65 protein-coding genes, 1 tRNA gene and 1 pseudogene (2 of these 67 only partly in view) are annotated in these 53,413 nt (G+C 61.0%); 44 read left to right on the top strand and 23 right to left on the bottom strand.

Annotation, left to right across the window (positions count from 1 at the left end):
- On the bottom strand, window positions 1-3,089 hold the 5' portion of the coding sequence (locus SynRS9907_RS05040; RefSeq protein ID WP_255445992.1) for a translocation/assembly module TamB domain-containing protein. It extends 1,360 nt beyond the left edge of the window; 3,089 of the gene's 4,449 nt are visible here — the first part of the coding sequence; the start codon lies at window positions 3,087-3,089; its stop codon lies off the left edge, out of view.
- Window positions 3,090-3,155: 66 nt separating this feature from the next.
- On the opposite strand from SynRS9907_RS05040, the gene SynRS9907_RS05035 reads away from it, so the two are divergent.
- The 13 genes from SynRS9907_RS05035 to SynRS9907_RS04975 all read left to right on the top strand — a co-directional run bounded on the left by SynRS9907_RS05035 (window position 3,156) and on the right by SynRS9907_RS04975 (window position 13,012).
- Complete coding sequence (locus tag SynRS9907_RS05035; RefSeq protein WP_115082080.1) at window positions 3,156-3,593, top strand: Ycf51 family protein; 438 nt, start codon at window positions 3,156-3,158, stop codon at window positions 3,591-3,593.
- On the top strand, window positions 3,593-3,994 hold the full coding sequence (locus SynRS9907_RS05030; RefSeq protein ID WP_115160670.1) for a DUF4332 domain-containing protein: 402 nt from the start codon (window positions 3,593-3,595) through the stop codon (window positions 3,992-3,994). Before SynRS9907_RS05035 ends, SynRS9907_RS05030 begins: the two co-directional genes overlap by 1 nt.
- Before the next feature lie 16 nt (window positions 3,995-4,010).
- Window positions 4,011-4,322, top strand: coding sequence for a hypothetical protein (locus tag SynRS9907_RS13980; RefSeq protein ID WP_255445991.1), 312 nt, complete (start codon window positions 4,011-4,013; stop codon window positions 4,320-4,322).
- Window positions 4,312-5,916, top strand: a complete 1,605-nt coding sequence (locus tag SynRS9907_RS05020; RefSeq protein ID WP_188022025.1) for a CocE/NonD family hydrolase — start codon at window positions 4,312-4,314, stop codon at window positions 5,914-5,916. The genes SynRS9907_RS13980 and SynRS9907_RS05020 overlap by 11 nt, the downstream gene beginning before the upstream one ends.
- 10 nt (window positions 5,917-5,926) lie before the next feature.
- Window positions 5,927-6,637, top strand: coding sequence for a DUF3887 domain-containing protein (locus SynRS9907_RS05015; RefSeq protein WP_188022024.1), 711 nt, complete (start codon window positions 5,927-5,929; stop codon window positions 6,635-6,637).
- A gap of 60 nt (window positions 6,638-6,697) precedes the next feature.
- Window positions 6,698-8,995, top strand: coding sequence for a 1,4-alpha-glucan branching protein GlgB (gene glgB, locus SynRS9907_RS05010; RefSeq protein WP_188022023.1), 2,298 nt, complete (start codon window positions 6,698-6,700; stop codon window positions 8,993-8,995).
- Window positions 8,996-9,076: 81 nt separating this feature from the next.
- A complete protein-coding gene (hemE, locus tag SynRS9907_RS05005; RefSeq protein ID WP_038555750.1) occupies window positions 9,077-10,135 on the top strand; it encodes a uroporphyrinogen decarboxylase in 1,059 nt (352 codons plus the stop codon).
- Entirely contained in the window at window positions 10,132-11,151 is a 1,020-nt protein-coding gene (locus SynRS9907_RS05000) for an NAD(P)-dependent oxidoreductase (RefSeq protein ID WP_188022022.1), read from the top strand. The genes hemE and SynRS9907_RS05000 overlap by 4 nt, the downstream gene beginning before the upstream one ends.
- A gap of 7 nt (window positions 11,152-11,158) precedes the next feature.
- On the top strand, window positions 11,159-11,518 hold the full coding sequence (gene petE, locus SynRS9907_RS04995) for a plastocyanin (protein WP_038555756.1): 360 nt from the start codon (window positions 11,159-11,161) through the stop codon (window positions 11,516-11,518).
- 133 nt (window positions 11,519-11,651) lie between these two features.
- On the top strand, window positions 11,652-12,029 hold the full coding sequence (locus SynRS9907_RS04990) for a c-type cytochrome (protein ID WP_188022021.1): 378 nt from the start codon (window positions 11,652-11,654) through the stop codon (window positions 12,027-12,029).
- Window positions 12,026-12,313 (top strand): Nif11-like leader peptide family natural product precursor, encoded by a 288-nt coding sequence (locus SynRS9907_RS04985; RefSeq protein ID WP_255445990.1) that lies wholly within the window; start codon window positions 12,026-12,028, stop codon window positions 12,311-12,313. The genes SynRS9907_RS04990 and SynRS9907_RS04985 overlap by 4 nt, the downstream gene beginning before the upstream one ends.
- Window positions 12,313-12,714, top strand: coding sequence for a hypothetical protein (locus SynRS9907_RS04980; RefSeq protein ID WP_188022020.1), 402 nt, complete (start codon window positions 12,313-12,315; stop codon window positions 12,712-12,714). Before SynRS9907_RS04985 ends, SynRS9907_RS04980 begins: the two co-directional genes overlap by 1 nt.
- A gap of 19 nt (window positions 12,715-12,733) precedes the next feature.
- Window positions 12,734-13,012, top strand: a complete 279-nt coding sequence (locus tag SynRS9907_RS04975) for a hypothetical protein (protein ID WP_186495632.1) — start codon at window positions 12,734-12,736, stop codon at window positions 13,010-13,012.
- Here SynRS9907_RS04975 and SynRS9907_RS04970 read toward each other — a convergent pair whose 3' ends face one another.
- Window positions 13,013-13,222 (bottom strand): hypothetical protein, encoded by a 210-nt coding sequence (locus SynRS9907_RS04970; RefSeq protein WP_188022019.1) that lies wholly within the window; start codon window positions 13,220-13,222, stop codon window positions 13,013-13,015.
- Window positions 13,223-13,365: 143 nt separating this feature from the next.
- On the opposite strand from SynRS9907_RS04970, the gene clpB reads away from it, so the two are divergent.
- Window positions 13,366-15,954, top strand: coding sequence for an ATP-dependent chaperone ClpB (gene clpB / locus SynRS9907_RS04965; protein WP_188022018.1), 2,589 nt, complete (start codon window positions 13,366-13,368; stop codon window positions 15,952-15,954).
- Here the strand turns inward: clpB and SynRS9907_RS04960 are convergent.
- Window positions 15,940-16,416, bottom strand: coding sequence for a 6-carboxytetrahydropterin synthase (locus tag SynRS9907_RS04960; RefSeq protein WP_188022017.1), 477 nt, complete (start codon window positions 16,414-16,416; stop codon window positions 15,940-15,942). The genes clpB and SynRS9907_RS04960 overlap by 15 nt on opposite strands.
- 68 nt (window positions 16,417-16,484) lie before the next feature.
- Here SynRS9907_RS04960 and hisIE point away from each other — a divergent pair, with 68 nt between their 5' ends.
- Complete coding sequence (gene hisIE / locus SynRS9907_RS04955) at window positions 16,485-17,153, top strand: bifunctional phosphoribosyl-AMP cyclohydrolase/phosphoribosyl-ATP diphosphatase HisIE (protein ID WP_188022016.1); 669 nt, start codon at window positions 16,485-16,487, stop codon at window positions 17,151-17,153.
- Here the strand turns inward: hisIE and SynRS9907_RS04950 are convergent.
- The 3 genes from SynRS9907_RS04950 to SynRS9907_RS04940 are packed head-to-tail and all read right to left on the bottom strand — an operon-like array spanning window position 17,150 to window position 19,009.
- Window positions 17,150-17,806 carry a L,D-transpeptidase gene (locus SynRS9907_RS04950; protein WP_115008835.1) on the bottom strand — a complete coding sequence of 219 codons (657 nt, stop codon included), beginning with the start codon at window positions 17,804-17,806 and terminating at the stop codon, window positions 17,150-17,152. The genes hisIE and SynRS9907_RS04950 overlap by 4 nt on opposite strands.
- Window positions 17,807-17,852: 46 nt before the next feature.
- Window positions 17,853-18,518 (bottom strand): peptidase, encoded by a 666-nt coding sequence (locus tag SynRS9907_RS04945; RefSeq protein ID WP_188022015.1) that lies wholly within the window; start codon window positions 18,516-18,518, stop codon window positions 17,853-17,855.
- The gene (locus tag SynRS9907_RS04940; RefSeq protein ID WP_011363983.1) at window positions 18,518-19,009 is read right to left on the bottom strand and encodes a DUF2214 family protein; all 492 of its coding nucleotides are present in this window, start codon (window positions 19,007-19,009) and stop codon (window positions 18,518-18,520) included. The genes SynRS9907_RS04945 and SynRS9907_RS04940 overlap by 1 nt, the downstream gene beginning before the upstream one ends.
- Before the next feature lie 180 nt (window positions 19,010-19,189).
- Here SynRS9907_RS04940 and SynRS9907_RS04935 point away from each other — a divergent pair.
- From SynRS9907_RS04935 to SynRS9907_RS04915, 5 genes and pseudogenes are all read left to right on the top strand, one after another.
- Window positions 19,190-20,121: pseudogene (locus SynRS9907_RS04935) on the top strand (sigma-70 family RNA polymerase sigma factor).
- A gap of 68 nt (window positions 20,122-20,189) precedes the next feature.
- Window positions 20,190-20,555 (top strand): YkvA family protein, encoded by a 366-nt coding sequence (locus tag SynRS9907_RS04930; protein ID WP_115008832.1) that lies wholly within the window; start codon window positions 20,190-20,192, stop codon window positions 20,553-20,555.
- A gap of 24 nt (window positions 20,556-20,579) precedes the next feature.
- The gene (locus tag SynRS9907_RS04925) at window positions 20,580-20,900 is read left to right on the top strand and encodes a hypothetical protein (protein ID WP_114988339.1); all 321 of its coding nucleotides are present in this window, start codon (window positions 20,580-20,582) and stop codon (window positions 20,898-20,900) included.
- Between the two features lie 40 nt (window positions 20,901-20,940).
- Window positions 20,941-21,183, top strand: coding sequence for a hypothetical protein (locus tag SynRS9907_RS04920; protein ID WP_244273063.1), 243 nt, complete (start codon window positions 20,941-20,943; stop codon window positions 21,181-21,183).
- 5 nt (window positions 21,184-21,188) lie between these two features.
- Window positions 21,189-21,683 (top strand): phosphate-starvation-inducible PsiE family protein, encoded by a 495-nt coding sequence (locus SynRS9907_RS04915; protein ID WP_188022014.1) that lies wholly within the window; start codon window positions 21,189-21,191, stop codon window positions 21,681-21,683.
- 483 nt (window positions 21,684-22,166) lie between these two features.
- Here SynRS9907_RS04915 and SynRS9907_RS04910 read toward each other — a convergent pair whose 3' ends face one another.
- On the bottom strand, window positions 22,167-22,688 hold the full coding sequence (locus SynRS9907_RS04910; RefSeq protein ID WP_188022013.1) for a Nif11 domain/cupin domain-containing protein: 522 nt from the start codon (window positions 22,686-22,688) through the stop codon (window positions 22,167-22,169).
- A 90-nt stretch (window positions 22,689-22,778) separates the two neighbouring features.
- On the opposite strand from SynRS9907_RS04910, the gene SynRS9907_RS04905 reads away from it, so the two are divergent.
- Together SynRS9907_RS04905 and SynRS9907_RS04900 are read left to right on the top strand one after the other, a co-directional pair.
- The gene (locus SynRS9907_RS04905; RefSeq protein ID WP_188022012.1) at window positions 22,779-23,012 is read left to right on the top strand and encodes a DUF3136 domain-containing protein; all 234 of its coding nucleotides are present in this window, start codon (window positions 22,779-22,781) and stop codon (window positions 23,010-23,012) included.
- Between the two features lie 19 nt (window positions 23,013-23,031).
- Window positions 23,032-23,388, top strand: a complete 357-nt coding sequence (locus SynRS9907_RS04900) for a c-type cytochrome (protein WP_188022011.1) — start codon at window positions 23,032-23,034, stop codon at window positions 23,386-23,388.
- Here the strand turns inward: SynRS9907_RS04900 and SynRS9907_RS04895 are convergent.
- Window positions 23,364-23,633: a YciI family protein gene (locus tag SynRS9907_RS04895; protein WP_186542122.1), complete on the bottom strand. Its 270-nt coding sequence runs from the start codon at window positions 23,631-23,633 to the stop codon at window positions 23,364-23,366. The two genes, SynRS9907_RS04900 and SynRS9907_RS04895, sit on opposite strands and share 25 nt — an antisense overlap.
- Window positions 23,634-23,731: 98 nt before the next feature.
- On the opposite strand from SynRS9907_RS04895, the gene SynRS9907_RS04890 reads away from it, so the two are divergent.
- The gene (locus SynRS9907_RS04890; protein WP_115160690.1) at window positions 23,732-24,103 is read left to right on the top strand and encodes an AbrB family transcriptional regulator; all 372 of its coding nucleotides are present in this window, start codon (window positions 23,732-23,734) and stop codon (window positions 24,101-24,103) included.
- Window positions 24,104-24,174: 71 nt separating this feature from the next.
- On the opposite strand, the gene trpA is transcribed toward SynRS9907_RS04890, so the two are convergent.
- The 3 genes from trpA to SynRS9907_RS04875 are packed head-to-tail and all read right to left on the bottom strand — an operon-like array spanning window position 24,175 to window position 25,634.
- Entirely contained in the window at window positions 24,175-24,990 is an 816-nt protein-coding gene (gene trpA / locus SynRS9907_RS04885; RefSeq protein WP_115008826.1) for a tryptophan synthase subunit alpha, read from the bottom strand.
- A gap of 34 nt (window positions 24,991-25,024) precedes the next feature.
- On the bottom strand, window positions 25,025-25,381 hold the full coding sequence (locus tag SynRS9907_RS04880) for a DUF3007 family protein (protein ID WP_115008825.1): 357 nt from the start codon (window positions 25,379-25,381) through the stop codon (window positions 25,025-25,027).
- A gap of 1 nt (window position 25,382) precedes the next feature.
- A complete protein-coding gene (locus SynRS9907_RS04875) occupies window positions 25,383-25,634 on the bottom strand; it encodes an NAD(P)H-quinone oxidoreductase subunit L (protein ID WP_115008824.1) in 252 nt (83 codons plus the stop codon).
- Between the two features lie 39 nt (window positions 25,635-25,673).
- Between SynRS9907_RS04875 and SynRS9907_RS04870 the strand changes: the two genes are divergently transcribed.
- Window positions 25,674-25,762, top strand: a tRNA-Leu gene (locus SynRS9907_RS04870).
- A gap of 7 nt (window positions 25,763-25,769) precedes the next feature.
- Here the strand turns inward: SynRS9907_RS04870 and SynRS9907_RS04865 are convergent.
- From SynRS9907_RS04865 to SynRS9907_RS04855, 3 genes are read right to left on the bottom strand one after another with little or no spacing between them, the layout of a single operon-like run.
- The gene (locus tag SynRS9907_RS04865; RefSeq protein ID WP_025362365.1) at window positions 25,770-26,072 is read right to left on the bottom strand and encodes a thioredoxin family protein; all 303 of its coding nucleotides are present in this window, start codon (window positions 26,070-26,072) and stop codon (window positions 25,770-25,772) included.
- A complete protein-coding gene (gene pyrC, locus SynRS9907_RS04860) occupies window positions 26,047-27,093 on the bottom strand; it encodes a dihydroorotase (RefSeq protein WP_188022010.1) in 1,047 nt (348 codons plus the stop codon). Before pyrC ends, SynRS9907_RS04865 begins: the two co-directional genes overlap by 26 nt.
- Complete coding sequence (locus tag SynRS9907_RS04855) at window positions 27,086-28,735, bottom strand: SulP family inorganic anion transporter (RefSeq protein WP_188022009.1); 1,650 nt, start codon at window positions 28,733-28,735, stop codon at window positions 27,086-27,088. The genes pyrC and SynRS9907_RS04855 overlap by 8 nt, the downstream gene beginning before the upstream one ends.
- An 81-nt stretch (window positions 28,736-28,816) precedes the next feature.
- On the opposite strand from SynRS9907_RS04855, the gene SynRS9907_RS04850 reads away from it, so the two are divergent.
- The 7 genes from SynRS9907_RS04850 to SynRS9907_RS04820 all read left to right on the top strand — a co-directional run bounded on the left by SynRS9907_RS04850 (window position 28,817) and on the right by SynRS9907_RS04820 (window position 35,866).
- Window positions 28,817-29,902 carry a calcium/sodium antiporter gene (locus SynRS9907_RS04850; RefSeq protein WP_188022008.1) on the top strand — a complete coding sequence of 362 codons (1,086 nt, stop codon included), beginning with the start codon at window positions 28,817-28,819 and terminating at the stop codon, window positions 29,900-29,902.
- A gap of 111 nt (window positions 29,903-30,013) precedes the next feature.
- Window positions 30,014-30,514, top strand: coding sequence for a DUF2231 domain-containing protein (locus SynRS9907_RS04845; protein ID WP_188022364.1), 501 nt, complete (start codon window positions 30,014-30,016; stop codon window positions 30,512-30,514).
- Entirely contained in the window at window positions 30,511-31,131 is a 621-nt protein-coding gene (locus SynRS9907_RS04840) for a DUF2231 domain-containing protein (protein WP_115082052.1), read from the top strand. The genes SynRS9907_RS04845 and SynRS9907_RS04840 overlap by 4 nt, the downstream gene beginning before the upstream one ends.
- Window positions 31,128-32,063, top strand: coding sequence for a cytochrome c oxidase subunit II (locus SynRS9907_RS04835; protein WP_188022007.1), 936 nt, complete (start codon window positions 31,128-31,130; stop codon window positions 32,061-32,063). Before SynRS9907_RS04840 ends, SynRS9907_RS04835 begins: the two co-directional genes overlap by 4 nt.
- 3 nt (window positions 32,064-32,066) lie before the next feature.
- On the top strand, window positions 32,067-33,755 hold the full coding sequence (locus SynRS9907_RS04830; protein WP_186508906.1) for a cbb3-type cytochrome c oxidase subunit I: 1,689 nt from the start codon (window positions 32,067-32,069) through the stop codon (window positions 33,753-33,755).
- Between the two features lie 4 nt (window positions 33,756-33,759).
- Entirely contained in the window at window positions 33,760-34,356 is a 597-nt protein-coding gene (locus SynRS9907_RS04825; RefSeq protein ID WP_188022006.1) for a heme-copper oxidase subunit III, read from the top strand.
- Between the two features lie 4 nt (window positions 34,357-34,360).
- Window positions 34,361-35,866 (top strand): GMC oxidoreductase, encoded by a 1,506-nt coding sequence (locus SynRS9907_RS04820; protein WP_188022005.1) that lies wholly within the window; start codon window positions 34,361-34,363, stop codon window positions 35,864-35,866.
- A gap of 14 nt (window positions 35,867-35,880) precedes the next feature.
- On the opposite strand, the gene gorA is transcribed toward SynRS9907_RS04820, so the two are convergent.
- On the bottom strand, window positions 35,881-37,239 hold the full coding sequence (gene gorA, locus SynRS9907_RS04815) for a glutathione-disulfide reductase (RefSeq protein ID WP_188022004.1): 1,359 nt from the start codon (window positions 37,237-37,239) through the stop codon (window positions 35,881-35,883).
- 115 nt (window positions 37,240-37,354) lie between these two features.
- Between gorA and SynRS9907_RS04810 the strand changes: the two genes are divergently transcribed.
- The 3 genes from SynRS9907_RS04810 to SynRS9907_RS04800 are packed head-to-tail and all read left to right on the top strand — an operon-like array spanning window position 37,355 to window position 39,499.
- Window positions 37,355-37,600 (top strand): hypothetical protein, encoded by a 246-nt coding sequence (locus SynRS9907_RS04810; protein WP_115008818.1) that lies wholly within the window; start codon window positions 37,355-37,357, stop codon window positions 37,598-37,600.
- A complete protein-coding gene (locus SynRS9907_RS04805) occupies window positions 37,575-38,807 on the top strand; it encodes a glutathione S-transferase family protein (RefSeq protein WP_188022003.1) in 1,233 nt (410 codons plus the stop codon). Before SynRS9907_RS04810 ends, SynRS9907_RS04805 begins: the two co-directional genes overlap by 26 nt.
- A gap of 23 nt (window positions 38,808-38,830) precedes the next feature.
- Window positions 38,831-39,499, top strand: coding sequence for a ParB-like protein (locus tag SynRS9907_RS04800; RefSeq protein WP_188022002.1), 669 nt, complete (start codon window positions 38,831-38,833; stop codon window positions 39,497-39,499).
- On the opposite strand, the gene dnaA is transcribed toward SynRS9907_RS04800, so the two are convergent.
- A complete protein-coding gene (gene dnaA, locus SynRS9907_RS04795; RefSeq protein WP_188022001.1) occupies window positions 39,500-40,897 on the bottom strand; it encodes a chromosomal replication initiator protein DnaA in 1,398 nt (465 codons plus the stop codon).
- A gap of 83 nt (window positions 40,898-40,980) precedes the next feature.
- Between dnaA and SynRS9907_RS04790 the strand changes: the two genes are divergently transcribed.
- The 3 genes from SynRS9907_RS04790 to SynRS9907_RS04780 are packed head-to-tail and all read left to right on the top strand — an operon-like array spanning window position 40,981 to window position 43,434.
- Window positions 40,981-42,108 (top strand): trypsin-like peptidase domain-containing protein, encoded by a 1,128-nt coding sequence (locus tag SynRS9907_RS04790; protein WP_255445989.1) that lies wholly within the window; start codon window positions 40,981-40,983, stop codon window positions 42,106-42,108.
- A 1-nt stretch (window position 42,109) separates the two neighbouring features.
- Window positions 42,110-42,757, top strand: coding sequence for a TIGR04282 family arsenosugar biosynthesis glycosyltransferase (locus tag SynRS9907_RS04785; protein ID WP_255445988.1), 648 nt, complete (start codon window positions 42,110-42,112; stop codon window positions 42,755-42,757).
- Window positions 42,745-43,434 carry a TIGR04283 family arsenosugar biosynthesis glycosyltransferase gene (locus SynRS9907_RS04780; RefSeq protein ID WP_188021999.1) on the top strand — a complete coding sequence of 230 codons (690 nt, stop codon included), beginning with the start codon at window positions 42,745-42,747 and terminating at the stop codon, window positions 43,432-43,434. The genes SynRS9907_RS04785 and SynRS9907_RS04780 overlap by 13 nt, the downstream gene beginning before the upstream one ends.
- 9 nt (window positions 43,435-43,443) lie before the next feature.
- Here SynRS9907_RS04780 and SynRS9907_RS04775 read toward each other — a convergent pair whose 3' ends face one another.
- From SynRS9907_RS04775 to hisG, 3 genes are read right to left on the bottom strand one after another with little or no spacing between them, the layout of a single operon-like run.
- Window positions 43,444-43,929: a GNAT family N-acetyltransferase gene (locus tag SynRS9907_RS04775; RefSeq protein WP_115009240.1), complete on the bottom strand. Its 486-nt coding sequence runs from the start codon at window positions 43,927-43,929 to the stop codon at window positions 43,444-43,446.
- A 14-nt stretch (window positions 43,930-43,943) separates the two neighbouring features.
- Window positions 43,944-45,722 (bottom strand): ABC transporter ATP-binding protein, encoded by a 1,779-nt coding sequence (locus tag SynRS9907_RS04770; RefSeq protein ID WP_115008812.1) that lies wholly within the window; start codon window positions 45,720-45,722, stop codon window positions 43,944-43,946.
- Window positions 45,722-46,372, bottom strand: coding sequence for an ATP phosphoribosyltransferase (hisG, locus tag SynRS9907_RS04765; protein WP_115160702.1), 651 nt, complete (start codon window positions 46,370-46,372; stop codon window positions 45,722-45,724). Before hisG ends, SynRS9907_RS04770 begins: the two co-directional genes overlap by 1 nt.
- A gap of 40 nt (window positions 46,373-46,412) precedes the next feature.
- Here hisG and gloB point away from each other — a divergent pair, with 40 nt between their 5' ends.
- The 5 genes from gloB (at window position 46,413) to SynRS9907_RS04740 (ending at window position 48,634) form a co-directional block, all read left to right on the top strand.
- Window positions 46,413-47,162, top strand: coding sequence for a hydroxyacylglutathione hydrolase (gene gloB / locus SynRS9907_RS04760; protein WP_188021998.1), 750 nt, complete (start codon window positions 46,413-46,415; stop codon window positions 47,160-47,162).
- 64 nt (window positions 47,163-47,226) lie between these two features.
- On the top strand, window positions 47,227-47,619 hold the full coding sequence (locus SynRS9907_RS04755; protein WP_188022362.1) for a RidA family protein: 393 nt from the start codon (window positions 47,227-47,229) through the stop codon (window positions 47,617-47,619).
- A 45-nt stretch (window positions 47,620-47,664) separates the two neighbouring features.
- Window positions 47,665-47,892, top strand: a complete 228-nt coding sequence (locus SynRS9907_RS04750) for a DUF3136 domain-containing protein (RefSeq protein WP_006850228.1) — start codon at window positions 47,665-47,667, stop codon at window positions 47,890-47,892.
- Window positions 47,893-48,166: 274 nt separating this feature from the next.
- Window positions 48,167-48,373 (top strand): hypothetical protein, encoded by a 207-nt coding sequence (locus tag SynRS9907_RS04745; protein ID WP_188021997.1) that lies wholly within the window; start codon window positions 48,167-48,169, stop codon window positions 48,371-48,373.
- 18 nt (window positions 48,374-48,391) lie between these two features.
- Complete coding sequence (locus SynRS9907_RS04740; RefSeq protein WP_115008809.1) at window positions 48,392-48,634, top strand: hypothetical protein; 243 nt, start codon at window positions 48,392-48,394, stop codon at window positions 48,632-48,634.
- A 227-nt stretch (window positions 48,635-48,861) separates the two neighbouring features.
- Here SynRS9907_RS04740 and SynRS9907_RS13930 read toward each other — a convergent pair whose 3' ends face one another.
- Window positions 48,862-49,032, bottom strand: a complete 171-nt coding sequence (locus SynRS9907_RS13930) for a hypothetical protein (protein WP_223157677.1) — start codon at window positions 49,030-49,032, stop codon at window positions 48,862-48,864.
- 514 nt (window positions 49,033-49,546) lie between these two features.
- Here SynRS9907_RS13930 and SynRS9907_RS13925 point away from each other — a divergent pair.
- Both SynRS9907_RS13925 and SynRS9907_RS04735 read left to right on the top strand, forming a co-directional pair.
- The gene (locus SynRS9907_RS13925; RefSeq protein WP_223157676.1) at window positions 49,547-50,023 is read left to right on the top strand and encodes a DUF3375 domain-containing protein; all 477 of its coding nucleotides are present in this window, start codon (window positions 49,547-49,549) and stop codon (window positions 50,021-50,023) included.
- A 100-nt stretch (window positions 50,024-50,123) separates the two neighbouring features.
- Window positions 50,124-51,035, top strand: a complete 912-nt coding sequence (locus SynRS9907_RS04735) for a hypothetical protein (RefSeq protein ID WP_188021996.1) — start codon at window positions 50,124-50,126, stop codon at window positions 51,033-51,035.
- Window positions 51,036-51,843: 808 nt separating this feature from the next.
- On the opposite strand, the gene SynRS9907_RS04730 is transcribed toward SynRS9907_RS04735, so the two are convergent.
- The 3 genes from SynRS9907_RS04730 to SynRS9907_RS04720 form a co-directional block, all read right to left on the bottom strand.
- A complete protein-coding gene (locus SynRS9907_RS04730) occupies window positions 51,844-52,335 on the bottom strand; it encodes a hypothetical protein (protein ID WP_188021995.1) in 492 nt (163 codons plus the stop codon).
- Window positions 52,336-52,492: 157 nt separating this feature from the next.
- Complete coding sequence (locus SynRS9907_RS04725; protein WP_255446026.1) at window positions 52,493-52,948, bottom strand: phage major capsid protein; 456 nt, start codon at window positions 52,946-52,948, stop codon at window positions 52,493-52,495.
- Between the two features lie 380 nt (window positions 52,949-53,328).
- Window positions 53,329-53,413, bottom strand: partial view of a hypothetical protein gene (locus SynRS9907_RS04720; protein ID WP_223157675.1) — the 3' end only. 365 nt of this gene lie beyond the right edge of the window; only the last 85 of its 450 coding nucleotides appear in the window; the start codon falls outside the window, past its right edge; the stop codon is at window positions 53,329-53,331.

The following is a 53,413-nucleotide window of genomic DNA, read 5'->3' as shown; positions in this document are numbered from 1 at the left end:
AGGATCGAGGCGTTGATCCGACTCAGCTCCTGTTCACCGATGCTGAGATCTCCATTGCTGACCACCACAAAGCCATTGGCTTGCGGTTGGTTCAACGGCCCGCGCAGCAACAGCCGCAGATTGGTCCTGCCCCGCTTCACGGCCAGGGAATCCCCAGCGAGAAGCGTCAACACGCCCAGGGCATCCCCATGGCTTTCCAGCCTCAGGTTCAAATCCGAATCGGGGTTGAAGGGCACCGTGCCGGCCACGGTGACGGCTTCCTTGCTCTCGCCTCCCTTCAGGGCCAGGTTCAGGCGGATCAACTCACGCTCAACGACAACCGATCGCTGCTCCAACTGCAGGGGCTGGCCCGCCAGGCTGGCGGAGTCGAGCAGCAGATCGGAGACCAGCAGGGGGGGCGTTCCGCTGAGGTCGTAGCGGCCGCGGATGCCAACACTGCCGCGGAGCTGCGGCGGCACAGGAGCCAACAACGCCAGCAGAGAGAGCGGAACCTGCAGCAGGGAGAGGTCACCGGATCCACCGAGCAACGGGCCGCGAAGCGTGGCGACCATCGGTTCAAGCTGGAGTGCCTTGGCCTGGTCATCCCCTTCAATCCAAAGGTGCGCCTTGGCGATCAGATCGGCCTTCAGGCGCTTTGGATCAGGACCGTCGATCGTTCCCGACAGATTGACCCGCCCCTCCAGACGCTCCAGCTCAGGGCCCTTGCGGGGGTGAGCCAGGGCATAGGCCTCAAGCGCCCGGCGCGATGCCGCCAGAGCTTGCAACTGACCATCAAGCGACCCACCAAAGGTGTTGATGAACAGGGTTCCGAGATCCTCGGCACGGCCGGGGGCTAGGTCCGGTTCGGGATCACTCCCTCTCAATTGACGGGCCAGAAGCGTCAGCCAGGTCACATCCAGGCCTTCGGCCTCGATGCCGCTGTGCATCCAGCCACCCAGATCGCCACGGGCCTTCAGCCGAATGCTGCCCTGCAAGGGCGTCAGTGCTGCATCGGCCTGAAAACGGCCATCCGCGAGGGAACCCTCCAGCGCGAGGCTCTGCACAGCAACTCCCGCCATCGAGCCGTCCGCAATGACGGCAGACCCACGGATCGCGAGGGGGCCCATGGCAAGGCTCCCTGCACCCGAGAGCTGACCTGCCACCACTTTGGGCTGGTTGACCGGAGGCACGATGAAACGAAGTCCATCGATGTTGAGGTCCGCTGCACGCCAGCGGTAGCGGCGTTGCTCTCCAGCCGGATCCAGCCCGTGCAAGCGCAACTGCCCCTCACCCCGGCGCAAGAGCACGGTCTTGGGCCAAGCATCGGCATCGAGTTCAGCCACGAGCGAACCGGGCACAGCAGGCTGCTGGGCCGCCATCGCCAGGCGAGCACCCTGGCCCAGTTCACCGTTGAGGCTGCCTTGCCAGCGTTCGGGAACCTGCAAGGCACCAACGCGGGGTTGATTCAGCATCAGGCTGATGTCGGGCTGAAGCCCCGACAGGGGACCCTTCACGCGACCCCGCGCCGCCACCTGCCCGTCCAGCGGCGTACCGATCAAGGGGGTGAAACGGCTCAGGCTGAAAGGTTGGAGTTCAAAGCCGCTCTGAAGCTCACCGGTTTGCAACCGCCCCTGCGCCAGTTGCACAGGAAGGCGCGCTTGCGCCCGCAACAGCGGACTGGTGAAGTGATCCAGCACCAGGGCGGAGTCCTGCGAGGACCATCGGGTCTGAAACGACCACTCTTCAAGCAACGGGTTGGACGCCTGACCAAGCTTCAGGCTCAGCTCCGGTGAGGCCAACCCACCACTGACGTCGACGCTTCCAAGGAGCGGAGCGGTTTGGCCCAGTCCGGCCTGCAGGGTCGGCAGCGCAGACCAGAAGCGGGGATCGATCTGCAGCTCCGTGCTGCGCAGATCCAATCGGGATCCAATCGTCCCGGCCAGCCCGAAGCGCAGTCCCGGGGCACTGAGGCGGAGCCTGTCCACGGCAACAGACGGTTGCTGGTCTTGCAACCAGGGGGTGCGCCACTGAGCGTCCAGCGTCAGGGCTGTGTTGAGCCCTGTGGCCTCAGGCAGCTGGATCTCACCATCTGCACTCCACCGGGGCTCCCCCCAGGGGCCCTGGATCCTGAGCTTCAACCGGTCCTGGCTTGCAGAGCTGAGGTCTGTACGGCGAACGTCAGCCTGGAGATCAAAGCTCTTGTTCAAGGCAACGGACCCTGAGGCCCGAGCCTCAAAGGCTCCAAAACGCAGTGTTGCGGGCTGCAGCGTGAGTTGATCGCCCTTGCAAGCGACCCTGAGGCGATTGCTGTTCAGCGCAGCAAGTTCGAGACGCTTGAGGCTGAGCCCACCTCGGCAGTTCAACGACCCATCGGCCCAGCCGATCTGAACATCTCCCTCCAAGATTCCAGAGGCATCCAGATCCTGAGCGGGGGCGATGACGGCCCCCAACGGTTTCAGATTGAGCCGATCCAGCCGCGTTCGAAGCCTGAAGCGAGGGCGATCCCAATGCCCTTGTGCATCGAGCCGCAGCACCCCTTCTGCGTCGAGCCAGCGAAGTTCCGATGCGGTACTGAAAAAAGCCTCCCCGAGCCGAACCGCGCCCCGACTGCGGAGTTCAAGGGTCTGCTGCTGAGGACCGAAACGGAGCAATGCAGGATCGGCCAACCGGTACTGCACGCCAAGTCGCGGCAGGGTGCCGTCGCCGCTCAGGGGCCCAAAGGTCCAGTACCGACCAGCCTCATTGGCCTGCAACTGACCGCGCAGCCTGTGCACCGTGATCTGCAGAACCAGTTGCAGACGCCGAAGACTCGCCAAGGGAGCAAGACCCACCTCCAGCCCCGCCAGGCTCAGCTCAGAACGATCCGCCGCCGACGGCAAGATTCGACTCGGCCCGATGGCGATCCCCAGGCCCAAGGGGCGAAGTCCTTCGTAAGGTCCAAGATCCACGTCGTGGCCCAGCGGACCCGACAACGTGCGCTCCAAGCTGGGGCGTGCCCGGCTCAGGATGCCTTCGGCAGCGCGGTCTAAGGCGATGAAGCCTGCTGCTCCAGCCCCGACCAGAACAAAACTTCCCGCAACCAACCAGGTCCTGCGCCGCGTTTTCCCCATCAGACGCGGCGGTCTCCCCGGAATCTCGCGCAATATAAGGAGACTGTTTTCAGTCCACCAGACCCCATGGCCTTCGATCAGCTGCTGCTTACTGCCGCTCCCTGGCTGGGTTGGTCTGGGCTTGGGCTTGGAGCACTCACGGCAGTTGCCTTCCTCGCCAAGTGGGGCATTCGGTTTCGACTGGTCGGCGTGAGCAGCTTCACCCTGCTGCTGGCCGTGAGTTGCTGGGCATTCGGCGTGAGCTACACACCGCCAGTGGTGGTGGAGGGTGCGGTGCGGGCACCCATCGTGTTCGATAACGGCAACGACCTGGTGGTCGCCCAGGTTCCTGCAGACCTGGCCCCAACCACAGTTCAAGCCACCCTGGAGCAATTGGAAGGCAACCTGCGCGGCTCAGGTCGCTCCAGCAGCACCGTGCTGGTGCGGTTGCGGGGCATCCAGCCGGAGGGCGATGGGCTGGGACGCCCCGTCATCCTGGGCGAGGTGAGCAAGACCTTGCGTTGATGCCGAACTTCAACGATGCGATCGAGGAGCTCCCCCAGTCGTTTCGCAGGGAACAACAGGAACTGGATCGGGCCGGTATCAAGCGCTGGTCCAGCATTCGTGATCTAACGGATCTGCAACTGAGCCAACTCGCCCGCAGTGGCCAGGCTTCGGCCCGAAACCTCAAGCGGCTGCGGGGCATGGCCGATTTGGTCTGCCGCTTGGATTTGCCTCCCCAGGACGCCGCGCTGCTGATGCATGCAGGCATCGCCACGCCCGCCGCTCTGGCGGCATGCACCCCTGAACGTCTCGTACGCCAGACCGGAAGGCTGGAGCGCAGCCTTGGAACCAAACGGCCTGCCGTGGTGGATCTGCGGGTGGCTGGCGATTGGATCCGCCGCGCTAGGCAACTGGCGAACTGACCCCAGCCACCCTGCCTTGGCATCCAAACCTGCGTATGAACTTGTTATGGGCTTGAAACTCCTACGCACAGCTTTGATCGCTCTGGCGCTCCTGGGCTCACCATTGCTCGTGGTTGCCGCTGACTCGGACTTGCTCAACAGCGTCAAACGCAATCCTGAAAAAGCAAAGGCCATGTGCCGTTCGTTCCGGCAAATGAACGCCAACGGCCGATCGCCATTCTCCAAGCCCTACATCAACCAGGTCGCCGCCAGCGAGAAGCTGAGTTTTCAGGATGCGGAAATCCTCATGACCTACATCGTGGGGATGCATTGCGCCGATGTCCGCTGAGACCAGCGGAATTGTCTGCCGGTCTGCAGCGCTGAGGACGGCCGATGGCGTGGTGCTGCGTTCACGGTTGTGGCATCCAAGCAGCGAAGGCCCCTGGCCTGCCCTGCTGATGCGGCAGCCCTACGGGAGCCGCATCTCCTCAACCGTGACCTATGCCCACCCCAGTTGGTGGGCGTCCCATGGCTTCCTGGTGGTCGTTCAGGACGTCCGAGGACAAGGCGAGTCGGAGGGACGTTTCCGGGGGTTTGGTCAGGAAGCAGCCGACACCCCCGCCACCCATGCCTGGGTGCGGCAGCTGCCGGAATGCAATGGACGCCTGGGGGTCTACGGGTTTTCGTATCAGGGCTTGACCCAGCTCACCGCAGCGGAATCGGCCCCACCGCCGGAGTGCACAGCTCCGGCGATGACCGGCCTGGACGAACGACGCCATTGGAGTTGTGAAGGCGGTGCCCACTGGTGGCACCTCGGCCTGGGATGGGGGCTGCAGCTGGCGGCCCTCCAGGCCCAGCGACGCGGAGATGCAACGGCCTGGCTGGAGATCCGCCGAAGCCTTGAAGACAACCGCTATTTGCGGGACGGACCAACCCTGCTGGAGCGCCATGACCCCGAAGGCATGGCCTGGAGCTGGTTGAACAACGACCCCAGCAACGATCAGCAGTGGACGGTTCATCACGCCCCAGAGAGCTGGCTCCAGCGGCCGATGCTGTTGATCGGTGGATGGTGGGATCCGCATCTGGTGGGTCTGCTGGACCTCTGGCATCGCAGCCAAGCGGCCGGCGGGCAGCCCTCCCTGCACATCGGGCCGGCCTCCCATCTGCAGTGGTGGCCGGAAACCCAGCAGCTGATGCTTCAGTTCTTCCAACAACATCTGCAGGATCGCCCCCCGCAGGAACCGCAGCCCAGTCACCAGCTCTGGAACATCACCCAGCATCAGTGGAGCGCGATCCCCGCACCCGCCACGGGCAGGTCAGCGTCATGGGGACTGCGGAGCCATGGACTGGCCTGCATCGACCCAAACGACGGTGCCCTTGTGGCGGATGGAGAGGGAGAAGGAAGCGTGGTCATCGTTCATGACCCCTGGCGACCGGTTCCGGCTATCGGTGGACACCTCGGGACAACCCCTGGGCCGGCGGAGCGCACGGCCGTGGATCAACGCAGCGACGTCGCGACATTCACCACCGCACCCTTGGTTGATGAGCTGCTGCTGTCAGGTCAACCGCACCTCCTGTTGGACGCCGAAGCGGACCAGCCCGGGTTTGATCTCTGCATCAGCCTCTCGCGCCTGCCCGCGGAAACCAACAGCGTTGATCAACTGAGCACGGGAGTCGTACGGGTTCGCGGAGAGGAGGCGTTGCAGCCAGCCAGGCGCAGCGTGATCCTCCAGCCGCTGCACGCGAGCCTGGCTTGTGGCGATCGACTGAGGATCTCCGTTGCCGCAGCAGCGTGGCCCGCCATTGGCGTCAACCCTGGCCACGATGCCGTTGCCTGCGGAGCACCAAGCCCAGAGCATCGTGTGGTGACGCTGACACTGAAACTTGCTGGCTCCACCCTGCAGCTGAACCCCTTTGATTCCGGCAGACTGAAGCTCGACTGACGTTTGTGCTTTGAAGCTCTCCGCTGCCCTGCTGGCCATCGCTCTGTCGGCTCCCATGGGGTTGATCAGTCCCGCAGCAGCGGAGCAACTCACCAGAACCGAACTCACCCCAGCCCAGGCAACGGCGGCGGCTGAACTGCTGCTGGAGGCGCTCAAAAATCGCCAGGGAGACGTCATGCATGACGCTCTCGCAGCCCCGGTTCAAACCAGCGTTGATATGAACACCGTCCAGGCACGCCTGAACCAACGCGCGGCCATTGATGCAACCCGCGTTGTCAGCGTGACCCCTGGCTACAACACAACAACCATCGATGCGGTGGTGACCACTGCATCCGGTGACGAAGGGGTGCTGATGGTGCTGGATGAGGACGGCAAACTGCTCGCCTGGAAGTGGAGCGACCGGATCCAGCCGATCGAGACAACGGCCCTCGACTTCACCCGCGACCTGGCAGCAGGACGCTGGATTGCCGCGCGATCCAATATGTCCCTCCAACTCCAGGAGGAGCTGGCCCCGGGAGATCTGGAACGCAAATGGACCAAGCTCAGCCAGGTGTCAGGTGGGTTCCGCAAGGTCAAGGACGCTGTGATCGCCCATCAAGGCGGCGATCAGCAGCTCGTGCTGGTGGCTGTCGCCTTCGGCCAGGCCACCACCAACCTGTTCGTGATCTTTGACGCAAGCGGTCGGATCATCAACGTCGACATTTCCCGAGACTTCGTCTGATCAACAGCGGATCTGTTTCATAAATCGGGCTTAACATCTCGCCCAATTCACAGATCTCCCATGGGTGTCGCCGCAGTCCTCGACTGGATGGTGCAGGACGGCGAACGGTTGGCGAATTGTCGCCATGACCACCCGTTTGCGGTGCTTGGTCCTCAACCCTCGGATCAGGGTTGGACCGTGCGGATCTGGATGCCGGAAGCCCAAACAGTCACCCTGTTGCAGGCTGGCGACGAGATCGCCATGACAACGCCGAACCACCCCTGGGTGTTCGAGGCACAGCTCAACAGAGACCCCGGCTGCACGTACCGGGTCAGGGTTGAGCGGGGCGGGATCGTGCACGAACAACACGACCCCTGGGCCTTCCGCGGCGAATGGATGGGCGAAATGGATCGCCACCTGTTTGCTGAAGGCAACCATCACCACATCTGGCAAAAGATGGGTGCCCACCTCACCGAGCGTGACGGGGTCAGGGGTGTGATGTTCTGCCTGTGGGCGCCCAGCGCTCTCACGGTCTCCGTGATTGGAGATCTGAATTCATGGGATGGACGTCACCACCCCATGCAGCAGCGCGTCGGGGGCATCTGGGAACTGTTCATCCCCGGCCTCGAGGAGGGACATCTCTACAAGTACGAAATCCGTACCCAAGAAGGCCACTGCTACCAAAAGGCTGATCCTTACGGCTTCCAGCACGAGGTTCGCCCGGACAACAGCTCCGTTGTGGCTCGCCTGGGCGGATACCAATGGTCCGATAAGGGCTGGATGCAGAAGCGCGACAGCAGCAACGCGCTCGATCAACCGATCTCGGTGTATGAAATGCACCTGGGCAGCTGGATCCACGCCTCAGCGGATGAGCCCTGGATTCAACCCGACGGCACCCCTCGGACGCCCGTTCCTGCCGCGGAGATGAAACCCGGCGCTCGCCTGCTCACCTACGCCGAACTCGCCGATCGCCTGATTCCCTACGTCAAGGAGAGGGGCTTCACCCACATCGAGGTGATGCCGATCACCGAGCATCCCTTCGACGGCTCCTGGGGCTACCAGGTGACGGGTTGGTATGCCCCCACCAGCCGTTACGGAACGCCCGATGAATTCCGGGCCTTCGTGGATCGCTGTCACGCCGAAGGCATCGGCGTGATCATCGACTGGGTTCCGGGCCACTTCCCGAAGGATGCCCACGGCCTGGCCTTCTTCGATGGCACCCATCTCTATGAACACAGTGATCCCCGGATCGGAGAACACAAGGAATGGGGAACGCTGATCTTCAACTACAGCCGCAACGAGGTTCGTAATTTCCTCGTCGCCAACCTGGTGTTCTGGTTCGAGCAGTTCCACATCGATGGCATTCGCGTGGATGCCGTGGCCTCGATGCTCTATCGCGACTACCTGCGTCCCGACGGGGAATGGCTGCCCAATGAGAACGGTGGTCGGGAGAACACCGAAGCCGTTCGCTTCCTGCAGCAGGCCAACCACGTGCTGTTCCAGCACTTCCCCGGGGCCCTCTCGATCGCGGAGGAATCAACCACCTGGCCGATGGTGACGCAGCCCACGGACAGCGGCGGCCTCGGATTCAACCTCAAATGGAACATGGGTTGGATGCACGACATGCTCGATTACTTCGAGCTGGACCCGTGGTTCCGCCAGTTCCACCAGAACAACATCACGTTCTCGATCTGGTACACCTACACCGAGAACTTCATGCTGGCCCTGAGCCACGATGAAGTGGTGCACGGTAAGAGCCATCTCCTGCACAAGATGCCGGGAGATGACTGGCAGAAGTACGCCAACACCCGGGCGTTGCTCTCCTACATGTGGACGCACCCCGGCAAGAAGACGATCTTCATGGGGATGGAATTCGGCCAGCGGGCTGAATGGAATGTGTGGGGCGATCTCCAGTGGGATCTGCTCAACTACGAACCCCACAAGGGCATCCAGCGTTTGGTGGATGACCTCAACGTTCTCTACAAGGCAGAACCGGCCCTCTGGCGGGACGACTTCGACCAGTTCGGCTTCCAGTGGATCGATTGCAACGACAACCGCCACTCCGTGATCAGCTTCATGCGTCGGGAGAGTGCCAGCGGCACCTGGCTGGTGGTGGTGGCGAACTTCACGCCCCAAAGTCACTCCCACTACCGCGTGGGCGTTCCTCTCTCAGGGTTCTACGAGGAGATCTTCAACTCCGATGCAGCCAAGTACGGCGGCAGCAACCTCGGCAACATGGGCGGCAAACCAACAGACGAATGGGGCATCCACGGCTACGAGAACTCCTTGGATCTCTGCCTGCCGCCGCTGAGCCTGATGGTGTTCAAGCACGACCCGAAACGCAGCCTGAGCAGCAGCGAGCCGGACAACATCGTGTGACGAACGTGATGACAAAGAGGGGGTAAAGCTCTAGCCAAGGCCTCGATTCGGGTAGGTTTCCGGCTGACCTGACCGGGCTTGATGAGCGACTCTTTACCCCTGCTCCTGCGTGCTGCGCGCGGTGAATCGGTGGAGCGTCCTCCGGTGTGGATGATGCGCCAGGCCGGTCGCTACATGAAGATCTACCGGGACCTGCGGGACAAGTACCCCAGCTTCCGTGAGCGTTCCGAAAACCCTGATCTCTCCTATGAGATCTCCATGCAGCCGTTTCACGCCTTCAAGCCCGATGGCGTGATCCTGTTCTCCGACATCCTCACGCCCCTGCCGGGGATGGGAATCGATTTCGACATCATCGAGAGCAAAGGCCCCCAGATCGGCGATCCAATCCGGAGCATGGCCCAGGTGGATGCCCTGCGCCCCCTCAACCCCGCCGAGTCGATGCCCTTTGTGGGTGAAGTGCTGGGTCGTCTGCGCCAAAGCGTCGGCAACGAAGCAGCTGTTCTCGGCTTCGTTGGTGCCCCCTGGACCCTGGCCGCCTACGTGGTGGAGGGCAAGAGCAGTAAGAACTACGCGGTGATCAAGGCCATGGCCTTCCGCGAACCCGAGATCCTGCACAAGCTGCTCGACCACTTCGCCGAGTCGATCGCCAACTACCTGCGCTATCAGATTGATTCTGGCGCCCAGGTGGTGCAGATGTTTGATTCCTGGGCGGGCCAGCTGAGCCCAGCGGACTACGACACCTTCGCTGCGCCTTATCAGAAGAAGGTGGTGGATCTGGTCAAGCAGACGCACCCCGACACCCCCTTCATCCTCTACATCTCCGGCAGCGCCGGCGTGATCGAGCGGATGGCCAACACCGGAGTTGACATCGTTTCGCTCGACTGGACGGTGGACATGGCCGAAGCCCTGGCACGTCTGCCGGAGCACGTTGGTGTTCAGGGCAACGTGGATCCCGGCCTGCTGTTCGGCACCCCGGAGGCGATTGAGGCCCGCATCGATGACTGCGTGCGCAAGGCCCGCGGCAGGAAGCACATCCTCAACCTCGGCCATGGAATCCTGCCGGGCACACCGGAAGAAAACGGTGAAGCCTTCTTCCGGGCCGGCAAGAGCGTGATGGACCGTCTCGGGGCTGTCGTTTGACCCGCATCCTGGTGACCGGCGCCAGCGGATGCGTCGGTCAGTACGTCTCCCGCTGGCTTCTGGACCACTCGGATGCCGAGCTGCTGCTCTGGCTGAGGGACCCGGCCAAACTCACCGCTGTTCCAGCAGACCATCCCCGCATCCGCCTCTTGGTCGGGGACCTGCGGGACACCGACCGTTTTGCCCAAGAGCTGGCCTCGGTGAACCGGGTGATTCACACCGCCACGGCCTGGGGTGACCCCGAGCGGGCCGAACAGGTGAATGTGGTGGCGGTGAAACGGATGCTGGCGCTTCTGGAGCCCAGCAAGCTGGAGCAGATCATTTACTTCTCCACGGCCAGCGTGCTCGACCGGCACCTGCGCCCCCTGCCGGAAGCTCTGGCCTACGGCACGGAATACATCCAAACCAAGGCTCGCTGCCTCAGGGATCTGGAGCAGCACCCCCTGGCCAGCAAAATCGTGGCGGTGTTTCCCACCTTGGTGTTCGGTGGACGGGTCGACGGCACCAGCCCCTTCCCCACCAGCTACCTCACCGAAGGTTTGGCTGAAGTCAGCCGTTGGCTCTGGCTGGCCCGTTGGCTTCGGGTGGATGCGAGCTTCCACTTCATCCATGCGGAAGACATCGCCCGCATCTGTGGCCTGTTGGCCACACGCCCCCATGAACCGAACCGAGAACCCGGGCAAGGCGCCCTGCGCCGGGTGGTGATGGGACAACCGGCCATCTCGGTGAACGACACCGTGCAAACCCTCTGCCGCTGGCGCGGTGTGGCCCGAACGCCCGGCATTCCGCTCTGGCCATGGCTGATTGAGACCCTGATCCGCGTTCTGCCGATCGAAGTGAATGCCTGGGACCGGTTCAGCATTCGCCAGCGCCACTTCATCCATGACCCGGTGACCCAGCCGGAACGTTTCGGTGGCAGCAGCCATGCCCCTGACTTGGCAACAGTTCTTAGCGATTCCGGCTTACCCAACCGCGGAACCCCCAGACCCGCGCGTAAGGTCAATGCATCGACCTAGCACTTTCATGCGCTCCGTCATCCGCACCATTGCAGCCGCCTGCTGCGCCTTCCTGATGCTGATCGGCCTCAACGTCGGCAGCGCTCAAGCCGCCACTGTTGAAGTGAAGCTCGGCACCGACGGCGGCATGCTCGCCTTCGAGCCCGCCACCGTGAACATCAAGGCCGGCGACACCGTCAAGTTCGTCAACAACAAACTGGCTCCTCACAACGCTGTTTTCGAAGGCCACGACGAGTACAGCCACTCTGATCTCGCCTTCAACCCCGGCGAATCCTGGGAGGAAACGTTCGCCACCGCTGGCACCTACGACTTCTACTGCGAGCCCCACCGCGGTGCTGGCATGGTCGGCAAGGTGATCGTTGAGTGATTCCTGGATTTCTGAGGAAATCTCTGAACATCTCAAATTGAACTGAAATCCCCGGGCTGTGTATTAACCACAGCCCGGGGTTCTTTTTTTTGCCGGCAACGATGGATAGCTTGGGGCATTGAGGGGGGTTGCGATGGCACGCCTATCAGGCCTGATCCTGACGTTGCTGTTGATCGTTGGCGCAACAGGCCTGCCGTCTGCTCCGGCGATGGCGCTTGACACGATCGAAAGCTCCGCCTTGGAGCGAGGTGAGCAAATTTTCAACAGCAACTGTGCGGCTTGTCACATGGGGGGCGGCAATGTGATCCGCGCCAACCGAACGCTGAAGATCAGCGACTTGAACGACCATGTGGAGGCCTACTCCAGCTCCCCGCTGGAGGCCCTGGAGCATGAGATCGAGGATGGGCTGAATGCCATGCCCAGCTATGCCGACAAACTGAGTGAAGAGGAGATCATGGCGGTGGCCACCTACGTGGAACAACGGGCCGAATTGGGCTGGTCCAGGCGATGAGTCGTGAAGCTCTTCGCGATTTTTTGCGGGCTGTGGAGCACCACCAGGGCTTACGGCGTGATGCGGCCCAATGCCGTGATGACGATCAACTGTTGGCCCTGGCACGCCGCCACGGCTTCAATGTGATCCAGCGGGATCTCTGCGACGACGCCCGCGAATCAGCCATCACCAGTTGGTTCGAAACCAGCCGAATCCAGCGCTCGTTTCAATCACCACCCTTCCAATCAAATCCCTCGCAATCAACAGCCTCCCAATCAACAGCCCCGCAACCACCAAAGACCTGATGGCCGTTGTCACCCTGCTCAGTGATTTCATCGACGGCACCAGCATGGCCCTGGCGGAAGACACCGACGCCGCGGATCTGAACGCCTTCATGACCGCCAATCAAGGCCGGCTCTGGGCGAGCGTGCAGCAGCGCCGCCGGCAGCGGCAGCAAACCATCGAGCGGCGAGGTCCGGGAACGGTGTACTTCGCTGCGGACGCCCCAGGGGCTGCGGCCGTGGAGCGCTACCTCGGCAGTGACACGGGCTCAGCTGAGGAAGCAGCAGCGCTGCAGGCCATGCGGAGCGCTGGGGTGGAGATCGCACCCCATGTGGGAGCAGACCGTGAACGCGATGTTCTGCTCAACGGCCGGTTGAAGGACCTAACGGCCCAGGCCAAGGCCAAAGCCAAGGGTTTTGGTTGAAGCCATGGGCGATGCAGCGATGACGCTTCCTGAAAACCCGCTTGGCCTGCAGAGTTTTGACGAGCTGGTGGAGTGGACCGTGTCCTACCTCCACTTCAAACACGCCCTGGAGGTGATTGCCTTCACCCCAGAGGTCGCAAGGTCGTATCTCGATCGCTTCAGCGCGTTCAGCAGCCGCTATGCCACGGAGATGAAAAAACAGGACATCCTTGAAGCCCGCCTCCCAAAAGAGATGCGGGAGAGCATCGAAGCCGAAAACGCTCACCGCGCGCTTCTACGGGAGCTGCTCAACGGCTGATCAAACGGCGGACCGAGTCTGCTTGGCCGCCTGCAACACAGCCAGATAGAGATCCTCGTCGATTTCCCGGATGTCGTACTCCGTGGGTTTCACACCGTGGTGGTGCTCATGCACCACCATCCAACAGCTGCGTTCCAGCTCACCGCCAGCCGTTGCTGCGAGCGCCAGGCCCTGCTGCACGAGGGAGTCCACCAGCGGCTGATCAGGCATTGGCATCCAAGGGTTCGGCAAACTCTAAAAAGACACCCCGGTTTGCCGCTCCCTGGTGTGGGGACCGATCCAAAGGCTTCGGTTTGCCCCCACTGAAAACGGAACAAGCCCCATACGGTGAACCCAGTTGAAACGCATCCGAGATGCAACCCACGGCGGAACAGTTCACCGAACAAGCCTGGGCCGCCATCGTCGCCGCCCAGCAACTGGCGCAGAGCGCCAGGCATCAACAACTTGAAACGGAGCATCTGCTGCTTGCGCTGTTGCAGCAGAACGGTCTGGCTGGACGCATTCTCAGCAAAGCAGGGGTCGACGTCGGCAATTTCCAGGCGGCCGTCGACAGCCATCTCAGGCAGCAGCCCAGTCTTGGCTCTCCACCGGAATCGGTGTTTCTTGGGCGCTCCCTCAACAGCTGCCTGGATCGCGCCGAAACAGCCCGCGATGGTTTCAGTGACAGCTACATCGCCATCGAACATCTGTTGCTGGCCCTGGCCGACGATGAACGCTGCGGCAGGCAACTGCTCAGCCAAGCGGGCGTTGACACCAGCAAACTCAAAGAAGCCATTACAGCCGTGCGAGGCAACCAGACGGTGACCGATCAAAACCCGGAAGGGACCTATGAATCGCTTGAGAAGTACGGACGGGACCTGACGGCCGCCGCCCGTGACGGAAAGCTGGACCCGGTGATCGGTCGCGACGAGGAGATCCGGCGCACCATCCAGATCCTCAGCCGGCGCACCAAAAACAACCCCGTGCTGATCGGCGAACCCGGGGTCGGCAAGACCGCCATTGTTGAGGGATTGGCGCAGCGCATCGTGAATGGCGATGTGCCCCAGGCCTTGCAGAACCGTCAGCTCATCGCCCTCGACATGGGAGCCCTGATCGCCGGTGCGAAATACCGCGGTGAGTTCGAGGAACGGCTCAAAGCTGTGCTCAAGGAGGTCACCGCCTCGGAAGGCCAGATCGTGCTGTTCATCGATGAAATCCACACGGTGGTGGGCGCTGGCGCCACCGGTGGAGCGATGGATGCCAGCAATCTGCTCAAGCCGATGCTGGCCCGGGGGGAACTGCGCTGCATTGGCGCCACCACCCTCGACGAGCACCGCCAGCACATCGAAAAGGATCCCGCCTTGGAGCGTCGCTTCCAGCAGGTGCTGGTGGATCAACCCACGGTGGAAGACACCATCTCCATCCTGCGTGGTCTGAAGGAGCGCTATGAGGTGCATCACGGTGTGCGCATTGCCGACAGTGCCCTGGTGGCTGCTGCTGTGTTGAGCAGCCGCTACATCGCCGACCGCTTCCTGCCCGACAAGGCCATCGATCTGGTGGATGAGTCGGCCGCCCGCCTCAAGATGGAGATCACCTCCAAACCGGAGGAGATCGATGAAATCGATCGCAAGATCCTGCAGCTGGAGATGGAGAAGCTCTCCCTCGGCCGTGAATCCGACAGCGCCAGCCAGGAACGCTTGCAACGGATTGAACGGGAACTGGCGGAACTGGGCGAACAGCAAAGTTCCCTGAATGCCCAGTGGCAGCAGGAGAAAGGAGCGATCGATGAGCTGTCGTCGCTCAAGGAAGAGATCGAACGGGTGCAGCTGCAGGTGGAACAGGCCAAACGCAGCTACGACCTGAACAAAGCAGCGGAACTGGAATACGGCACCCTGGCCTCGCTGCAGAAGCAGTTGCTCGAACAGGAAGCCCAGATCGCCTCAGAGGAGCCAGGCGAGAAAGGCTTGCTGCGGGAGGAGGTGAGTGAAGACGACATCGCCGAGGTGATCGCCAAGTGGACCGGAATCCCTGTGGCGCGGCTGGTGCAGAGCGAAATGGAGAAGCTGCTGCAACTCGAAGATGATCTGCATCAGCGGGTGATCGGCCAGCACCAGGCCGTCACCGCCGTCGCCGATGCGATTCAACGGTCTAGGGCGGGGCTGAGCGATCCGAACCGCCCCATCGCCAGCTTCCTGTTCCTCGGCCCCACGGGTGTGGGCAAGACGGAACTCTCCAAAGCCCTCGCCAACCGGCTGTTCGACAGCGATGACGCCATGGTTCGCATCGACATGTCGGAGTACATGGAGAAGCACACCGTGAGCCGTTTGATCGGGGCACCTCCCGGCTACGTGGGCTATGAGGCCGGTGGCCAGCTCACCGAAGCGGTGCGTCGTCGGCCCTACGCCGTGATCCTGTTCGACGAGGTGGAGAAAGCCCACCCGGATGTGTTCAACGTGATGCTGCAGATCCTCGATGACGGCCGTGTCACCGATGGGCAGGGCCGCACCGTGGACTTCACCAACACCGTGCTGATTCTCACCAGCAACATCGGCAGCCAGTCGATCCTGGAGCTGGCCGGCGATCCCGAGCAGCATGGAGCGATGGAAAGCCGGGTGAATGACGCTCTCCGAGCCCATTTCCGGCCGGAATTCCTCAATCGCCTCGACGATCAGATCATCTTCCACAGCCTCAGGCGGGAGGAACTGCGCCAGATCGTCACCCTTCAGGTGGAACGTCTGCGCCAGCGGCTGGCTGAGCGCAAGCTGGAGCTCAGCCTGAGCGATGGGGCCGCCGACTGGCTCGCCAATGCCGGATATGACCCCGTCTACGGGGCACGGCCGCTGAAACGTGCTGTGCAGCGGGAACTGGAGACACCCATTGCCAAAGCGATTCTGGCGGGTCGTTACAGCGAAGGGCAGGCGATCAGCGTGGAGCTGGAAGCGGACGCGTTAGCCCTGCGCTGAAAACCAGGCGGGAACAGCGCAGTAGGTGGCGGCATTGCGGCTGTTCTCCCGCGCCTCCACGCCAAAGCAACAGGTGCGACCGCCGTCCCGCTCCCGCAGCAGCTCATTGGCCCAGGTCCAGATCAAGGCCGCCGTTGCCTCCATGCCCACGTTCTCCATCACGCGGAGATCAATGGCCTGGAGGTCATGCAACCGCTGCCACTCCGCCAGCAGTGGATCGTCTGCATTGACCAGAAAGGTGTGGTCGAACTGCTGCCTCAGGCGTTCTTCGAAGGGGCGAAGGCTGGAAAAATCAACAACAAACCCGCAGGCATCCAGCTCCGTTGCGGCGAACCAGAGGTTGAAACTGCGGCTGTAGCCATGCACGAAGCGGCAATGGCCCTGGTGGCGCCACTGCCGGTGACAGCAGGGATAGCCGCTGAAGGCTTTGCTGCAGCTGTAGGGGGTCGGAGAAACGAGCAAGGGGTGAAAACGCGGAATGGAGCACGCTGCGGGAAGATTCAGGGCGTTGCCCGAATGTCCGAGGCCTGATGCAGCCCCTCAGCCCCGCCTTCATTGACCAACTCCGTTTTAACGAAGCGGGGCTGATTCCAGCTGTGGCCCAGGACTGGCTGGACGGGGCGGTGCTGATGGTGGCCTGGATGAACCGGGAGGCCATCGAAGCCACCCTGCGCAGCGGTGAAGTGCATTACTGGAGCCGCTCACGCCAGGAGCTTTGGCACAAGGGGGCCACCAGCGGTCACGTTCAGACGATGCGGGAGATCCGCTACGACTGCGATGCCGACGTGCTGCTGGTGACCGTGGAGCAGGCTGGGGATGTGGCCTGCCACACCGGCTCCCGCAGCTGTTTCTACGAAAACAGCGATGCCCGAACGGCCGGAGGCCCCGAGGCTTTAGCGCCGCCAACGGATGCCTGCACCGAACTGTTCCGGGTGATCGAAGGGAGACGCGAGCAACCGGAAGAGGGCAGCTACACCAACAAGCTGCTGGCGGGGGGAGACAACAGCATCCTCAAGAAAATCGGGGAGGAGAGCGCTGAATTCGTGATGGCCTGCAAAGACGACAACGCTGCCGAGATCGCCGGCGAGGCTGCGGACATCGTCTTCCACATGCAGGTGGCCCTGGCCCATCACGGCGTCAGCTGGCGGCAGGTGCAGGAAGTGCTGGCCGCACGTCGTGGTGCCCCGCGCCGGCACTAAGGCAGGCAGGGGCTGTCGCTACTGATCACAACTTCATCGCCAAGCTCCACGGTGTCCAACAACACCCCCATGGTGAGCTTTCCGGCATTGATGCAACCGCCAGTCACCGCCTTGCCGATCCGGGACTCGTCATTGGTGCCGTGAATGGCGAAGCTGTACCAGCGGAAGACACCGTCATACGTGTTGAAACGAAAGGGCTGATCCGTAGCCGGCACAGGAGCCAGGCTGATGTAACCGACGCCGTATTCCCCGGTTTCCCCATCACCTTTGAAGTCAATGGAGTTCATGTTGGTGAAGAGGCTCTCGCGCAGCTCCTCTTCTGATTTGCCGGATTGCTCCACCAGTGCGGGATCCATCTCGAAGCGGTCGTTGCTGAGGATGGCGTTGACCTGAAAGGTTCCAAGGGGAGTGATGCCCTCTTCAAAGGTGGTGCCTTCACAGGCAATGCCATGGCGACCATGGCCAACGGTGAAACGCAACGGCCCCTCAGCACGATCCAACACACCTTCACTGGCTGCTGGATTGCTGCCGTCCAGCTGAATCCGAATCGGTGCTCGAACCTGTGGGTTCTGCTGGGGCAGGCTGTTGTTGGAACGACAACCCACCAGACTCAGCAGCAGACCAGCCAGCGCCAGAGAACGGACCAGGTGCATCGATGAACCACGACTGCCGGCAGCATGCCGCGCCCGCATGGTGACGTCACTCAAGTGATTCAGATTCGGCCGGTTCGATGGGCTTCCGAAGCGTTGAACCGAAACGGGTGGTCTGCTGCATGACCCACGCCAGCGTGAGGCGATCCCGCTGCGATGGCACCAATACCGGACGCTCGCCCTGGCTGATCGCCAGAGCATCAGTGGGAACCGAACTGTGGCCCCAGAGGCCGAAGGCGTGACCCAGTTCATGCAGAGCGGTGGCCTGCAGTGCTTCCGCTCGCAGCCCTGGTGACACCATCACCTTCACCAGGGGTTCAAGCCTTCGGCGGCCCTGGCGCTGCACGTCCACAACCTGAAGTTGTGTGCGTCCGTTGCTGGCGCGCCACACCCCAGCCACCTGCCGGCGGGCCGGACGCTGCCGATGAATCAACACGTTCGCCTGGTCCGGATTGTCCACCAGCGTGAGCGGAACCAGTGCACGCCAGGTGGTCAGCGCCGATGCCACTTGATCAAGCCAGCGTTGGTCCCAGCGGTTGGCCGGCGTGGCGGCGGCGGGCTGAACCCACACGCACCAGTGCTTCAACACCGGAGGGCCCAGGGAGGTGGTGGCGATGGAGGAGGCATAGCCCGGCCTTTGGCCTGGAGGCTGGCGTTCCAAAGCCACCTGCAGGGTTCGAACCTGCTGTTGTGGAGGACAGAGCTCGGGCTGCATCAGGCGGCGGGAAGACCCACACCGCGGGCCATCAGGGTGGCCATCAACGGAATGCTGGCGAAGCCGACCAGTTCAATGTTGATGATCCAGGCCAGACGCTTGGCCAGGGCTTCGCTCACCTTCGGCAGCTCACCCTTGCGCAGGGGGATCGCCCAGAGGATGTAGGTGATCGTGGGATACAGCGACAGGCCTCCCACGGAGAGGTACAGACCAACCTTCCACCAGAACAGCGGATTCTGGGTGTAGAACTCAGCCCCTTGGCCGAAGTGGATCACCCGCAGGATTCCACTGACAAGAAGAGCCAGGGCAGCGATGCCGTAAACGATGTCGGTGATCACCATCGCCGTGGCTTCCTGGCGATTCGGATCCGCTTTGATCAGCTTCCGCTCCAGCACCAGAGCGCCAAAGCAGAGCATGAAGCTGAGGTAGTGAACGTAGGCAACGCCGGCGTTTTTGGCGATGTCGGACGTGAGAGCGACGGCCAGGGGCATGGGCGTGGCGGCGGAAGGTGCGGCGACCTTAGCCACCCAATTGAATTAACAATGAAAGATTCACTTCAGTAACAGGAAGAAAGAGTGAAATAGCGCACAAAGTATTAATTCGGGAGTCTTTATTATGACCGCCAGAAAAAAACACTTTGGTTCTAGGTTCAATTCAGCCGTATCGTCATGATGACGAGTTCTCTGAGTGCTTTTCTCGGCGAAATTGGTCGCCATCAACTGCTCACTCCAGAGCAGGAACTCATGATGGGGAGGAAGGTTCAGGCGATGGTCGCCATCACAGAACGCTGTCACCTGTCTGGCGGGAGTGGCCCAGCCTGTGAGTACAGCGATGAAGAAAAAGGCGTGATTCGCCGTGGCGAACGGGCCAAGAATCAGATGATTACCTCCAACCTTCGTCTTGTCGTCAATCTGGCCAAGCGTTATCAGGGCAAGGGTCTGGATCTGCTCGATCTGATTCAAGAGGGCACCCTTGGCCTCACCCGAGCCGTCGAGAAAAGAAATATGACCCCACCCGCGGCCATCGTTTCTCCACCTATGCCTACTGGTGGATTCGGCAGGGGCTGAATCGAGCGCTCTCCACCCAAAGCCGCACGATTCGCATTCCTGTGAATGTGAACGAAAAGCTCACCAAATTGCGGGCTGCCAAGGCACGCTTGATGCAGCGCAATGGCCTCAGCCCCAGCGGAGAGCAACTGGCGGAGTTCATGGAGATCCCCATCGCTGAGGTGGAAGATCTGCTGGCCTGTGAACTGCGCAGCGTCACCGTGAGCCTGCAGGGGGTTGTGAAGTCGAAATCGGATCCCTCCGAGCTGGTGGATGTGCTGCCAAGCGAGGAGCTCCCGCCGCTGGAAAGGGCCGAGATCGCTGAACGCACCGCGTCCGTGTGGTCTTTGCTGGCCAAAGCCAATCTCACCCCGAAAGAACACACCGTTGTGACCCTGCGCTTTGGGCTGGATGGCACCAACGAATGGCGCACCCTTGCCGAGGTGGCACGCCACATGAACTGTTCACGGGAGTATTGCCGTCAGGTGGTGCAGCGGGCCCTGCGCAAACTGCGCAAGACGGGCATTCAAAGCGGACTCGTGGAATCCACACCCTGAAGATCGGCACGCCCCGCTGGCGTCTTGCGGAGGAACTGGGGAGAGTGGTTCCAACCGGTTCCCTCCGCATGACTGACCAGGCTGCGCGAACCACCGTTGAAGCCGACGTGCTTGAACGGGAAGTGATCGACGAAAACCTGCTGCGGCGCCTGCTGCAGCGGGCCGGCAGAGGTCTTGCCGCCCCAGCCCTGGAAGCCCTGGAGTTAATGCTTGACCCCGGGACCCCCTCAGCCGCGCGGCTGACGATGCTCGCCGCTCTGAGTTATTTACTGATGCCGGCCGACCTGATTCCAGACCTGCTGCCGGTGGCCGGTTTCAGTGATGATCTGGTGGCGCTTACGGCCATGGTGGGTCTGTGGAGCAATCACGTCACTCCAGCCATCCGGATGCGAGCTCGCCGCAAACTGGATCGCTGGTTTCCCCTGGCGCACTGAATCGCTGAACTGAATCGCTGATCAATGTCTGGCTGGACCCCTGAATTTGAAGCGGACCTCACTCTGCTGCTGAAGGACTGGTTGAAGCAGCAAGGGCGCACCCAGGCCGACCTGCGTCGAAACCTGCGCGCTGTGTCGACCCGAATGCCTGCCCTGCTTGAGGTGCTGGAGCGCGAACACAACATGCGTGGACTGGCTGGACTGGCTGATCGGCTCTGCAGCGTTGAAGCCGAATGGCATGGCCAGCCTTCCAGCGAACCTGCCGGTGTGGCAACGGCCGACGACGATCCGTTCGGGCAACTTGATCTGCTTTTGCAGGAAATTCGAGACGACTGCACCGATTAACGGCCGACACGGGCAAAGTGGTGGCTCAGACATCGCACCGATGACGCGAAATCACCTTCTCAGCGCCTCCGTTCTGTTGATGATGTCAGTGTTGGGCGCCGCCTCGGCCCATGCGCAAACCGAGGGGTGGCTGCGGGGACCGGGTAGCGCCACGGGCAAAGACAGCAAGATTGAAGCCGATTGCATCAAGGCAGAGGACGGCTCCGTTACCTGCGACACCAAGGTGGTCAACCCGGCCAGCGACACCAAGGCTCGCCCCTACTACAACCCCTTCAACGACTGAAGCCCGTGAGTGAACCCACGCGTTCCAAGAGAAGTTTCCTCGGTTTCGTTGATGCAGGTGAACGCGAGGTCGCCCGACTGCTCACCCTGATCACGGGCGTGGTGATCAGCGCCGCCATCATCCAGCTGATTGTTTCCTTGGGCTCCAAATTGCTGACTGGGTCAGCGGCGACATGGTTGGGCGATGACCTGATCAAGATCCTTGGCGATCTGCTCACCGTGTTGATCGCGCTGGAGGTGCTGCAAAACATCACCAGTTACCTGAGGCGCCACGTGGTGCAGATCGAACTGGTTCTGGTCACCGCGCTGACGGCTGTGGCTCGAAAGGTGATCGTGCTGCCCTCCGGTGCTGAAAACAAACCCCAGCTGCTGGTGGGCCTCGGGATCGCAGTCGTCTCACTTTCAGCGGCTTACTGGTTGGTGAAGCGTGCGAACGCCACTCCCTCCCGCAAACGACTGGGCCGCGGAGGATCAGCCAACAAGCTTGATTTCCAGGACTGAAGCTTCACGAACAAAAGGAAGGCCGCCCTTCCCGATGGAAAGACGGCCTAACTCGCTCGTTTGCGCATGGCAATCGACCTCAACTTCAGTGTCTGATGCCTTGGAAAAACTCCTCCAGCAATGGAACTGAGACAGGAAGGTCGAAGCGTCTGGCTCAAGGCACCCTGGGGCCATCGGGTCCAGGTGTGAAGCGGCTCTCCTGCGGGGCACCTACGGACGATGCAGAGGGGAGTCGACTGGCTTGACGCTCTTCGTTGTCGCGCCAGACGAATCGCTTACGAATGGGTGGAAACTGTTGGAGCAGGGGCCAGAAAGTCAGTCTGCTTCTGGGGCTTGCTCAGGTGGAGTGTCGGCCGTCATGGGCTCCTCCGATCTCGATGCACTCACTCTCGTCAGCGATGCCACCGACGGCAATCAGCTGTCGTGCTCATTGCCTTTTGGGGGCTGCACGACCCATCGTGGAGGTGGCGTGCCTCGCCAGGGTTAAGCAGCATCCCAGTGCAAGGCGAGCCACAGGGTTCCTGGATCGGGATCAGTGCGCTCCACCCGGTGGGGTTGATGGGGCGAAAGCAGTAAATGATCCCCTGGACTGAGATCCACAATCCGATCGGGGTTCTGCAGCGCAACACAGGCACTCCCCCGCAACACAAGCACCCACTCGTGATCGGACTGATCCATCCATTCGTCACGGGGGGAGCTGAAGCCGTTGGAGGCGATCAACAGCAGTCTCCATGTTTCGGCAGACGCCACCACCTGGGTTGATTCCTCACCCGGTGGAGGGCACGGGGTCGCCAACAGGTTGGCCTCTGCCCCCGGCCGATGGTCACGCTCACCCCAGCGCCGACCGATGTCGAACCCCCAGGATCGGGCCAACTGAACAACCTGGTTGTGGTCCGCACAAGCCGCCAGCTGTTCGCGGCTGCTGGAGTCGTTCCGCACACGCTCCGCAAGGGCCTGAAGTTGGGAGATCTTGTTGAGGAAACGGATCAGATCCTGTTCCGCCACGGAGACCGCCGCACAACTTCAACAGTGATCCTGACAACAGACCAATCAGGGGATCGACGCAAAAGTCAGAAGATCCTGACCTTCTGTTTCATGCCGTCCGCAACCAAGGCACTCACCATCGGAGATCAGGAGGCTGGATTCTCGACCTACTGCCAGGCCCTGCGTCGCCTTGTGGCCGATGGACGCGACCTCAACGCCATTCGCCGGACGGTCTGCTGGGACTACCTCAACCGATTGCACACCTCGCTTCCGAAGGATTACCGCTCTCCCGATGAACTGATCCAGCGGTTCCAGAAGGAGGCATCGCCTGCTCAAGCAGACTGATCCAAGCCACATCATCCCTGTGCTGAGCCACCTCCTGCGCTGCTGCATTGGTGCGTTTCTTGTTCTGCTGCTGAGCCTTGGTTCAGCCGGCGCTTCGCTGGCTGCCGGGCCTGACGCCAGCCCCGGCGCCCTGTTGTTCGAACAGCACTGCGCGGGATGCCACATCAACGGTGGCAACATCATTCGCCGGGGGAAAAACCTGAAGCTGAAGACCCTCGAGCGTGAGCAGATCGCAACGGTGAACGCCATCGCAGCCATCGCCCGGGAAGGGCGAGGCCAGATGAGTGGTTACGCCGATGTTCTCGGGAGCGATGGAGATCAGCTCGTGGCTGAATGGGTGCTCATGCAGGCTCAGAACGCCTGGACCCAGGGATAAACCTCGAGCGCCGTCCAGATCCCCTGCTTCCAATAGATGTCGTCCTCAACCAGCCTGCGGACGACGTCGATGCTGTCGGCCTCGAAGATCCCGAAAACATGGGTGCTTCCCTCGGTGGGTCCGAGCGTGACCAGCGTTCCCTGCTCTTTCAGACTTTGGAGACGAGCAAGGTGCTCATCCCGATAGGGAGCACGCTTCTCAAGAGCATCCGCGCAGTAAGTGCCCCACAAAACGAAACGTGCCATAGCGAAGGATGAAATAACAGCGAACTTTTCAGTAGAAAATGATGGCATAGCCGCTTGAACCATGGCTATGTTGTGAAGGTTGATATCTCTCGAAAGCAATGCTCACTGGGGGCGACCTTCTCAATAAAGTCAAAGACCTGGGTGACATCAGCAAGTCTGACCTTGTTCGTGCCTGTGGCTATGTCTCCACGAAAAAAGATGGTGGAGAACGTCTGAATTTCACCGCTTTTTATGAAGCACTGCTGGAGGCCAAAGGCGTCAGTCTTGGCGTGGGTGGAGTTGGCGGCGTGGGCAAAGGCGGCCGCAAACTCAGCTATGTGGCCACTGTGCAAGGCAACGGCAATCTTCTCATCGGCAAGGCCTATACAGCGCTGCTTGACCTGAAACCTGGAGATGAATTTGAAATCAAACTTGGTCGCAAACAGATTCGTCTGACACCGGTGGGTGCCACCGACGAAGACGACGAGTGATTCAACATTAAAAAGCAGTGCAACCCCGGCCAATGCCGGGGTTTTTGATGGCTTGAGCGGGATGGCAGCCCCTAGGGCTGATCGGCAGCGGCACGCAACTCAGCGCAAAAACGACCAGCTTCCTGAGCAATGTCCCCAGGCGATGCTGCCGCCATCCGTTTCACAAGTGCACTGCCCACAATCGCTCCATCGGCACCCCAACCCCGAACCTGACGCACCTGCTCTGCACCGGAGATCCCAAAACCAACTGCAACAGGAACCGGTGAGGTTTGTTTGAGTTGCTGCACCAAACCTTCAACCCTGCTTTCCATCTGAGCTCGCTCACCGGTGACACCGGTGACACTCACCAAGTAGGTGAAACCTCGGCTGCATGTAGCAATCCGGCCCATCCGATCTTGGGGAGTGGTGGGTGCAACCAAGAGCACCAAATCCAAGCCATGACGCTCTGCGATTGTCGACAGCCGCTCCGCTTCCTCAAGGGGTAGATCAGGGACCACCAAACCCGCCGCACCAGCCTCCGCTGCGGACTGGCAAAACGCCTCCATCCCCACATTGAGCAGTGGATTGGAATACGTGAACAGGATCACGGGAATCTGCAGCTGGCCTTTCAACGAGCGCAGCATGTCCAGAACACCCTTTGGCGTGGTTCCGGCGGCGAGGGCCCGGGACGCAGCAGCCTGAATGACCGGCCCATCAGCGAGGGGGTCGCTGTAGGGCATTCCCAGTTCGACCATGTCAGCCCCTGCACGTTGCAGGCTGAGCAGCACATCAGCGGTGACAGAGAGATCCGGATCGCCGGCCATCAGGAATGGCATCAAGGCGAGGCGACCGTCCTGCTTCAGCTGCTCAAAGCGCTGGGCGATGGAAGAGGACTGCTGATTGGGCATCTCGGTCAACCGACCAGGAACAAACTTCGGAAGCCTATGAGTCGACGGGGGCATCGCCGTCCGCGGGAACCGAGGCATCCGCTCCAATCTTGCGCAACAGCGCCTGTTGCTCCTCCTCGGGGAGAGCATCAAAACGGGCTTGAAGCGCTTCAGCTTCCTGTTTGTCGTAAACCTCGCGGTAGCGACGCCGCTGGTCCATGTAGGTCATCTGGCCGGTGACCACACGGAACAGGTAAGAGCTTGTCCACACCACCACAATCACAACCAGCAGGGCCTCCGCAGCAATCCCTGCCGAAAACCCCTCAAAGCCTGCTGCCTGAAAGCCGACTTGCCCAAGCCCGCCCAGCAGGAGGACTGCAAGTCCGATCAGAAGAACCTTGCCACGCGTCAATTCAGACGTCTCCTTGCCCGCTCAGCCGGAAATTGAGGAAGGGGGCAAACAGAATCATCCCCGGGAAAAAGAGGAAGACCAGGCCATAGATCCCCAGACGCTCCAGCTTGCCCATGCGATGCCAACGCTGGTTCATCCACGCGTACAGGGCGAGGGGAACCACAACGAGATATAGGCCGCCCAGAACGGTGTAGGCCAACAGAACCAACAACGTGTCCTGTGGGACTTGAGAAAGCAGGGACGAAAGGTCCAAGGCCTGAGGACATCTGGGGGAAATCTAAGATGTCCGGGCGGGGGCATGGCGGAATCGGTAGACGCACGCGACTTAAAATCGCTTGGGCCGAAAGGCCTGTGGGGGTTCAAGTCCCCCTGCCCCCACCACCTGAGCTCAAGACGGCAGCAACTCAGCCAGTTTGGTGCGGAAATCTCCCTTGGGCATGCCGCCCTTCAGTTCTCCCTCGATCGAAAAATCTCCATCGGGATCGTTCACCAGGAGGTAGGTGGGCCAGCCCATCCCCTCCTTGTTGGGGTACTGCTTGAGCAGGATCTTGCGGTATTTCCGATACATCTCCGTGTCCTGCAGCATCACGGAGATGAAGCTGCAGCCGAGTTCCTCGGCCACCTTGCCGTCGTAGTGACTCATGCGGTGACAGGTGCCGCAGTCTTCAGAGCTGAACTTGATCAGGTGCATCGGCAACGGCCCAGGACAGGATCTCTCCAGCATGGAAAGGAACCAGCCCATTCACAAGTTCCGGCACGAGATGGTCACGGCGTTGCAACGTGATGCGACGCGTGTTGGCTGGACGGTTGTAGAAGGCCGGCCCATTCAGGCTGGTGAAGGCTTCGAGATGCTCCAGGGCGCCCTCCTCATCAAAAACCTGGGCATAGCTCTCCAGGGCGAAGGGCGCATTGAAGATGCCGGCGCATCCGCAGGCACTTTCCTTGGATGCCCGTTCATGCGGTGCCGTGTCGGTGCCGAGGAAGAAGCGTGGGTCACCGCTGGTGGCCGCCCGGCGCAGGGCCTGACGGTGGCATTCCCGCTTGGCCACGGGGAGGCAATAAAAATCACTGCGCAACCCACCGGCAAACATCGCGTTGCGGTTGATGTGCAGATGGTGGGGTGTGATGGTGGCGGCGAGATGACGATCCGCTGAGCTGACGTATTGCACCGCTTGCTCCGTGGTGATGTGCTCGAACACAACCTTCAGCTCGGGATGGCGGTCCCGCAGTGGTGCCAGATGGCGTTCGATGAACACCGCCTCTCGGTCGAAGATATCGATCTCGCTGTCCGTGACTTCACCATGGATCAGCAAGGGCATGCCGATCCGGGCCATCGTTTCCAGCACGGGATCGATCTGCAGCAGATCCGTCACCCCTGCGGCGGAATTGGTGGTGGCGTTGGCGGGATAAAGCTTGGCGGCAGCAAAAACGCCCTCTCGAAATCCTGTCTCCAACTCGGCAGGAGCGATCGAATCCGTGAGGTACGCCGTCATCAGGGGCGTGAACTCCAGATCAGCGGGGCACGCCGCATTGATACGGTCGCGGTATGCCCGTGCAGCAGCCACCGTGGTCACCGGGGGACGCAGGTTGGGCATCACGATGGCCCGCTGAAAACGGCGGGCGGTATGGGCCACAACCTGGTTGAGCATCTCCCCGTCGCGGAGATGCACGTGCCAATCATCAGGGGCGATGATCGAAATCTGATCAGACATTCAGCTGCAGACCGTTCACGGCAAGGCGCAAGGCATCGAGGCGATCACCAGTGATGTGGCTTTGGGGGAGCCGATCCAACAGCTTCAGCTTCTGCAGGCGCTTCTCCGTGCTGCCCGTTGCACCGACCAGGAACACCTGACGACTCTCTTCAATCGCTTCCTTGACGGCATTCTCGAGGGCGATCGCAGCGGTGACCCCCAGGTGGGACACCTCGGAGAGATCGAAAACCACCGCCTGACAATTGCCGATGGCGTTGTGCTCACGCGAGATGGCCTTGGCCACGCCGAAGATCATCGGCCCGGCGAGCTGGAACAACAGAACCTTGCCGGAGGCCTGATCCAGCAACACCTGCTCTTCATCGGTCAGCTCCACATCGTCATCGGCGGTGCTGATCGTTTTCACTTTTCTGGACTGCAACGCGCTCATCCGATCAATGGTGAGCACGTTGGCCACGAAAACTCCGATGCCCACTGCAGTGATGAGATCCACCAGCACCGTGAGCGCAATCACGCCGTAGGTGATCACCGCAGCTTTCACCGAGAGGTGGTGGGCCCGTTGGAGGAAATCCCAATCAATGATGTCGATGCCCACCTTCAGGGCGATGCCCGCCAGCACAGCGAGGGGAATCGTGGACGCAAGGGGTGCGGCAGCCAGAACGACCACCATCAAAATCAGCGCACGGACAATGCCCGACAGGGCTGAGCGTCCGCCGGCCTGAATGTTCACCACGGTGCCCATCGTGGCTCCCGCCCCAGGCAGTCCGCCAAAGACGCCCGACGCGATGTTGGCCAGTCCCTGACCCACCAATTCCTTGTTGGAGTTGTGCTCCGTGCGGGTGAGGCTGTCAGCCACAACGGAGGTGAGCAGCGCATCGATGCAGCCGAGCATGCCCAGCACTGCGGCATCCACGAACATCAAACGCAGCTGTCCGCCCGAAAAGGTGGGCACATGCAGGGTGGGGAGCTCAGCATTAAACGGCGGAATGGTCTTGAGACCGGCGTCGTGGAACAGGGTCATCGACAGCACCGTTCCCAGCACCAGAGCGAGCAGCTGCGGCGGGCAGAAACGCTTCACGCTGGCTGGGGTGAACCAGAGGATCGCAACGGTGATCAACGCCAGCGCCAGCTCCATCGGCTGAATTCCGGCAATCAAACCCGGCAGGTTCGACAGGGTTCCCATCACCCCGCCCGATGCGGTCTGCCCCAGGAAAGCGGGAAGCTGGAGAATCACCAGGATGGCTCCAATCCCCGACATGAAGCCAGAGATCACGGTGTAAGGCATCTGGGTGACATATCGACCCAGACGGAAGACGCCAAAAAGGATCTGAAACAGACCCGCCAGGATGACCACGGTGAAGGCCATGGCCATGGCCGTTTCCTTGTCCGGAGCTGTGGCGGTGAAGCTCAGGATCACTGACGTGAACACCACGGTCATGGGACCGGTGGGTTCAGAGATCAAGGTGGGCGTTCCGCCGAAGAGAGACGCCACCAAGCCGATGATCACGGCGCCCCAAAGCCCAGGGGCAGGGTCACCCGTTGCGGCGACCCCGAATGCCAGGGCCATCGGCAGAGCAATCACCGCGGCGGTCACGCCACCAAAGGCGTCACCCCGGAGGTTGCTGGTGCTGATCCGGTTCAACAAGGTTTCTTATCTATTACCCAGGTGAGTGACCTTAGGTTGATTCGCTTCAAAGCACAATCCCCGTACAGCTGAGCTCGCCCCATGCCTGAATTTCTGCAGGCCTCGATCCAAGTGCTCCTGGGCATCGGACTGCTGTTCGGTGGCGGGGAACTGTTCGTTCAGGGGTCCGTCGCCATGGCGGTGATCTTCGGCATTCCCCAGCTCGTGATCGGCCTCACGGTGGTGTCGCTGGGCACCAGCGCCCCGGAACTGTTCGTGAGTCTGAGTTCGGTGCTGCAGGGAGCTGACGCCCTCGCCGTGAGCAATGTGGTGGGCAGCAACATCTTCAACGTGATGGTGGTGCTGGGCAGCAGCGCCCTCGTGCTGCCCCTGCGGGTTGAAAGCCGCCTGGTGAGGCGAGATGTGCCTCTGATGATTGCCATCTCGGCGGCGGTCTGGGGGATGGCCTCCGCAGGACGGGTGACCTGGCAAGCGGGCCTGGCCTTGCTGTTGGGGCTTGCGATCAACACCGTCTGGGAGATCCGCACCGCCCGTGAAGAACCGGACGACAGCGGCAGCGCTGAACCCGAGATCGAAGAGGACGCAGCGAGCGGCGGATGGACCCTGGCCGTCCTGCGACTGATCGCAGGCATCGGCATCCTCACCATCGGATCGCGGGTGCTGGTGAGCGGCGCCACCGCTGCCGCCACCTATTTAGGGGTGAGTGAAGCGGTGATCGGTCTGACGATCGTTTCCGCTGGAACGTCGATGCCGGAATTGATCACCTCCCTGGTGGCCGCCCTGCGCGGGCGCACCGATCTGGCGATCGGCAACGTGGTGGGCAGCTGCCTGTTGAACCTGCTGCTGGTGCTGGGCGGTGGCGCCTTGGCTGCCGCTGGCCGCGGCCTTGCTGTCAGTCCCGAGTTGATTCAGGACGATCTGCCCGTGATGTTGCTCACCAGCCTGGCTTGCCTGCCGATCTTCTGGACGCGCGGACGGATCAGCCGACTGGAGGGTGGACTGCTGGTTGGTTTGTACATCCTCTACATCGTTGACAACGTTCTTCCCAGAACAAGCCTCGCCAGTTGGTCAGATGAGTTCCGGCTGTTGATGCTCTGTTTTGTGCTGCCGGTGGTGATGATCGTGATCATGACCCAGGCGTTGGTGTTCTGGCGCACCAAGACTTAGCGGCATCGCGGCTGCAGCCCGTGATGAGACGAATGGAGTTGTAATTGCACATCCGGTGATGACCGTTGGATCCACCGTGGTCATCCTTGGTGGGTGTCGATCGGCTTGCCGATGCTTGAGCTGCTTCCACCGCTCAACGACAAAAATCTTCCCTGGCTCGACGTCATCCATCCGATCGTCGTTCACTTCGTGATCGCCATGGCGCTGATCACGGTGGTGTTCGACGTGATTGGTGTTTTCAGCAGGAAAAAGAACCTGTTTGAAGTCAGCTTCTGGAACCTGATCGTCGCCACCGTGGCGATCTTTGTGGCGATCATCTTCGGCCAGGTGGAGGCCGGTCTGGCCAATCCCTACGGCGCCTCGCGGGACATCCTCAACATTCACAGCACCATCGGTTGGTCCCTGGCCGGCGTGCTGGCCCTGCTCACGGGCTGGCGCTACGTCGCCCGGCAGAAGGATCCGGCCAACTTGCCCAGGGGCTTTCTGGCCCTTGATGTGGTGCTGGCGGGGCTTGTGATCACGCAGGTGTATCTCGGCGACAAACTGGTCTGGGTTTACGGACTGCACACAGTCCCCGTGGTGGAAGCCATCCGTCAGGGGGTGGTGTCGTGACCCACTTCGCCGCGATCGCATCGCCGATCAACGACATCGCCGACTCCCTCGGCGCCAACAATCTTCCCTACGCAATTCCACTGCACCCCAACCTGGTGCACCTAACCATCGGCCTATTTGCGATTGCCATCGCCTTCGACGTGGCCGGTGCGTTCTACCCGCTGGAGAAACGGGTGTTCCGTTACTTGGCTCTGCCGGTGACCCGCAGCGGCTTCCACGACGTGGGCTGGTACAACCTCGTTGCCTGCAGCGGCATCAGCTTTTTCACCGTGGCCGCGGGGTTCTACGAAATGCTGCTGGCAGTGCCGTTGCCAGGCATCCGCAGCATTCTCGGCCAGACCGCCATCGACACGATGCTCTGGCATGCCATCGGTGGCGTCGCGATCCTGCTGGTGATCGTGGCCATGACCATCTGGCGTGGTTACCAACGCTTTGTTTGGCGTAAGGACCTGGGCCGTCAAGTGAGCTGGCTGTATCTGCTCTGCGGCATCGGCATGCTGCTGGTGATGGGGCTGCACGGAAGCCTGGGCGCCTGGCTGGCCAGTGACTTCGGCGTGCACATCACCGCAGACCAGTTGCTGGCCGCTGGCGCCGATCTGCAGGAGGCCTTGCCATGACCAGCACAGCCCCCAAGAGCGGCCCAAACCTCGGCGCCATCGTGATCATTGGCATCGCGGTAGCCATCAACCTGGTGATCGCCAAGGCGATGGCGACGTGGTCCTACAGCTGGTTCCCGCCGCAGGCCTCCAGCGCAGCGGCGTACGTCGACGATCTGTTCGCCCTGGAAACCGGCATCGGCTCCTTCATCTTCTTCGGCTGCACCGGCGTGATGGGCTGGGTGCTGCTGTTCAACCGGGCCGGCAAATACGACGAAAGCGACGGAGCACCGATTGAGGGCAACACCAAATTGGAGATCATCTGGACCGTGATCCCACTGCTGCTGGTGTTCGCCATCGCCTTCACGTCCATGAAGGTGAATGACACCCTGAACGCCCTGGGGCCGAAGCAGAAGTACGCCATCGGTGCCGACACCAGCGCACTGCTCTCGGCCGATCCCATGGCGCAGGTGGGACCCATCCAGGTGATTGCGCGGCAATGGAGCTGGGAATTCAGATATCCCAATGGCGTTCGCAGTTCAGAACTGCACCTCCCCATCGATCAAAGGGTCAACCTTCAGCTGCAATCCGAAGACGTGATTCACAGCTTCTATGTGCCGGCCTTCCGGCTGAAGCAGGACATCGTTCCCGGCAGCTTGATCTCCTACAGCCTCACGCCCACCCGAGAGGGACGCTTCCGCCTGCGCGACGCCATGTTCAGTGGCGCCTACATGTCGGTGAATCAATCGAACGTGATCGTCGAATCGGAGCAGGCCTACTCCGATTGGCTGAAGCGTTCGGCCAAGCAAGCCCTGCAACCCGGCCTCGACCCCGGCCGCACGCTTTACGACCGCCGCATCGCCCGTGGTGACAAAGGCTGGGCCACGGTGCCACCGGCTCCCGCCCCGATGGTGAACGACCCCGGAGATCCCTCCATCCCGCACGACGCCTGAGCCATGACCACCACCAACTACGACCCACGCATCCTCAAGGCGCCGCACCCTGTCCCCGGTGCCCCGGACAATTGGAAGCGCTTCTTCAGCTTCAACACCGATGCCAAGGTGATCGGGATTCAGTACATCGCCACCTCGCTGTTCTTCCTGCTGGTGGGTGGATTGCTGGCGATGATCGTGCGAGGAGAACTGATCACACCGCCGGCGGATCTGGTGGATCCGAGTGTTTACAACGGCCTCTACACCATGCATGGAACAGTGATGCTGTTCCTGTTCCTGTTCCCGATTCTCAACGGCTTCAACAACCTGTTGATCCCCACGATGATCGGTGCGCCGGACATGGCGTTTCCCAAGCTGAATGCGGCCGCCTTCTGGTTGGTGCCGCTGTTCGCGGTGGTGTTGATGGGGAGTTTCTTCGCCCCCGGGGGGCCGGCGTCATCGGGGTGGTGGTCCTACCCACCGATGAGCCTGCAGAACCCCCTGAACCACTTCATCAACGGCCAGTTTCTCTGGATTCTTGCGGTGGCTCTTTCGGGGATCTCCTCGATCATGGGCGCCGTCAATTTCGTGACGACGATCATCCGGATGCGGGCCCCCGGCATGGGCTTCTTCAAGATGCCGATCTTCGTGTGGACCGCCTGGGCCGCTCAGACCATCCAGCTTGTCGGCCTGCCCGCTCTGACCGGTGGTGCGGTGATGCTGCTGTTCGACCTCAGCTTCGGCACCAGCTTTTTCAGGCCTGAAGGGGGCGGTGATCCCGTGCTGTTTCAGCACTTCTTCTGGTTCTATTCGCACCCGGCCGTGTACGTGCTGGTGTTGCCGGTGTTCGGCATCTTCTCCGAGCTGTTCCCGGTTTATGCCCGCAAGCCCCTGTTCGGCTATCGCTTTGTGGCGATCGCCTCCTTCGGCATCACCTTCCTCAGCCTGATCGTGTGGGTGCACCACATGTTCTATTCGGGCACACCGATGTGGATGCGCAATCTGTTCATGGCCACCACGATGCTGATCGCCGTTCCCACCGGCGTGAAAGTGTTCGCCTGGCTGGGAACCCTGTGGAAAGGCAATCTCCGCCTCAGCACCCCGATGCTGTTCTGCCTCGGTGGCCTGTTCAACTTCATCTTCGCCGGCATCACCGGCGTGATGCTGGCCACCGTGCCCATCGACGTGCACGTGGGAAACACCTACTTCGTGGTGGCCCACTTCCATTACGTGATCTTCAACACGATCGGCTTCGGTGTGTTCGCCGGGATCTACCACTGGTTCCCCAAATTCACCGGCCGCATGTATTACGAGGGTCTTGGCAAGGTGCACTTCGCACTCACCTTCATCGGCGCCACCCTCAACTGGTTGCCCTTGCATTGGGCTGGGTTGCTGGGGATGCCGCGCCGGGTTGCCTCCTATGACCCGGAATTCGCCATCTGGAATGTGATCGCCAGCATCGGCGCCTTCATGCTCGGCGTCGCCTCGATCCCTTTCATTCTCAACATGGTGAGCTCCTGGGCCCGGGGGCCTCAGGCTCCCCCCAATCCCTGGCGGGCCATCGGCCTGGAGTGGCTGCTGCCCTCGCCACCACCGGCTGAAAACTTCGAGGACGACATCCCCACCGTGATCAGCGAGCCCTACGGCTACGGCCTGGGGCACCCCCTCGTTGAGGACGAGGAGTTCTACGTGCGCCGTTCCCAGGAGGCCTGAGCCGATGACCAGCGTCAATCCCGATCTGCAGCTGAATCACACCCCGGGCCATGTGAAGCACGACGGTCACAACATGACCGGTTTCGTGATCTTCCTCTGCTCCGAGAGCGTCATTTTTCTGGCCTTCTTTGCCGGCTACGCCGTGCTCAAGCTCACAGCCCCCCAATGGCTACCGGACGGCGTCGAAGGGCTGGAGGTGCGCATGCCGCTGATCAACAGCGTTGTGCTGGTGAGCTCCAGCTTTGTGGCCTATTTCGCTGAGCGCTATCTGCACAAGGGCAACCTCTGGGGCTTCCGGGCGGTGTGGCTGCTCACCATGGTGATGGGCTGCTATTTCGTTTACGGCCAATACGTCGAATGGTCGGAACTCAGCTTCAGCCTCAGCAGCGGTGTGTTCGGCGGGATGTTCTATCTGCTCACCGGCTTTCATGGCCTTCACGTGATCACCGGCGTCCTGCTGATGGGCCTGATGTTGGCGCGTTCGTTTGTTCCCGGGAACTACGACAAAGGCGAGATGGGCGTTGCTGCGGTGAGCCTGTTCTGGCACTTCGTTGATGTGATCTGGATCCTTCTTTTCCTTCTGATCTACGTGTGGCAGTAATTCCATGATCATCGACGACAACCACTACGACGTGATCGTGATCGGCAGCGGCGCCGGCGGGGGAACCCTGGCGGGCGCCCTGAGCCGTAAGGGCAAGAGCGTGCTGGTGCTGGAGCGCGGCGGAGCGATGGCTCTTGAAGACCAGAACGTCGCCGACGTGGATCTGTTCCGCAAGGATCGCTACCACCCCAAGGGCGAACGCTGGTTCGGCCCTGACGGCGATCCCTTTGCCCCGCAAACCACCTACGCCCGGGGTGGCAACACCAAGATCTGGGGCGCGGTGCTGGAACGCATGCGTGAAAAGGATTTTGAGGAGGTGGCCCTTCAGGACGGCATCTCACCGGCATGGCCCCTGGATTACGCCGAGCTGGAGCCCTACTACCAACAGGCCGAACAGCTGTATCGGGTGCATGGCAAGGCGGGGGTTGATCCCACCGAACCCAGGCGCAAGGGAGATTTCCTGGCGCCGCCCAAGCCCATCGAACCCTTCCTCGAACCCCTGCGCGGTGCCCTGCAGCGTCAGGGCTGTCAGCCCTACGACATCCCGATCAGTTGGTCGGAGGACGCCGACGATCCCAGTGGTGACGCCCAGTTGTTTGGGCTGCAGGTGGGTGAACCCAAACGGCTCAGCGTGCGTGACAACGCACGGGTGTTGCGTTTGCACGTGAATCCCAGTGGCCGCGCCATCCGGGCTGTGGAAGCAGACGTGAACGGCGATGCCTGGCTGTTCAGCGCAGATGTGGTGGTGCTCGCTGCGGGGGCGATCAACACCCCTGCGATCTTGATGCGCTCCGACAATGCCCACCACCCCAAGGGCATCAGCAACGGATCGGATCAGGTGGGCCGGAACCTGATGAATCTGCAGCTCACCTCGATCCTGCAGCTGGCCACGGAACGCAACAGCGGCCGCTACGGACGCTCCCTGGCAATCAACGACTACTACTGGGGAGACAAGAACGTCAGTTTCCCACTAGGCCACATTCAGGCCGCCGGCGGCGTGCTGCAGGACGCGCTGTTTGCCGAGTCACCACCGGTGCTCTCGCTGGTGACCAAGCTCATCCCCGACTTTGGATTGGAGCGCCTGGCCTCCCGATCGGTCGCCTGGTGGGCCATGACCGAGGTGCGTCCGGATCCCCACAACAAGGTGTGGCTCAACAACGAGCAGATCCGGATCAACTACATCGCCAACAACCGGGAAGCCCACGACCGGCTGGTGTACCGCTGGATCGACACCCTTAAAGAGGTAGAGAACGACCCGATCACCAAGGTGGTGCTGAAGGCTCCCACCCATGCCCGTGGGGAAGCCCCCCTGAGCGTGGTGGGCTTCGGCTGCGGCACATGCCGGATGGGAGAAGACGCCGCCAGTTCCGTGGTGGACCCCCAGGGCAAGTGCCATGAGCTCGAGAACCTCTACATCGCCGACAGCAGCATTTTTCCCAGCTGCCCGAGCGTTGGCCCAGGCCTCACGGTGATTGCATTAGCGCTGCGGCTTGCCGATCACCTGAGCTAACGGGGCGCCGTCGACTACATCGTCACAAACTCCTCTGAAACAGAGGGGTGCAGTGCCATGGTGCGATCGAAATCGGCCTTGGTGGCGCCCATCCCCACGGCAATCGCCGCCATCTGAATGATCTCCGCGGCATGCTCGCCCACCATGTGGCAGCCCAACACCCGATCGGTGGCCTTCTCCACCACCAACTTGAGCAGACAACGGGGACCGGAGGCGGGCAGGGCCCGCGCCATGGACCGGAAGCGGGCGCGATGCACAACAACACCATCCACGCCATGGCGTTCGATGGCCTGTTCTTCCGATAGGCCCACGGTCGCCAGCTCTGGATCGCTGAACACGGCACTGGCCACCAGGTCGTGGTTCACCTGCCGCTGACGCGACCCGAAGACGCTGTCGGCGAAGGCACGACCTTCATCAATGGCCACAGGCGTGAGGTTGACCCGATCGGTGACATCACCGACGGCATGGATGTGGGGAACCGAGGTGCAGGAGTTGGCATCGACCTTGATGCGGCCGTTCTCGATCGCTACGCCGGCAGCATCCAGCCCAAGATCCGCAAGCCAGGGGCGACGCCCGGTGGCCATCAACACACCGCCGCAAGCCAAAGACTCACCCTTGCCCAGCCGCGCCGTCAGCGCCCCGGGCTCTCCCTCCACGGCCACCACCGTTTGCTCCAACAGCACCTCGATGCCCTGCTCACGCATGCCACCCAGCACGGAATCGGCCAACTCAGCATCAAAACCGCGCAACAGGCGCGGACCACGCACCACCTGGGTGACCGCAACACCAAGACCCCGCAGGATGCAGGCGAACTCGCAGGCAATGAATCCTGCGCCCACCACCACCACGGCTGAGGGGACATCCTCCAGAAGGAACATGTCGTCGCTGACCCAGGTGTGTTCAACCCCAGGAATCTCCGGCCGGGCCGGCCGGCCACCAACCGCCACCAAAAAGCGCGGGGCCGAGAGTTCCTCTCGCACGGGCCCACCGCGTTGATCGGAAATGCCAATGCGATCTGCTGCCGTGAAGCGTCCCCAACCGGAGATCAACTGAACGCCGGCCTTCTCCAGAAATCCGAGATGGAGAGCATTGAGCCGATCCACCTCGGCGCGCACCCGACGCAGGAGATCAGGCACATCCGAACGCACCGAACCGATCTCAAGGCCGTAGGCCGAGGCATCCGCCAATTGATGGCGGGCCTGGGCGCCGTACACCAAAAGCTTTTTGGGAACACAGCCGCGGATCACGCAGGTACCGCCAACGCGATCGCCCTCCACGATGGCGACGCGGGCTCCATGACGGGCCGCGCGTTTCGCAGCGGCCAGACCACCGGAGCCTGCTCCGAGCACAACCAGATCCAGATCAGCGCCCATAACAGAAGGGTGCTCGAGACGACGGGCGTCATCGTAAAGATGGCGTTATGGTCCGGGGAAGGGGGCCATAAAGGCCCAAGACGAGTCGGTCGTATTTCAACCGCGTCCTTAAACCATGAACCGTTCTTCCAAGCGCCGCAGGCAGCCGCCTGAACCCGAGCTGCGCCTCAAACGTTCGCAACGCCGCGAGATCGTGATGATGATCACCAGCGACGACATGAAACTGCGGCTGAAGCAGTTGGCTGATCAGGGCCGACAGCAGGACTGTCTGGCGCTGATGCACGAACTGGGCGACTGGCAGTCCTATGGACGGGCAACGCTTGAGCCGATCCTGCATGCCCCTTTCATCGGAATCAGCTGAACCCCTGAGCTGGTCGGACCTGGCCAGCCTGGCGGTGCCGGAACCGAATCGGATTGAAGGGCCGACCAGTGCCCAGGCCACATTGCGCCTGTTCGGACAGCCTGAATCCAACGTGATGGTCACGCTGTACCGCGACCACCACGCCTGGTGCCCCTACTGCCAAAAAATCTGGCTCTGGCTGGAGTTCAAGCGCATCCCCTACCGGATACGCAAAGTCACCATGCGTTGCTACGGCCCGAAGGAGCCGTGGTTCCTGGAGAAAGTGCCCTCAGGGATGTTGCCGGCCCTGGAGCTCAACGGGCGGCTGATCACCGAAAGCGACGACATCCTGTTGGCCCTCGAACAGCAGTTCGGCCCCCTGGGCATGGCGATGACAGCGCCGGAAGCTCTGGAGCTGCGCCGTCTTGAACGGCTGCTGTTTCAGGCCTGGTGCATCTGGCTGTGTTCACCACGGCTGAGTTCGAGGCAACAGGTTCTGGCCCGAGAGCAGTTTCAAGACATCGCCCGGCGCTTCGAACGGGAGCTGAACCGGGAGGACGGACCGTGGCTGCGGGGCCCGGAGCCGCAGACCGTGGATCTGATCTTCGTTCCCTACGTGGAACGGATGAATGCCTCGCTGGCTTACTACAAGGGATACCGGCTGAGGGCAAAGCATCCAGCCATTGACCGCTGGTTCCGTGCCCTGGAGCAACTGGAGACCTACCGCGGCACCCAAAGCGACTTCCACACCCATGCCCATGACCTGCCGCCCCAGATGGGCGGCTGCTGGCCCGACGATGGAGCGGAAGCGAAGCGCCTGGCCGAACAGATCGACCGAGGTGATGGCCTCGGCGAGGACGAAGCCTGCTGGGATGTGGACCATCAAGCCGATCAGGCCGTCATCGCCCTGAGCCGGGTGCTGCGTCACCAGCAACGGCTGCGCGAGGTGAACCCCATGGGTGCTGCAGCCTTTGACCAACCCCTGCGCTGTGCCCTCACCCGGTTGGTTCGCAACACCCCCTGCCCGCCTCCAGCGGGGAGTGCCGCCGGGCTGCGCTATCTGCGCGATCGCATTTCGGTGCCAAGGGATATGCCGCTCCCGGCCGCTCGACTGCTGCGTCAGGCCCTTGAAGCCACCGCCCAGCTGGATGGCCCTGAGCAGGCCAAGCCCTTGCCGGTGAGGGATCGCTTTGATCAGGATCCCCGACCCTTCTTAGTTGGGTCATAGTGCGGGGGCGCCAACGCTGAGTCGTGCCCCTGCGGCTGCCCGCTTATCAACCGATCCCCGCCCCCGATCGGGGGACCGATCTGATTGAAGTATCAGCGGCGCAGCTGCAGCCGACCCAGTGGTGTGTGGGACTGGCGGAGATCTGGTCGCGCGAGAAGGATTTCGCCCAGGACACCCGTCAGCAGCGTCTTGACTACCTGCGCGGCAAACCGGTCCCTTTGATCCGATCTGCCGATGGCGCCATGTGGATGCTGGACCGGCACCACCGGCTGCGAGGCCTGATCGGCATTGATCCTGGTGCCACCACCTGGGGTTACGTGGTGGAGGAGCTCGCAACAGCCGACCGAAGCGCTGTGCTGGCCCATCTGCACAACCAGGGCTGGCTCTACCTCTACGACGGACGAGGCAACGGCCCGCGCCCGGCCGAGCAGCTGCCCACGAGCCTGCTGGGACTGGACGACGATCCCTACCGGAGCCTCGTGTGGAAGCTGAAGCAGGAGGGGTGGATCAAGCCTCAGCCCCTGATCCCGTATCACGAGTTTCGTTGGGGTGCCTGGCTGCGCAGCCGGCCCCTGCCCCCCTTCAGCTCCAGGCGCCTGGAGCCGGCACTCGCAGCAGCCCGCCAGCTGGTTTGCTCAGCCGCTGCACAGGACATGCCGGGCTGGAAAGGTGACAAGAAAGCCTGCCGCTGATCAGCGCTTCTTGCGGGAATCGATCTGCAGCAGATCCTTCACCTTCTGCACCTGACCGGCGAGCTGGGGGTCGGAGGCCAGTTTCTTCTCCACCTGCTCGATCGCGTACATCACCGTGGTGTGGTCTTTTCCGCCGAAGTTGTCGCCGATCCTCGGCAGGCTGAGGTCGGTGCCCTGGCGCATGAGGTACATCCCCACCTGACGGGCCTGGCTCACGGCGCGGCGACGGGTGCTGCTGCACATCTCCTCGGCCGTGACATCAAACACCTCAGACACCTTGTCGATCACCTGTTGCGGCGTGACCTCCACCCCCTGCCCTGTGGGGTCGAGCATCGGTGCCACGGATTCCACGGTCATCGGCAGCCCCGTGATGGAGGCGAAGGCCACAGCCCGGGTCAGGGCCCCTTCCAACTCGCGGATGTTCGAGGTGAAGCGACCGGCGATGTACTGGATCAGATCACGGGGCAGCGACATGCGCTCCTGCTCCGCTTTCTTCTGAAGAATCGCCATGCGTGTCTCCAGGTCAGGCGACTGAATGTCTGCGATCAGGCCCATCTGGAACCGGGAGATCAGGCGCTGCTGCAACCGGGGAATCTGGCTGGGGGGACGATCACTGGCGATCACCACCTGACGGCCTGCCTCATGCAGGGCATTGAAGGTGTGGAAGAACTCCTCCTGGGTGTACTCCTTGCCCTCGATGAATTGAATGTCGTCCACCAGGATCAGATCCGCGGCGCGGTAGCGATCGCGGAAGGTCTGCATGCCGTCCTTGCGGATGGCCTGGATCAGGTCGTTGGTGAAGGTTTCGGTGGAGACATAGGCCACCCGAGCCCCGGGGTCGATTTCCAGCCGGTAATGACCAATGGCTTGCATCAGGTGGGTTTTGCCCAGGCCCACACCGCCGCAGATGAACAGGGGGTTGAACTCCCGGCCCGGTGCTTCGGCCACAGCCAAAGCCGCCGCATGGGCCATCCTGCTGTTGGGGCCGACCACAAAACGGCCGAACACGTAGCGGGGATTGAGCCCGGGCAGGTAGCGGCGTGGGGAGCCATTCCGCGCTGGAGCCGATGCCGACTCCTGGGCCGCTGGAGGCGGCGCCGCATCTGCAGCAGCTGAGGCCTCATCGGTGGCATCCGGCAGCGGCAAGGCGGTTTCCGCCAGCACCGTCACCTGGACGGGCTGACCGCTGATGCTGCTGGCCATCTCGGCGATCGTGGGGAGCAGCTGCTCCCGCAGACGAACGCTGGCAAAGGGATTCGGGGCCAGAAGCTTCAGCTCTCCATTGGCAAAGCCGCTGCAACCCGTGGGGCGAATGAAGGTCTCGAAGGTGGGCTTGCTCAGCTTCGCCTGCAACCCATCCCGCACCTTGATCCAGAGCTCTTCGCCCGTCTGCGCCAAAACCGCCCATCGCCCGAGCGCTGAATCTACGCATGCCGATCCGCTCAGGCCGTCTTAAATGCATCAGCACACATCTCGTCGTGATGCCCAACGCCCAGCATTGGCTCGCCATCGCCCTGGCCGGGAGCGCACTCTCCGGTTGCAGCCTGGTGAGAGACCAGCTGGGTCTGACCCCCAAGCCACCGATGACGGCGCCACCGGTGGTGCACGATCAGCCCCGCAGCGCGCCTCTGCAACCGGGGGACAACGTGATCGTGAAGGCGGTGGATCGCGTCGGTCCGGCGGTGGTGCGCATCGATGTGGTGAAGGAGATCTCCAACCCCTTCGGAGGGATTTTTGGGATGGGTCCCTCCAGCCAGCGGCAGCAAGGCCAGGGCTCCGGCTTCATCACCCGGACCAGCGGCCTGATCTTCACCAATGAGCACGTGGTGCGTGGTGCCGATCAAGTGGCAGTAACCCTGCCGGACGGACGCAATTTCAAGGGCAAGGTTCTCGGCACCGACCCCCTCACCGACGTGGCGGTGGTGAAAGTGGTGGCCGACAACCTGCCGGTGGCGGCCCTGGGCAACTCCGACCAGCTCAAGCCGGGGGAATGGGCCATTGCCATCGGCAATCCCTTCGGCCTGAACAACACCGTGACGGCCGGCATCATCAGCGCCGTCGGCCGCCTCAATGCGATCGGTGACGGCCAGCGGGTTCCCTACATCCAGACCGATGCAGCGGTGAACCCCGGCAACAGCGGCGGCCCGTTGATCAATGCCGCCGGTCAGGTGATCGGCATCAACACAGCGATCCGCACGGCCCCAGGTGGCGGCTTGAGTTTTGCGGTTCCGATCAACCTGGCCAAGCGGATCGCGCAACAGATCGTCAGCACCGGCCAGGCATCCCATCCCTTCATCGGCGTGCAGCTGATGAACCTCACGCCGCAGCTGGCGCGGGAAATCAACGCCACCAACAGCGCCTGCACGGTGCCCGAGCTGAATGGCGTGTTGGTAAAGGAGGTGGTGAAAGGCACTCCGGCCGCTGCGGCCGGCATCCGCCAGTGCGATCTGATCCTCAAGGTGGAAGACAACCCCGTTCAAACCCCCACCGAAGTGCAACTCGCCGTGGACCGTGGCCAGGTGGGGGAACCGATGCAGCTCACCCTTCAACGCAATGGGAAAGAGCTGATCGTGCAGGTGCGCCCGCGGGAACTGCCCCGCAACAACTGAGATGGTGCAGATCGTTGTGATGGCCCGCTGGCCATCACCGGGCCGATGCAAACGCCGCTTGAGCCGCGATCTCAACCATGAGCTGGGCTTGGCCGACAGCAGCGAACGCGCCACAAGGATCCAACGGCGGCTCACGCAGCACACCGCTGCGGTGGTGCGGGACCTCGCCGGCGCCATCGAGATCGAGATCCAGCCGGTGCTGGCGGTGAGCGGACTCGGCCCCCGTGCGGCCACTCGCTGGGGGCAACAGCTGGGGCTGAGCCAGGTGCGGCTGCAGGGGAGGGGGCAACTCGGCACCCGATTGCGACGGCAATTGATGCACGGCCATCGCCACAACAGGTCCTGCCTCGTGATCGGCACGGATCTGCCCGAACTCAATCCCGATGATTTGAGGCAGGCCGTTGAGCGGTTGAAGCAGCATGACCTGGTGCTGGGGCCAGCCTCCGATGGGGGCTACTGGCTGCTGGGGATCGGCGCATCCCTAATCCGCAGCCCGCAGCTCTGGCCGCTGATCGGCATTCCCTGGGGCGGCCCCAGGGTGCTGGAGGCAACGCTGGAGGCGGCGCGCAGGCGGCAGCTCTCATCGGCCCTCGTGGCCCAACGAAATGATCTGGATCACTGGAGCGATCTGATGCCATGGCAGGGCTGAGCGTTGTGATTCCAACCCTGGAGGAAGCCAGCAGGCTGCCGCTGCTGCTGGCGGATCTGCAGCGATGGGCGGGGGAGTTGGAGGTGATCGTCTCGGATGGCGGCAGCAGGGATCACACCCGGGCGGTGGCTCAGCTGGCCGGCGCCACCGTGCTCGACAGCCCCACCGCCGGGCGGGGTCCACAGCTGCGCTGGGGCGTTGGCCACAGCTCCCATGCCTGGGTGCTGATGCTGCACGCCGACAGCCGCCTGCCGGACACCTGGCACCACAAGGTGGAGCAGATTCTGAGCAGCCCGGAGGGCCAACTCAGCGCCTGGTGCTTCGACTTCAAGGTGGAGGCGCATGGGCGGCCGATGCTGTGGCTGCTGGAGCGGATGGTGAACCTGCGCAGCCGTTGGCTGCAACGCCCTTACGGCGATCAGGGCCTGTTGATTCAGCGCCAGCTGTATGAACGCGTGGGCGGCTACCGGCCTCTGGCGCTGATGGAAGACCTGGACCTGGTGGAACGCCTAAGCCAGGTCGCTCCCCTCCGTTCATTGAACTGTGCCCTGCTCACCAGCGCAGAGCGCTGGCAGAAGCGAAGCGTGCTGGTGCAGGCCTGGCGCAATGCCCGGCTGCGCTGGCTTTGGCGGCAGGGGCGATCAACGGAGCAGCTGTTGCGGCTCTACCGGCGCTGAAGGATCCGATCAGTTGGCGTACCAGAAGGCACAGCGATGGCCCTGGGGCTCGAGATCCCAGCCCTGGCCTTGATAGAAGCTGACGACGCCCGGATCAGCAAACAGGCTGACCCGCTCGGTTCCCATCTGATCAAGGGCCTCGAGGATGTAAGCCATCATCTGCTTGCCCAGACCATTGCCCTGGTACAGGGGATGCACGGCCACGTCCCAGACGGTGGCTTCGAAAACACCATCCCCGGTGCAGCGCGCAAATCCCACCAGACGGGGCACCCGTGGGTCGTGCCGCCAAAGGCCAACTTTGAGCAGGCTGTGGCTGAGGGCTTTGCGCACCCGGCGAATTGGCCGGCGGCTCCAGCCCACCGCTTCCAGCAACTGCTCGAGTTCCACCAGATCGAAGGGGTACTCCTGGCTGAACACCAAGGTGATCTGGTCATTGGCGCAGGGGCAGAGACGCGCTCCCTGGCCGTACTGCTCCAACAGAGGATCAGCAGGCATGGGCAGAGGAGCGATCACAGACGCGCCAACCCCCGCTCCTGCAGATCAGCCAGCTGGGCGTAGAGCCCGCCACGGGCCCTTAGCTCGCGATGGGTTCCCTGCTCGATCAGTTCACCGCGGCGCAGCACAAGAATGCGGTCCGAGGCTTCCACCGTGGCCAGGCGATGGGCAATGACGATGGCGGTGCGCTTTTGCAGAAGCCGATCAAGATCAGCCTGCAGCGTCGCTTCCGTTGAAGGGTCCATGAAGGCGGTGGCTTCATCCATCACCAACACCGTTGGCTTGCGGATCGCCACCCGGGCCACCGCAAGCAGTTGGCGCTCTCCTGAAGAGAGGTTGCCGCCCCGCTCGCGCAGCTCCGTCTCCAGGCCGTTGGGAAGCTTGGCCAACAGCTCGTTGAGACCAAGCTCAGCACAGACCTGAGCCAGCTCTCGATCACTCACCGACGCATTGAGCCGAAGGTTGTCGGCCACATTGCCGCTGAACAGGAACGTGTCTTGAAGCACGACGCCCAGCTCACGCCGGAGATCCGCCATCGGGATCGTGCGGATGTCCCGTCCATCCAGAAGGATGCGCCCCTGCTGGGGTTCATACAGGCGGCAGAGCAGGCGGATGATCGTGCTTTTGCCCGACCCCGTGGGGCCCACCAGGGCGACATGTTCTCCGGGGGCGATGCGGAAGGAGAGGTTGCGGAGGATCGGATCGTCCGGCCGATAGGCGAAGCTCACGTTCTCGAAAATCACCTCACCGCCACCACCACTCACGTGGGGGAGAACGCCCTTCGCCTCAGCGATCTCGAGGGGCTCCTCCATCAACTCACCGATGCGTTCGACCGCCGTGAGCCCACCCTGGATCTGGGTGAAACGCTCCGCCAGCTGACGCAGCGGATCAAACAGTCGCTGGGAAGCAAGGATGAAGGTGGTGAGGGTGCCAAGACCCATGGCGCCATTGGTCACCATCAAGCCGCCAAGGGCCAGAACTAAGGCAATGGCGGCCAGAGCCACCCATTCCAGGAAGGCTGAAATGCTGCTGTCGAAAAAGATCGTTCCGTTCACAGCGCTGCGGTAGTGCATGCCGGTGCGCAGGAAGCGGGCGCTGTTGACCGTTTCACGGCCATACATCTGAACCACCTCGAGGCCCTGGAGGTTCTCCTGGAAATCGGCATTGAGCTGGGAAAGCTCTTCACGCACGCGGTAATTGGCCTTGCGGTAACGGCGCTGCAGCCAAAGCACGGCCAGGGTGACGGGCACCTGCGTGAACAACAGCAGCAGCCCCAGCCTCCACTCGATGAACAACATCGTTGAGGCCAGCACCAGCAGGCTCACCAGATCATTGAGCACCCCCACGGCACCACTGCCAAACACCTCAGCCAGGGCATCCACATCGCTGGTGAGCCGTGTGAGCAACTTGCCCACCGGCATGCGGTCGTGAAACCGCAGGGACAGCGACAACGCATGTTCAAACAGGTCGTCGCGGATTCGAGCTGTGAGCCGTTGTCCGACGGCCAGGATGCTGAATTGCTGCACCCCCTGCAGGCCGAGCCGCAGCAGCACGGAAACGAAGTAGAGCCCAATGATCACGCGGATCGAGGCAGAGAGGCTCATCCCCGAAAGGAAGGGAAGACTGGGCTCTCCGCGCAGGACGCTGACGGCCTGCCCGAGCAGAACGGGCTGCAGTGCTCCGGCAAAGGCCAAGGGCAGCAGCAGCAGCAGGGCCACCAGCAGCCGCCGGCGATCCCGCACGAGATAACGGCCCAGACGACGGACCCGGCGCCAGTCGGCGACGGCCCCCATCAGCTGGAGCTCCCGACGGGTGTTGCTGCGCGGATCGCATCAACGATGGAGGCCAAGGGGCCGTGGTCGAGGCGAACCGACAGGGGGTGCCCCACCAGTCGAGCTGTGGAGTGGAACAGGTCTTCGATGGCGATCAGGCCGTTCTCCCGCAGGGTGCGACCGGTGGCCACCAGGTCGACAATCGCCTCTGACATACCGGTGATGGGCCCCAGCTCCACCGAGCCATTGAGGTGAACCAACTCAACGGGAAGGTCGAGCGCATCGAAATATTCCCGGGCGCAGTGGGTGAATTTGCTGGCGACGCGGCAGTGGGCGGGCAGATCAGCAGCCCGGGTGTAACCACTGCTCTCTTGAACCGCTACAGCCATGCGGCAGCCGCCAAAGCCCAGGTCCACCAGTTGAGCGACGGGGAGTTGATGCTCCTTGAGCACGTCGTAACCCACCACCCCCAGCTGAGCCTGGCCGTAGGCCACATAGGTGGGCACATCGCCGTTGCGAACCAGCAGGGCCCGGGCGCGCCCGCAGGGGGTGGGCACCATCAACTGGCGGTTGTTCTTGTCAAGAACAGCGGAGAAATCAAGACCAGCCGCCTCAAAGCGGGCCACCGAGTCTTTGAGCAGCGCTCCTTTGGCCAACGCGACGGTGATCATGGGTCCAGCGCTGACCGGTTAACCAGGCAGGACTTTAACGATGCATTCCTCACTTCATGCCCTGCCGGTGCTTCAGGACAACGTGATCTGGATCTGGGTGAGGGGCGCGGAGGCCGTGGTGATCGACCCCGCCGTGGCGCCGCCGGTGCGCAAGTGGCTGGACGAACGGCAGTTGCGCCTGGCCGCCGTGCTGCAGACCCATCACCACGCCGACCACATCGGCGGCACACCGGAGTTGCTGGAACGCTGGCCCCAGGCTGCGGTGATTGCCTCCGCTGAGGACAGGGAGCGGATTCCGTTTCAGACGATGCCGGTGCGGGATGGGGACCAGATCACTGTTCTTGGCCATGAGGTGGAGGTGCTGGATGTGGCGGCCCACACCCGGGCCCACATCGCCTTTTTCATCCCGAACCCACAGGGCGGCGAGATCGGGCCCCTGTTGTTCTGCGGAGACACCCTGTTCAGCGGGGGCTGTGGCCGACTGTTTGAAGGCAGCGCTGAACAGATGCATCAGGCCCTGCAGAAGCTGGCGGAACTGCCCGAGGCCACAAGGGTTTGTTGTGCCCACGAGTACACCGAGGCCAACCTGCAATGGGCCGTGGAGCAACGCCCCAGCGACGCAGTTCTGGCTGAGCGCTACCGGGAGGTGCGGAGGCTCCGTGCCCAAGGAGAACTCAGCCTGCCCAGCAGCATTGGCATGGAACGCCGCACCAACCTGTTCATGCAGGCCGGTTCAGCCGCGGAGTTGGCCGTGCTGCGCCAGCACAAGGACCAGTGGCGGCCGGCATGAGCGATGGCGAAGCAGGGGATCACCAACGGCGATGATCGTGGCGACTGCTGTTGAGAACCAACCCATGAGCGCCAAGGCCATCACCACTCAAGACGCCCCTGCACCGGTTGGGCCTTACAACCAGGCAGTGCTGGCCGGCGAGTGGCTCTATTGCTCCGGGCAGATTCCACTGGATCCAGCCACCGGCGCGATGGTGGGGGACGGTGATGTGGCGGCGGAAACGCATCAGGTGCTGAAAAACCTCTGTGCTGTGCTGAAGGAAGCTGGCGCCACCCCGGCTCAGGTGGTGCGCACCACGGTGTTCCTGGCGGACCTGGGCGATTTCGCAACCGTGAATGGCATCTACGCCGAGGTGTTCGGCGAGGGGGTCAGCCCAGCGCGCGCCTGCGTTCAGGTGGCAGCCCTCCCCAAGGGAGCACGGGTGGAAATCGACTGTGTCGCCTGGCTCGGCAGCTGAGCCTGGCCCGCGGGGGCATAGGTTGGAACTGGCTTCAGTGGTCCTATGCCTCAGGCGAAACTCACCATCGGTGAATTAGAGGCGGGCTATCCGATGTACTGCAAGGCGCTGCGGCGTCTCCTCCAGCAGGGAAAAACCGTTCAAGACATTGAGCGAACCGTCTGCTGGGGGCATCTGGAAACGCTGAACCGCTGCCTGCCCACCCGCTACAAATCGCCCTCCTACCTGCTGGCCCTGATCCGCCGCGACCTGGAGAACCCAAAAGAGGATTGAGACGGGTTGTCTCAGCGTTTTCCCAGCATTCTCGTGGCCAACGCTTCAATTTGAACTGAAAAGAAGCGTTAAATCAGGCTGAGAAGCAAGGGCCTGGCATGACCCGCTGTATTTTTCGCAAGCCCAAAAGGCGACTCAAGCTGAACCAGGGACTCGGCGTAGTCACGGTGATGCTGGGAGCGGCTCTTTGCCTGGAACTGCAGAGCGAGCTGAATCACAAGCCGTCGACCATGCAGGGGACACCCCTGCTGGGAGAACGCGGGACAATGCAGGGATGGAGATCGAACAGCTCGAGCAGATTGCCGCAGTGATCGTGACGGCTGGGCTGGTGGCCGGAAATTTCCTGATGTTCACCCCCTGGCGCAATGGGGAGGATCCGAGGAAGCGGCAACCGCAGAGCCTGATGCCCCAGAACGAGTCTGTTGTTTCTGACCGCCCGAAGGCGTACGCCATGCAGGCATCCCAGCGCTTGGATTCGTGATCTCCTTAGGGTGATCGGATGCACCCCCTCGAGCTGTTCGATCGTTTTCGTCGCTGGTTTGGCTGGGTCGCACCAGGACGCCAACTGTGGGAACGCAAGCCTGAGCAAGTGGCTCCGGATCGCTCTGATGACTGGCTCTTGGAGCCACCAAGCCTGGACGAGGCCCGTTTGCTGTTTCCACAGCTGGATGAAGAGCGGGCCTTGCTTCGTTATCAGCAACTCCGCCTAGAAATGCGGGAGCGTGACGGCCGCGGTTTTTGATCAGCCAGCCCACGTGCCCCTGACAGTTATTGCAGGGAGGGTGATGGGTAATCACAGAGCAAAGCACCCAGTGGATTACCACCATCACAATGATTGTCGCGCACTCGCACATCACGATGAGTTATTGAAAGGGAACTTATGACTTCAAGCGCAACTACAATCTTTTGATTTTGCAGAATCGAAAAGCATTTAAATATTGGCAGGCACCTTATACATCAAAGCAATCGTCATAGGGGGAATGAAGGATTCACGCCGGCGATTAAGCCATTGGTTGTTTCACAGAAAATACGGGGCGCAATTTCTGCGATGTTGACTTCTCCACTTGGTTCGCAGTTGATGCAATCACCATTTAGCAATAACCAGCCAAGCCAGCCCTTAACACAAGCGCGGGCATGCATCAAACGTCTAACCCGAAGGAGCCAAAGCACCATTGACCGTCAACAGCTCCCAAGTTGAATGAAGCATGCAGGTGGAAGAGATGCACTCGAGCACTGGACCCCCTAAGTCGAAATAGCCAGCGTTCAAGATGGCGCAACCGATGCGAGCACCAATACACCTGAGAAAACATCAGAAAACAACGCCCCCATAGCTCTTTCAACACTCGCATTCCCGTGGGATGTCTTTCCAGAGCTCGCAAAGAGCAAGCTGCTCACCAGCTCCCTTGAGGCAATATCCATCCCTGCAACGCAGCACTTACAACACAGCCCTCATCTCCACACTGATCATTTGCCTCTCCAGGCGAAGAGGTGATCAAATCACTAATATGCATGCATATCGCTACGCTTTATTTACAAATGAATATTGGTCATTGAGCCATACAACTTACTGGTTTAATTTATACTGCAGTATCTTGACAGCCTCACCACTCCCAGAAGTCGAGCTATAATTGCAAAGTTCTAAGACAAGTATCAAATGTCTTATGTCGAACAGATCATTAGCGGAGCATTCAAGATCAGGCGAAGAAACAAAAAACGTCGAATTCGAGGATATTGGGAAGGCTTTCGCGTATGGAGGCGCGAAGGATTCACTCTCGACGAAGCCCACGCAGACGTTGATAAACAAATTACAGGCTTTTTTAGAATCAATCGCTCAAGACGACTGAAAATCTTCGTTGACGACGGCGATACAATTTTCAACCGAAGGACAGATGAGTTGCTGTCGACAACCAAATTGAAGCCCAATGAGCACAAATGCTTTAAGTCTTTTGAAGCGGGAAGATTTGACATCAACTACATCAGTTGGCATATTCCCATGGATTTTTGTGAACTTCCCAAGTGCTATGGCGCCTACTACAGGGCTTGGTTCATTCCAGAAAACAGCGATTGTTATATCTCTAGCATCATCGATTCAGAGAAGTCTACGATTCTTCGCGAATCCAACCTAACTTAAGCAAAGATCAACAAAACGACTTCGAACCGCGAATAATTGAAAGTAAATTTTTCAGCTTCCTTCTATCCAATGAAACATCCTCATTAAGACAATTCCGAGTGTGGTCACATTCATCCAAATATCCCGTACTGACCACCGTGCCATCTCATTTGTTAAAAAAGTAGAAACCCCTACCACCCGTGATGACAGACAAATGAGTAGAGCAGACAACGGCTACAAATCTCCTGTATTGGTGCCCCAATCAGGCAATCAATGGATTGATGGGCTTACAGATGGTTACCGATGGGGGACGACCGTAGAGAATCCTGCTGTTGGATTCACCTTTATCAGCGACACCAGTGATAAGCCGAGGGGAGAATTCGGCGGATACCCCTCCTGGGGCTGGAGCCATGCGGAGCGCCAGCTGATGGAAAAAGCGATGGATTCGATTGCCAACGTCAGTGGTCTTCAGTTCATCAATCGTGGCGACGACAACGATGACGAGGTTGAGATCTGGTTTTACAACCTGGACCGTCGCAACTCCGAGGGCAGCTATGGCTTTGCTTACACCCCGGGAAGTGATCCCGATGAAGGGTTGGTCGCCATCAATTGGTCTACCTATCAAAACAAGGATGGCAGCTTCAAAAACTCGATTGCGTCAGGTAGTTTTCACGGCGTAACCTTTCCACACGAGATCTGTCATGCGGTTGGACTGAAGCACCCACACGACAGAGGTATACATGGGGAGCCCCGCTTTCCAGGCCTTACTGGCAAGTCGGACGAGTTCAAGGATGCTGGCGAGTTCGGCCAAAATTCCCACCCTTGGACGCAACTAAGTTATGTCGATAAGGGGGCCCGAAATGGCTTGGTACCAAAACGTAAAGAGTCCAATGGCTTTCTGCAATCTCCTGGAGCTCTCGATGTGGCTGCATTGCAGTGGATGTATGGCATCAACGATCAAACGGCCACTGAGGATGACGTCTACCGTTTGCCTCTAAAAAATCAGGAGGGAATTGGCTGGCAATGCATTTGAGATACCGGCGGGATCGACCGCATTGATGGTTCACACGCCAAGAGACCTGTTTCGATAGACCTTCGCAACGCCACACTGGATTCTTCTGAGCCTGCAGGTGACTACGTAAGCCGGGTCAGGGGGGTGCATGGGGGATTCACCATTTCCCATGACTGGAATGGCCATGATTTTGGTGTATCCGCAGGATTATGCGTGATAGAAAATGCTACGGGAAGGAAAAGTGATGACCTGCTGATCGGGAACAACGCGTCCAATCGGTTGAAAGGCAAAAAAGGAGATGACGTTCTTTATGCAAGTACCGGATCAAAGAAAAGACTCATCGGAGGCAAAGGGCGTGACAAATTCTTGATCGACTCAGATCAAGAGGCCTTTGTCGTCGTCTAGGATTTCAATCATCAAAAAGACCGACTGGTATTTGACATCCCCCCGCGTCAGTTACAGTTCAAAGCTATAAGATTTATAGCAAAGTTTTCGTGGAAGATCGACTTATAGCGAAATATTAAACTCAATGTATACAGATGCAACTCAGAGCATGATATTTAAAACTTTTGACAACTTCGGCTTCTAGCTCGCTCAATCAGTAGAAATTTACTCAGTTTTTTTATCTAAGAAAACTCACGAGTCAAGCCCATGAGAGAAGAAGCCCTGACCTTGAGCAGAGCCCAAGGATCTTCAGAAACCTTGATCAATTGGCGAGGAAGAGCCGCGGCAGGCCAAAGCAGGCTTAATTGTTGAAGATAGATGAATAACGAGCATTCGGATAAAAGCAGAGATTGAGCCAACAAGGAGCCTGAAATCAAAGCTATTCTCAAATAACACCCACAAGAAAATTCGGATCTGCAGCAAAACTACCGATGCCCTCAAACTTATACCTCGCGCCTCTGCAATCCACGAGCAAGCAAGAATAAGTTGTCGGAATATATTCCAGCGTACAGTAAATCAGTTCATCCGGATATTTAGCAGTGATCCACTCGCATCGGTGCATGCTTTTCTCCAGACGAACCTGTCCCTTAAAATCAGTCAAATGGTCATCTTCAAGCTTGACCCTACTCAGGCCTTTGTAAATCATCTCTTTTTTGGAAACACGCCCATCGTTATTGAGATCCTGAAAGAGCTTGATTACATACGAACCATTTTTGCGTTGCCTTAGTTTCAAAGTGGAGGCTTTCCCGCCATGAGGAACGATGGATTTGTTGAACTCAAATAAATCATCAACTCGTGCTGATGTTGACTTAATACTTCTTATCTTACTTCCAGTAGCACCTTTACCTTTCATCTGAGCAATCATATAGAGGCCCATCTTGGCAGAAAATCCTATTTCGTCAAAAAAACCAAGGAGTCTGGGGTCTACATCCCTCCGGGCAGCACTACACCAGAGCAGGCAACGGCCGCGGTTATGCGATCGCGTCCTGCATGGCAGCGAATGATTCAGGGTGACGAACAGCGATGTTGATCGACTACAGGGCACGGACGCCCACGGTGCCTTTGGCCAAGTCGGTGTAGGGATCAACCAGAATCTCGAGCTGGGCGAACATGCCGATCAGCAGATCTGCAAAGTTCCCGTAAATGACAGCGGACAAGTTGGTCCCTGCGCTCTTCGAGAGATTTGAGGGGACGTTGTTGCTGACCTCAAGACGCCGCCCTGCAATTTGGCTACGGCCAAGTTCAGCTCCATAAGGGCTAAGAAGGTACTGTCTCTGCGAGTCCTTGACTTTGGCAAGAACGGACTCGACTTTTGCGTTCGTAAGGAAGCCAAAGGTGGCAACGTAAGCGTTATCTACAGCGACCTCTTGGTTGAGGTCGAGGAGATGATCGAGCGTCGAGGCCAAACAGTTTGTACCGACGGCTACCAAGCCAATACCTGCGATGTTCAGGGCGCCAATGGGTTGGCTGCTACTGCCAGAACCGTTGATGGCAGCTGTATCGATCGCATCGGCCAGCGAGGCAACGAAGTCAGCGCGAAACTGCTACTCAATGTCCGGCATCGACTACAGCTCCGTGAGGCGTGGGAACTTGATGTAAGCACTAAGGATGTTAGGACTGATCAAGATCGTGCCAATCGTGCCGGTTGACTCGGTCACGCTGTCGGCGTTATCAGCGCCGAATCAACACGCAGTCGCCGTACCTATGCGCTTGTGCATGGGGAACATCTCCAACCCAGAATCATGGCTGGACGAAGTGATCATCTCAACAAATGCTGTGCCTAGGTGAATAACAAATTATTCGGATAGATCGCAGAGATTGAGACCAAAAGAAAGGATCCCGAAAATCAACACTATACCCCAATAAAACCCTAAAGAAATTTTGTATCTGCAGCAAAAGCAGCGATACCATCAAACTTGAACGGAGCCCCACTGTCATCAACGAGCAGACAAGAA

Source organism: Synechococcus sp. RS9907, assembly GCF_014279615.1.
Taxonomy (GTDB): Bacteria; Cyanobacteriota; Cyanobacteriia; order PCC-6307; family Cyanobiaceae; genus Parasynechococcus.
This window is presented reverse-complemented; position numbering and strand designations above follow the sequence as displayed.

Bases quoted from the DNA above. Each gene is read 5' to 3' on its own strand.
- gorA (WP_188022004.1), bottom strand. From the start codon at position 37,239: ATGGGCGCTGATCTGGATCTGGTTGTGCTCGGAGCAGGCTCCGGTGGT.
- SynRS9907_RS04895 (WP_186542122.1), bottom strand. From the start codon at position 23,633: ATGGCACGTTTCGTTTTGTGGGGCACTTACTGCGCGGATGCTCTTGAG.
- SynRS9907_RS05020 (WP_188022025.1), top strand. From the start codon at position 4,312: ATGTCCGCTGAGACCAGCGGAATTGTCTGCCGGTCTGCAGCGCTGAGG.
- SynRS9907_RS04865 (WP_025362365.1), bottom strand. From the start codon at position 26,072: ATGCACCTGATCAAGTTCAGCTCTGAAGACTGCGGCACCTGTCACCGC.
- SynRS9907_RS05035 (WP_115082080.1), top strand. From the start codon at position 3,156: ATGGCCTTCGATCAGCTGCTGCTTACTGCCGCTCCCTGGCTGGGTTGG.
- SynRS9907_RS04790 (WP_255445989.1), top strand. From the start codon at position 40,981: ATGCCCAACGCCCAGCATTGGCTCGCCATCGCCCTGGCCGGGAGCGCA.
- SynRS9907_RS04980 (WP_188022020.1), top strand. From the start codon at position 12,313: ATGGCCGTTGTCACCCTGCTCAGTGATTTCATCGACGGCACCAGCATG.
- gloB (WP_188021998.1), top strand. From the start codon at position 46,413: ATGCATTCCTCACTTCATGCCCTGCCGGTGCTTCAGGACAACGTGATC.
- SynRS9907_RS04805 (WP_188022003.1), top strand. From the start codon at position 37,575: ATGCCCCTTTCATCGGAATCAGCTGAACCCCTGAGCTGGTCGGACCTG.
- SynRS9907_RS04820 (WP_188022005.1), top strand. From the start codon at position 34,361: ATGATCATCGACGACAACCACTACGACGTGATCGTGATCGGCAGCGGC.
- hemE (WP_038555750.1), top strand. From the start codon at position 9,077: ATGAGCGACTCTTTACCCCTGCTCCTGCGTGCTGCGCGCGGTGAATCG.
- SynRS9907_RS04835 (WP_188022007.1), top strand. From the start codon at position 31,128: ATGACCAGCACAGCCCCCAAGAGCGGCCCAAACCTCGGCGCCATCGTG.
- SynRS9907_RS04975 (WP_186495632.1), top strand. From the start codon at position 12,734: ATGACGCTTCCTGAAAACCCGCTTGGCCTGCAGAGTTTTGACGAGCTG.
- trpA (WP_115008826.1), bottom strand. From the start codon at position 24,990: ATGCCCAATCAGCAGTCCTCTTCCATCGCCCAGCGCTTTGAGCAGCTG.
- pyrC (WP_188022010.1), bottom strand. From the start codon at position 27,093: ATGTCTGATCAGATTTCGATCATCGCCCCTGATGATTGGCACGTGCAT.
- SynRS9907_RS04730 (WP_188021995.1), bottom strand. From the start codon at position 52,335: ATGGGCCTCTATATGATTGCTCAGATGAAAGGTAAAGGTGCTACTGGA.
- SynRS9907_RS04990 (WP_188022021.1), top strand. From the start codon at position 11,652: ATGGCACGCCTATCAGGCCTGATCCTGACGTTGCTGTTGATCGTTGGC.
- hisG (WP_115160702.1), bottom strand. From the start codon at position 46,372: ATGATCACCGTCGCGTTGGCCAAAGGAGCGCTGCTCAAAGACTCGGTG.
- SynRS9907_RS13930 (WP_223157677.1), bottom strand. From the start codon at position 49,032: ATGCATGCCCGCGCTTGTGTTAAGGGCTGGCTTGGCTGGTTATTGCTA.
- SynRS9907_RS04825 (WP_188022006.1), top strand. From the start codon at position 33,760: ATGACCAGCGTCAATCCCGATCTGCAGCTGAATCACACCCCGGGCCAT.
- SynRS9907_RS04930 (WP_115008832.1), top strand. From the start codon at position 20,190: ATGACTGACCAGGCTGCGCGAACCACCGTTGAAGCCGACGTGCTTGAA.
- SynRS9907_RS04850 (WP_188022008.1), top strand. From the start codon at position 28,817: ATGCCTGAATTTCTGCAGGCCTCGATCCAAGTGCTCCTGGGCATCGGA.
- SynRS9907_RS04905 (WP_188022012.1), top strand. From the start codon at position 22,779: ATGCCGTCCGCAACCAAGGCACTCACCATCGGAGATCAGGAGGCTGGA.
- SynRS9907_RS04740 (WP_115008809.1), top strand. From the start codon at position 48,392: ATGCACCCCCTCGAGCTGTTCGATCGTTTTCGTCGCTGGTTTGGCTGG.
- SynRS9907_RS04925 (WP_114988339.1), top strand. From the start codon at position 20,580: ATGTCTGGCTGGACCCCTGAATTTGAAGCGGACCTCACTCTGCTGCTG.
- SynRS9907_RS04785 (WP_255445988.1), top strand. From the start codon at position 42,110: ATGGTGCAGATCGTTGTGATGGCCCGCTGGCCATCACCGGGCCGATGC.
- SynRS9907_RS04775 (WP_115009240.1), bottom strand. From the start codon at position 43,929: ATGCCTGCTGATCCTCTGTTGGAGCAGTACGGCCAGGGAGCGCGTCTC.
- SynRS9907_RS04970 (WP_188022019.1), bottom strand. From the start codon at position 13,222: ATGCCTGATCAGCCGCTGGTGGACTCCCTCGTGCAGCAGGGCCTGGCG.
- SynRS9907_RS04845 (WP_188022364.1), top strand. From the start codon at position 30,014: ATGCTTGAGCTGCTTCCACCGCTCAACGACAAAAATCTTCCCTGGCTC.
- SynRS9907_RS05030 (WP_115160670.1), top strand. From the start codon at position 3,593: ATGCCGAACTTCAACGATGCGATCGAGGAGCTCCCCCAGTCGTTTCGC.
- petE (WP_038555756.1), top strand. From the start codon at position 11,159: ATGCGCTCCGTCATCCGCACCATTGCAGCCGCCTGCTGCGCCTTCCTG.
- glgB (WP_188022023.1), top strand. From the start codon at position 6,698: ATGGGTGTCGCCGCAGTCCTCGACTGGATGGTGCAGGACGGCGAACGG.
- SynRS9907_RS04750 (WP_006850228.1), top strand. From the start codon at position 47,665: ATGCCTCAGGCGAAACTCACCATCGGTGAATTAGAGGCGGGCTATCCG.
- clpB (WP_188022018.1), top strand. From the start codon at position 13,366: ATGCAACCCACGGCGGAACAGTTCACCGAACAAGCCTGGGCCGCCATC.
- SynRS9907_RS04810 (WP_115008818.1), top strand. From the start codon at position 37,355: ATGAACCGTTCTTCCAAGCGCCGCAGGCAGCCGCCTGAACCCGAGCTG.
- SynRS9907_RS04770 (WP_115008812.1), bottom strand. From the start codon at position 45,722: ATGGGGGCCGTCGCCGACTGGCGCCGGGTCCGTCGTCTGGGCCGTTAT.
- SynRS9907_RS04985 (WP_255445990.1), top strand. From the start codon at position 12,026: ATGAGTCGTGAAGCTCTTCGCGATTTTTTGCGGGCTGTGGAGCACCAC.
- SynRS9907_RS04945 (WP_188022015.1), bottom strand. From the start codon at position 18,518: ATGCAGCCCGAGCTCTGTCCTCCACAACAGCAGGTTCGAACCCTGCAG.
- SynRS9907_RS13925 (WP_223157676.1), top strand. From the start codon at position 49,547: ATGTCTTATGTCGAACAGATCATTAGCGGAGCATTCAAGATCAGGCGA.
- SynRS9907_RS04755 (WP_188022362.1), top strand. From the start codon at position 47,227: ATGAGCGCCAAGGCCATCACCACTCAAGACGCCCCTGCACCGGTTGGG.
- SynRS9907_RS04890 (WP_115160690.1), top strand. From the start codon at position 23,732: ATGCTCACTGGGGGCGACCTTCTCAATAAAGTCAAAGACCTGGGTGAC.
- SynRS9907_RS04780 (WP_188021999.1), top strand. From the start codon at position 42,745: ATGGCAGGGCTGAGCGTTGTGATTCCAACCCTGGAGGAAGCCAGCAGG.
- SynRS9907_RS04830 (WP_186508906.1), top strand. From the start codon at position 32,067: ATGACCACCACCAACTACGACCCACGCATCCTCAAGGCGCCGCACCCT.
- SynRS9907_RS04920 (WP_244273063.1), top strand. From the start codon at position 20,941: ATGACGCGAAATCACCTTCTCAGCGCCTCCGTTCTGTTGATGATGTCA.
- hisIE (WP_188022016.1), top strand. From the start codon at position 16,485: ATGCAGCCCCTCAGCCCCGCCTTCATTGACCAACTCCGTTTTAACGAA.
- SynRS9907_RS04940 (WP_011363983.1), bottom strand. From the start codon at position 19,009: ATGCCCCTGGCCGTCGCTCTCACGTCCGACATCGCCAAAAACGCCGGC.
- SynRS9907_RS04745 (WP_188021997.1), top strand. From the start codon at position 48,167: ATGGAGATCGAACAGCTCGAGCAGATTGCCGCAGTGATCGTGACGGCT.
- SynRS9907_RS04950 (WP_115008835.1), bottom strand. From the start codon at position 17,806: ATGCACCTGGTCCGTTCTCTGGCGCTGGCTGGTCTGCTGCTGAGTCTG.